Below are 56,585 nucleotides of genomic sequence, written 5' to 3' on the forward strand. Positions count from 1 at the left end.
TATGGCCAGTGGCGGTTTGCGGGCTGCATACCTGTCCGCCAGCACAGAAGCTGATGCGGGCTACAAAGCTTCAAATACCCACTTCCCCCGCCATTGGCTATATGCGATGTTAGCGGTAGTTTTTTATTCAATTCTTTTTAATATTTCTTTGAGTTTTAGTCCAACATTTAGTTTGTCAAACAGCTTTTCAGATATTTTCAATGAATTTTGAAAGGCTGTATTTATGTTTTTAGGGTTTAAATCAGATGTTGTAAGTATAAATTCTGAATACCAATCTTGGTCAATATCTTTTTCCAAACTTTTCGTCGGGCTTTCCCAATGTTGAGTTTTATTTGTTACTGTTCTGATGAGCCAAAGTAAGTATTTTTGAACAGTCGTCAAGCTTTGGTGGGCGTGGGCAAATTCTTCTCTTTTGATTAAATTGTTCGTTGTCAGCAAAACATTCAGTAATGATTGGCTTAGCCACAAAATATTTTCGTCTGTGGTTCTATCAGGGAATTTTACTTTGATTTGATTTAGCGTTTCCGTTAAAAGTCCGTCTTTGTCAATTAAATTCATTTGGTCAAAATCACTGAACGCAACAATTCCTTCCCACGATTTAATGATTTTTATTTCGTCTGTTTTTAAAAAATGAAATTCGCCTCTAATCATATTCTCAAAAATAGCGACTTCACTTCCGTATTCATTAATGAAATATAAAGCGACAGGATAAACTTGGTTTACCCATTCTTCAGCCGAAAAGTTTTCTTTGGTTTTTAGAAAGATGTAAAATTCGATGTCAGAATATTTGTCGCCTTCATTTTTAGTAAATGAACCGTACATAAAAACTGCGGAAACATTTTCGTCTTGTTGAGCTATTGATTTGGTTTTGTTAATCATTTGTAACTGTGTCATTGTTGTAAATTTTAAATTGTTGATAAATACAAATCATCATAACTTTTGAGAGTAATGATTTATTTCTGTTTTTATTTTTAAACAGTTACTTATAGCTTCATCGGATTGTTTTTTAGTATTTATGTCGTTTTCGTAAAATTACCGCTAATGGTTTCGTATATGAAATGTTTGGCAATTCGAAGCACTATTCTGTCCAACCACTACAACCTTACAAACCGGCAGAAATGACCAATAAGCCACTGACTGACAAATATTTTATATACGATGTTACCGCCTCGCCCCTTTTCTATTATTTCCTCGCGCTTCCTTTACGTTTCGGGAAGCAATAATCACCGAATTTACTGCAAAAATTGCAACCCTGTCTGCCCGCTACCCTTTTCTTATGAATCTTGCAATCCGTATGTAAACATTTGTCTCGGCGAAATCCTGGCTTTACGTTTCTGCCAATCAATATTTTATCCGTATCGGTAAGCAATCATTGCGCAACCCGTTGTTTGATACAGGTCACTGTTTGCGCTGAACTTGAAAATCGAATCCGGTTGTCCTTATGCACCCTTCACCGTGACCAATTCAATATTCAGGATGCCTTGTCATCCAAATCATGGGAATCCAGTCATTTCATTAAAATCGGGCAGTTTCTACCGGAGCCCAACAACGGTCTGCCAAACTTCACTTTCCTACAACAACCGCAGGCTGCCCTAAGCCCTTCTCTGCACAAACCTTTAAAAAACCTACCAACTGTCTGAAGCACCACTTAAACTTCACGAAATCCTTGTCAAAGACGCTTGGATTTTATAATTCTGTCTTGCGAAATCCTTCCGGCTGGCAATCAAGATAAATACGTTCTGCGAATCAATTATACGTTCTGGGAATCCAGGGGCTTGGCGGTAACGTTTGCATAAACGCAATAGTGTTTATGAGTATTATATGAACAGGTGAAAATGGGGCGTAAGTGTCTGATGTAACGAGCATATAGATAAAATGGATATATTTGGTTAGTGGCAATTGGCTGTGGCAAGGGCACTGGCGCGCTTAGTTTTTAAACAACTGTGGAACGAAAAGCGTCAGGTAGCTGCGCCAGAGGTCCCAGGTATGTCCGCCTTCGGTCTCGGTATAGGTAAAGGGAAGACCCAGGCGGTTGAGGGTGCCGCGGTAACGGCTTACCTGGTCGTACAAAAAGTCGTTTTTGCCTATGGCGATCCAGTACAGGCGGTAGCCTTTGTCCTTTTGGGTGGTGAGACTGGCATCCATGTTTCTATAGATTTCTGGGATGCTGCCTTCGAGCGGCGTAATCGCCGGAGAAAACAGCCCGATGTAGTCGAAGGTGTCGGGGTGCAGACGGGAGGTATGCAGACTGTGAAAACCGCCCATGGACAGCCCGGCGATGGCGCGCTGGCTTTTTTCTCTGTTGGCACGGTAATTCTGTTCCACAAACTGAATGATTTCCGGAAAGGTGGTTTCCATGCTGCCTTCCATGGTCTGGGGCAGATCCATGCTGGGTGGGCGGAGCGCTCCGGGAGCTGCTCCGGGAGCTGCTTGCTGACTCACATTGCCGTTGGGCATAACTACGATCATGGGGCGGGCCTTACCCTGGGCAATGAGGTTGTCGAGGATTTCGACGGTTCGCCCCAGTGTGGTCCAGGCGGTTTCATCGCCGCCCATGCCGTGCAGCAGGTACAACACGGGGTAGGTGCTGGTGCTGTTTTCGTAGCCCGGGGGCGTATAGATGGCCAGGCGACGTTCTTGTCCGGTGCCGGGCGAGGGGTACCAGCGGTAGGCGAGCGTTCCGTGCGGAACATCCTGCACGGCATAAAGGTCGCCCTGTCCCCCCGGCACCAGCAAATAGTTGAAGATGCTGGCGACATCACGCACCACGTAGGGGTTGGCCGGATCGCAAACTTGTACCCCGTCTACCAAAAAGAAATAGGTGTAGAGGTCCGACGCCAATACCTCGGTGGTATGGGTCCACACCCCGCTGTCGTCTTTTTTCATGGCCACGGGTTCCGGGGCCCAGTCCTCCCGAGGCATCCAGGTGCCGGAAAGCAAGACCTCGCCGGCCTGTGGGGCATAGATTTGAAAACTGACTTTGTTGTCCTTATGGATGACCGGCGATTGTACTTCAGGCTGGTTCCAGAGGGCCTCCTGGGCGCTGAAAGGCAGCACCATGGCCAGTAAGAGCAGGGTGAGGAGGGCGGACTTGTGTTTCATTGCGGTAAATGTTAGCTGTTTTGGTGCATTAAATGTAGTAAATTAGCTTGACTTGTTAACAACAAGCTAATGGCCTTTTTGTTATTTTGTAGGCTCGTTGAAATATTTTACTTTTGACATCCTGAAATATCTATATTTGTAAATAATTAGTTTTATTCGAGGTTGCTTGCAGCCGGATTAAAAAATAAAGGATATGCGTAAAAATTGGATCTTGGTTTGGGCGGTACTTTTTGTTGCCCTTTTACCTGTTTCGGCTCAGGTATTGGAGCCGGTTAAATGGCAGTTTTCGTTGGAGAAGGTGGACGAGACTCAGGTGATGGTGGTTGCAGAGGCAAGCATTGATCGTGGTTGGCACTTGTATTCGACGGATTTACCAGCCGGTGGCCCCATTCCCACTTCTTTGAATTTTGAGGAGGCGCCGGGCTTGACGCCAACGGGGGCTTTGGAAACAGCGCCTAAGGCTGAGCCTTCGTTCGATGAGGCCTTTCAGATGGAGGTGGGTTATTTTTCGGGCAAGGTACGCCTCTCGCAATTGGTGACTGTGGCAGCTGGTGCGCCTGCTGCAGTGGGTGGCTACGTGGAATTTATGGCTTGCGACGATCACCGTTGTCTGCCACCACAACAAATCGATTTTGAATTGAAATTGCCTGAGATGCAGCTTTCGGCTCCGAAAGGGGAGGTAGAGGAGGCTGTTGAGGCAGCAGTCGTTGCTGAGGCTGGGGCTGAGGCTTCGGCGGAGGCCGATGGAAGCACTTCGGTTGTTGCAGTGGAGGAAATTGCCACGGGAGAACAGCTGGCAGCGCCTGTCTCGGAGGAGCAGCTCGTTCCGGCTGAAGACGAGGCTGAGGCGGAAAGTTACTGGGGCATTTTTTGGTTGGCTTTTTTGGGGGGACTGGCGGCTTTGTTGACGCCTTGTGTCTTTCCGATGATACCGCTTACGGTTTCTTTCTTTTTGCGGAATGCCGATAACCGGGCGCGGGCTTTGCGCGACGGACTTTTTTATGGCTTGACCATTATTTTTGCCTATGTTTTTCTGGGACTGGCCATTTCGGTGATTTTTGGTGCCAACGCGCTCAATGCCATGGCTACGAATCCCGTGTTTAATGTGGTCTTTTTTGCCCTCTTGATCTTTTTTGCCGCATCGTTTTTTGGTGCTTTTGAGTTGACGATGCCCGCCAAGTGGTCCAACGCCCTCGACAGCAAGGCCGATCAGTCGGGTGGCCTTTTGGGGGTAATATTGATGGGACTTACTTTTGTGTTGGTGTCCTTCAGTTGTACGGGGCCCATTGTGGGTACTTTGTTGGTGGAGGCGGCCATTGGTGGCAATATGTTTTCCCCCGCTGTAGGTATGCTGGGTTTCGGGGTCGCTTTGGCGGTGCCCTTTGCGCTCTTTGCCATCTTCCCCACTGCCTTGAAATCCCTGCCCAAATCGGGCGGCTGGATGAATTCGGTAAAGGTGGTACTGGGCTTTGTGGTGCTGGCTTTTTCGCTCAAGTTTTTGTCGGTGGCCGACAGTGTGGGCCAATGGGGACTGCTCAACCGGGAGGTGTTTCTGGTTTTGTGGATTGCTATTTTTCTGTTGTTGGGCTTGTACCTCTTGGGTAAAATCAAGTTTGCCCACGACAGTGATTTGCCCTACCTGAGTGTGCCGCGCTTGTTGTTGGCCATCGGGGTTTTTGCCTTTGTTTTTTATCTGATTCCCGGACTCTGGGGAGCTCCGCTGCGTGCCGTGGGATCTGTTTTGCCCAGCATTACTACGCAGGAGTTTAATATGAATCGCTTGGGAGGTGCGCAGGCCACTGTCGCTCCGGTGCTGGGTGAGCACATGAAGGAGGGGCCTTATGGCTTGGTGAAATATACCGATTACGAAACGGGACTGGAGGCGGCCAAGGCGGTCGGAAAGCCGGTGTTTCTGGATTTTACCGGTTTGGGCTGTGCCAACTGTAAAACGATGGAAGCCCAGGTGTGGTCCGATCCGCAGGTGCGTGACTTGCTGGCTAAGGAGTTTGTTATTGTGTCGTTGTACGTCGACGACCGCGAGCGCCTGCCCGAATCAGAACAGTATGTGTCGGAGCTTACCGGACGTAAAGTGCGTACGGTGGGCAACAAGTGGACCGATTTTCAAATTACCCATTACAACACCAACAGTCAACCTTATTATGTGCTGCTGAATCATGAGGAGGAGGCAATGAATACGCCACGTGGGTTTAATACGGATGTGGAGGACTTTGTAAAGTGGCTGAAGGAGGTGTTATAAGCACAGGTGGGCCACGGGTTTATTCCTGGTAGCCTATACTGCTGTTACACAAAGAGGGGCATTTAGCCCCTCTTTGTATTTACAGGACTTGCGTTGGTGGAGTTTTTGAGCCCTTTGATAAAAAGCGACTTGCACCGGCTGGACTTGGTGGGGGATTAGGCTTAATTTTGTTGAGTTATTCCGTTAATTCTTTAGCAAATGAAGCGAATTTTACCCTTAATGATGCTGTTGTTGGCCGGCGGCCCCCTTGTTTATGCCCAGATTGATTTCAGCAGTCTGGAAGAGGAGCAAATTTACCGGCCCGACCGCAAATACAATACCTGGTCGCTGACGGTAGGTTACGGACCGGTGGTTTATTATACCGATGTGGTGGATTATACCCTGCTGCCTTCCTCGAGTTTTAAATTTGGTCCTACGGCCCAGCTGAGTAAGCAGTTGGGGCGTTCGTGGGCTGTAGAGGGCAGTTTCCTTATGGCCGATATGTATGGTCAGAAGTATCGACGCTATTTTGAGGGCGATTTGCTGCAAACTACGGTTAATGTGAAGGCCTACATCAATCAGTTGATTTTTAATGGTCCCATGCGCGACCGCTGGAATGTTTATGCCACCATTGGTCTGGGGGCCAACTTTTTCCGCTCAGCCATGCGTGAGCAGGGCAGTGAGCAGCTGTTGATGGTCGACGATATTTTTGGTGGGGTGTCGGGTTATCCGACCAGTTACAGCGATTGGGCGCCCGATGATTTTTTGGTGGAGGGCTACCGACGCAATGGCTACTCAGAGGTCAATCCCGAGTTGGAGGAGACGAGTAGGGAATCCAGTGTGGTGGTTCCGATGGGATTGGGTGTTCGCTACCGCATCAACAAGTCCTTTGACTTGGGTATGGATGTGGTTTTGCACAACATGACTACCGACGATTTGGATGTGGACATCAGTGGTGCTGCCAACGATTCGTATATGTCGGCGGCTTTTTCGCTGACTTACAAGATTGGGAAGAAGGACAAGCGGCATGCTTCGTGGACCTACAAGGATTTCAATATGGCCTACGAGCGGGAGCGCTTGCGCGATCCGCTGGCTCAGCGTCTCGATTCTTTGCGTCAGCATCTGGATCAACTGGCTGCTGAGGGCGACAGTGCCGTGAGTGATACCACCTACATCAACAAGGAGCAAATCATTCGTCATGGTTCTTTCTCTGCTGCCGTTTTCTTCGATTTTGACAAATCAGAGATCAGTCGACGCAGTCACCTTGCCCTGGCAGGTGTGGCTCGTTATATGATGGATCACCCGGAAGCCCGTTTCCAAATTCAGGGCTATACCGATGACCGGGGCAGCGAGGACTACAATCAGCGTTTGAGTGAGCGACGTTGCCGGGCTGTGTTGGATGTGCTGGTTAATGATTACGGTATTGATGCCGGACGTCTGCAGGTGGAACCCAGGGGGGAGAAAGAGTTGTTGAGTGATACCCGTAAGCTGGCGCCAAGGGGTGTGCACCTGGTAAATCGCAGAGTAGATATTATTGAGCTCAGTCGTTAAATGAAGTGCTGCATGAAAAGGTATTATTTGTTTGTTCTGGTTGTTTCTCTGGCAGCGGGTCTTTCGGGTCAAAACCGAAAGACCGATACGCGGGTGATTACGGAAGATATGCGCTATTCGGTAGAGAAGCCTTTTTCTACCTGGTCGTTGAGTGTGGGTTATGGCTCGCTCATGATGTTCAGCGACATCAGCTCTTCGTCCATCGTTCCCGATTACCGGCTGCGCTTTGCTCCTACGGTGTTGCTGAGCAAGCAGTTGGCGCCTTCACTGGCCATTGATTTGCAGTACCTGCATGGTGAGATGTATGGCGAGAACAGTCCCCACTATTTTAAGGGCACCCTCAACGATTTCTCGCTGAATGGGGTCTTTTACATCAACCAGCTGGGGGCTTTCCCGGGACCGGTGCGCGATCGTTGGAATTTTGTTTTTAAAATGGGTTTGGGGGCCAATTTTTTCCGCTCAAAATTGCATTTTATGGACAACGATGCCCTGGTTCAGGAGAGCGATTTTGGTATGCCGTCTGACCGCTACATGGTGGCTGGCTACGATCCTTACAATCCGGAGGAAAAGGTGGAACATCAAATGGAATTGGTGGTGCCGGTGGGATTGGGTGTGCAGTACCGCATCAACAGGCATTTTGATGTGGGACTGGAGTCGACGATGCGTTTCAGCACTGCCGATAACCTGGATAATGTGTTAACCGGGTCGACCAACGATCGGTATATGTACACCGGAGTTAACCTGACCTATAAGGTGGGCAGGAAGGATGTGCGGCATTTGCGCTGGACTTACCGGGGGCAGGGTTTCAATTTGTTTGGTCGCAGTCGCCGCGATCCTCTGGAGGCCGAGGTGCAAATGTTGGAGGAGGCCATTCAAAAGTATGCCGACCGGGCACCGGTTCAGCGCGATTCGGTGGTGGTGAGTTATGGTTTGGTAGAAGTGTATGAGGCGGTTTCGGTCCGTAGTTTGTTTTTTGAACCGGGTGCCCGTCTCGATTTGGGCATGGCGGAGCAGGTGTTGATGGCCGAGACTGTGGTAGATATGAAGCAGAATCCTACAGCTGCTTTGGCTCTTTATGGCTATGTAGATCCCGACGATACCGGGGATCACGAGGAAATAAGTGCCCGGCAGTGTGAACAGGTACTCGACTTTTTGGTTAATGAATTGGGTGCCGATCCCGAGCGCATCGCGGTTTTTCCGCAAGGTGCGCAGGGTGCTTTTTCCGGTGCAGAGGGTAAGCGCTCTCAGGTGGTACGCAGTGCCAACCGCAGGGTAGATATGGTTTTTAAGAAATAGAAATGGGGAAACGGACACTGGAAGGCGTTTTGTTGTTTGATGGCTTTTGTGTGTTGTGCAGTGCGTTTGTACGTAGGGTGTTGCGGCGCTTTGACGGGAAGTTGGAGGTGTTGCCCATGCAGGGGGTGCGGGGACAGGCCTTGTTGGCTCAGAGCGGCATGAATCTGCTGCCCGATGAGGTGATATTGCTCATAGGCAAGCAAGTGTTGCAGGGGCCTGATGCCGTTTTGTATCTGTTGCGTGTTGCCGGAGGAGGCTGGCCGCTTTTGGCCCGTTTGGGCAGCTGGCTGCCCAAATCCTGGGTTACTTTCCTCTACCGCAAGGTGGCAAAGAATCGTTACGTCTGGTTCGGTAAAAGAAAGTCCTGCTTTGTGCCAGAGCGCTAGTCCTCCAAATCCAGCTTGCCTGTTTGTTCTTCCTGATATCTTTTGGACAAGAGGGCCAGAAAACTTGCAAATTGTTTCATGGCCGATAGGGTTTCGGCGCTGAGACTTTGTTTTTGTAGGCGCAGTAAAAAGGTGTTGTACAGGGCACCCAGCATCAGTTCAATGTCGTTGGCGGGGGGTGGACTGGTTTTGGTTTCGAGCTCTTTAAGGAGGGGCTGCAGTTGCTGAAATTGAATTTGGTAGTTGACAAATTTTGGGGTTTTCAGCAGAAGGTGATGCAGTGTGTTGAGTTCATTAACTGTGTTGGTCAGCATTTGCAGGTGGCCGCCTTTTTCCTTTTGCTCCACTTTGAGCATGGCGCTGAGGTTGTCCCACCACTGTTCCATTTCCTGCAAAATTTCACCGGATTGACCGTATTGGGGCAGCAGCTCGGTGCGGATGCGTTCCATATTGCAGTCGTAGGCGCGTATCAGATCTTCTACTTGCCACATATACAGGATGTATTCGGCAATGTTCTCTTTTTTCTTTTTTTGTGCGGTCAGCATGCTGTAGTTTTAATCAAGGTCCTCAAAATCGTCGTCGGCGTCGAAAAATTGATCCAAATCACGCCGTTCTTTTTTGGTGGGTCGCCCCAGTCCCCTGGGTCGGTTCATTGCCTGGGCCATACGGGTGAGCCGAAGCAGTTCGAGCTCTTCGGCCGGGGTGACATCTTTGATAAAGTCGGCGGTTAGTTTGGCCCCCATTCGCTTGCCCGAAAGCGCCAGTACTTTGTAGCGACGGGTCACGGGCGGATCCTTGATTTCTACTTCATCGCCCACCTTTAGGGTACGCGATGATTTTACCGGCATCCCGTCCATCAGCACCTTCCCTTTTTTGCAGGCTTCGGTGGCCAGACTGCGTGTCTTGAAAAGGCGAACGGCCCAAAGGTACTTATCGATGCGCAAGGCTTCTGTTTCTCCCATGGTGTTCAGGTTTAGCGGCGTGGTCTTATCTTTTGTTGAAGGTGTTCATGGTTCGGGTGCAGCCCATACTTGCAAAGCTGTGGATGATTGCTGTGGCCAGCTCAAAACGTTCGGGCAGCGCCTCCTTTTCGTCTCGCTCCCATTGTCCCAACACATAATCGACCTGTTGACCTTTGCGGAAATTGTCGCCGATTCCGAAGCGAAGGCGGGCATATTGGTTGTGCCCCAATACCTCGTTGATGTTTTTGAGTCCATTGTGTCCGGCGTCACTGCCCTTGGCGCGAAGGCGCAGAACACCAAAGGGGAGGGCCAAATCATCTACCACCACCAGGAGGTTTTCTATAGGAATCTTTTCTTTTTGCAACCAATAGTTGACGGCCCGGCCGCTCAAATTGACATAGGTCGATGGCTTGAGCAGGGTCAGCTGGCGTCCCTTGTGTTTATGCTGGGCGGTCAATCCATAGCGACCATCTTCAAAACTTATGCCGGCCTCCCCGGCCAGGTGGTCCAGAACATCAAAACCTACGTTGTGTCTGGTGTGTGCATATTCCGAGCCGATGTTGCCGAGGCCCACAATCAGGTATTTCATTTCGTGAGGTGTTGTATCGCTTGCTCCTTTGGGGGAACTTACCCAGTTTTTGATTTTTTGCCACATAAGCGCTGCCCGTTTAGACGCAAAAACCCCCATATACAAATACGGGGGCTCTTGTGTTTGGTGAAGTGGATTAACCTTTCTGCTGAGCAGCTGCACGGGCAGCACGGGTCAGCTTAACAGAAGTAACCACAGAGTTTTTAGCGTTGAGCAGTTCCAGGTTGGGGTAGCTGAGTTCGCCTACCTGAATACTCTTACCCAAGCCCAGTTTGTCGATGTTTACAGTCAAGTGGTCGGGCAGGTCTTTCATCAAGCCCTTAACGCGCAGTTTGCGCTGCTCCAGGGTGAGTTTACCACCGGCCTTAACACCTTCGGCCAAACCTTCCAGCTTAACGGGGATCTCAATTACAACGGGCTTCTCTTCAAATACCTGAAGGAAGTCGATGTGAATGAGTTCGTCGCTTACAGGGTGAAATTGGGTGTCCTTAATTACCGCAGTAAAAGTTTTGCTGTCGATGTTCAAGTGAACCAAATACACGTTGGGCGTGAACAACAACTTGCGAAACTCGTTGGCTTCGGCATAGAAATGAACGACTTCTTCACCTCCGTACAATACGGCGGGTACTTTTTCGCTGGCGCGCAGCTCTTTGGTTGCGGATTTTCCCAGGTTGTCCCTTTTGGCCGCTTTAACTTCAATAGTTTGCATGTTTACAAAATTAGTTTGTGCTACTCAAAATTAAGTGCTGATGTAAAAGCTTAATTTCCCATCACACGTTATGCCCTTTTGGGGCCGCAAAGATATAAATTAAATTACAAATTGTGTGCTGATCGACTGGTAATTGTATACTTTTTCGATGGTGTCGGCAAAGAGCTGGGCAACACTGAGAACTTTGATTTTGGCGGACGATTTGCGCAGGGGAATGGAGTCGCTGACGTAGACTTCGGTCAGTTCCGATTGCTCAATGCGCTCGTAGGCCGGTCCCGAAAGGATGGCGTGGGTGGCAAAGGCACGCACGCTGAGGGCGCCCTGCTCCTTCATCATTTCGGCTGCTTTAGTCAGCGTTCCTGCCGTGTCGATCATGTCGTCGAGAATAACTACGTTTTTGCCTTCCACGTCGCCAATGATGCGCATTTCATCTACCACGTTGGCTTTGGAGCGGTACTTGTGACAAATAACCATTGGGGTTTCCAGAAACTTGGAATAGGTGTTGGCTCTTTTGGTGCCGCCCACGTCGGGGGAGGCTATAACCAGGTTGTCGAGTCCCAAAGAACGTATGTGGGGAACGAAAATGCTGGAGGCGTACAGGTGATCAACCGGAATGTTGAAAAAGCCCTGGATCTGATCGGCATGCAGATCCATAGTGATGATGCGGTCGACTCCTGCGGTGCTCAACAGATCGGCCACCAGTTTGGCGCCAATCGAGACTCTGGGCTGATCTTTCCGATCCTGCCGGGCAAAACCAAAGTAGGGCATCACGGCTACAATTTTGTAGGCTGATGCTCTTTTGGCTGCATCAATCATCATGAGCAGTTCAAAAAGGTTGTCGGTAGGCGGAAAGGTCGACTGAATCAGGAAGACGTGGGACCCGCGGACGGTTTCTTCGTAGGCGGTGGCGAATTCGCCATCGCTGAAACGGATGACATTTACATTGCCCAGTTCACGACCAGCGCATAAGCTGATTTTTTCGGCCAGATATTGGGTATTGGTTCCGGAAAAAACCTTAATAGGTGCTTTGGGTGGCATTAAATTTCTGTTTATCAGATTGTTGTAAAAAGTGGTTCGACTTTGCAAAGATAGCAAAAATCATGTATCCTTAAGGATTTGTTTACAAGAGATTTTGATTTTTGCTTTAAAATCAAAGGATTTAGCCCTCCCATTCCTTGTTGAGTTGTTCGATGTAGCTGAGCAAATCTTCCCGTCCATCGGCCTTTTCTGCTGAGGTGATAAAGCTGAGTGGCAGCTCCTCCCACTCCTTCAGCAGTTCGTTGCCGTAATGCTCCAGGTTGTTTTTTAAAACCGTGGGCGTAAGCTTGTCGGCCTTGGTGAAAACCAGAGCAAAGGGGATGCCTGCCTGCCCCATGCTGCGCATAAATTCCAGATCGAGGGCCTGGGGTTGGATGCGGGCGTCAATTAATATAAATAAGCATACAAGATTTTCTCGTTTCGAAAGGTAATTGAGAATCATTTTGCTGAAAACGGCCCGTTGGGTTTTGGCTACTTTGGCGTAGCCATAACCGGGTAAATCCACCAAATACCAATGGTCGTTAACCAAAAAATGATTGATGAGTTGGGTTTTTCCCGGTGTCGAGGAGGTTTTGGCCAGCTTGCCGGAGCGGCAAAGCATATTGATGAGGGAGGATTTACCAACATTGGAGCGGCCGATGAAGGCGTATTCGGGCCGGTTTGGGGGCGGACACTGGTCGGCATGTTGACTGCTGGTAACAAAACGGGCACTTTTAATCATGTGCTTTTTTTGCAAAAGTAAGGATAGTTGCCGGTATTCAAAAGTTTGGCGCCTCGACTTGCCTTTGGTTTTTATATCTTTGTGCAAAACCGATTAAATTTTCACACCTGTTATGACAAAAGCATTGTATCCCTTAAAGTTTGAGCCCATTTTGATGGAGCGGATCTGGGGCGGTAATAAACTCGAAACGGAATTAAAAAAGCCCCTTGCGGGGAAAAGTGGTATTGGTGAAAGCTGGGAACTTTCTGGAGTAGATGGCCATGTTTCGGTGGTCAGTAACGGCTTTTTGAAAGGAAATACCCTGGCCGAATTGCTGGAGATTTACATGGGCGATTTGGTTGGTGATGCTGTTTTTCAGCGCTTTGGTGAGGAGTTTCCCTTGTTGATTAAGTTCATAGATGCCCGGGAAGATTTGTCGATTCAGGTGCATCCCGACGATGAGTTGGCGGGCCAGAGACACGATTCTTTCGGCAAGACTGAAATGTGGTATGTGTTGCAAGCAGAGGAGGGCGCCCGCTTGATCAGTGGCTTTGCCGAAACGGTTAGTCGGGCGGATTACCTGAAAGCGGTAGAGGAGAAGCGCCTGGAATCCCTGTTGGCCAGTCACCCTGTTCAGGCGGGAGAGGTCTTTTTTATTCCTGCCGGAAGAGTGCATGCTATAGGCGCGGGTATCTTGGTGGCTGAAATTCAGCAGACTTCGGATGTAACTTATCGGATTTATGATTTTGACCGACGTGATGCTCAGGGACAAACCCGGCAATTGCATACGCAGGAGGCGCTGGATGCCATCGACTATAAGGCTTATCCGGATTATCGTACGGCCTATGAGGTGGTGCCGAACACGGTGAGTCCGGTGGTCAGTTGTCCTTATTTCACGACTTCGGTGTTGGAGCTGGATGGCCCCCTGACCAGGGATTATTACAGTCTCGATTCATTTGTCATCCTGATTTGTACCGAGGGGGCTGCACGTCTGGTGTATGAAGGCGGCGAAGTGGCTGTCGCTAAGGGCGAAACGGTGTTGATTCCGGCAGAGTTGCGGCAGTTGACCTTTTATCCGGAGGGACAAGCCCGATTGTTGGAGGTTTATGTGCCCCATGAATAATGTTTTTCGTGTTTTGCCGATAAAAAAGTGTTGATTTTTTACTTTTTTGTGCTATTTGGTTTAATTTTGCAACCCAAAAGATAAAAATTTAGGCTATGAAGGTTTTAAAATTTGGCGGGACTTCCGTAGGATCTGCCGACCGGATGAAGGAAGTGGCTGCTTTGGTCAACGACGGCGATCGAAAGATTGTGGTATTGTCGGCGATGTCGGGAACCACCAATAATTTGGTAGAGATTGCCAACTACCTTTATAAGAAGAACCACGACGGCGCCAATGAGATTGTCAGCCAGATGGAAAAAAAGTACTATGAGGAAGTGGAGGCGCTGTATGCCACCGACAAATATAAGGAGCTGGGACGGGAATTGATTCGCTTGCATTTTGATGAAATCAAGGGCTATACCAGGGACGTATTTACGGTTTATGAAGAGAAGAGCATTCTGGCCCAGGGTGAGTTGATGTCCACCGCCATGGTGAATTACTATCTGCAGGAACAGGGTGTGGCATCGGCCTTATTGCCCGCTTTGGATTTTATGCGCACCAACAAAAACAATGAGCCCGATATGGCTTACATTCGGGAGAATTTGAATCCTTTATTGGAGGAGCAGCCCGAGGTGCAGATTTTTATTACCCAGGGTTACATTTGTCGCAATGCTTTTGGCGAGGTGGACAACCTGCAAAGGGGTGGCAGTGATTATTCTGCTTCGCTGATTGGCGCGGCAGTGGGTGCCGATGAAATTCAGATATGGACCGACATCGACGGGATGCACAACAACGATCCGCGTTATGTGGAGGGTACCAGGTCCATCGCTGAGCTGTCGTTCGATGAAGCGGCTGAATTGGCTTATTTTGGCGCAAAGATTCTGCACCCAACCAGCGTGCTGCCAGCCAAGCTGGCCGATATACCTGTACGCCTCCTGAACACCCTTGATCCTTCGGCCCCCGGCACCACCATTTCGGGCAAGGAAATAAAAGGCGACATCAAAGCCATTGCTGCCAAAGACGGCATAACCGCCATTCGCATCAAATCGGGGCGCATGTTGCTGGCCTATGGCTTCATGCGTAAGGTCTTTGAGATTTTTGAAAGCTACAAAACACCCATCGATATGATTACCACCTCCGAGGTTGGGGTGTCGGTAACCATCGATAACGATCGGCACATCGACGACATAGTGGACGATTTGAAGAAATTTGGTACCGTGGAGGTGGACCGCGATCAGGTCATCATTTGTGTGGTGGGCGACCTGGTGCGCGAAAACAAGGGCTATGCCAACCGCATTTTTAATGCTTTGCGCGATATTCCCGTTCGAATGATTTCCTATGGCGGGTCGGACCACAACATATCTATGCTGGTGAGTGCCGATTACAAGAAGCTGGCACTGCGAACGCTAAGCGAGAAACTATTTTAGTCCGGCCTTGTTACTTTAACAGAACAACATTTGAAACGATAAAAACCATTAGAGCAGATGCAGAATTCCTTCCCATTACAGAAGTTGCAGAACATTAAGACCCCTTTTTATTATTACGATATGGAGTTGCTGGAGCGAACGCTCAAGCAACTGCGTGAGCATTCGCAGCAGCATGGTTTCGTGGTGCATTATGCCATAAAGTCGAACGCCAATCTCCGGGTTTTGGAGATGATCCGCAGCTTTGGGCTGGGGGTCGACTGTGTGAGCGGTTTTGAGGTGCAGCGTGCCCTGGATGCGGGCTTTGCACCATCGGGTATTGTATTTGCCGGCGTGGGGAAGGCCGACTGGGAAATAGAGCTGGGGCTCGACAACGACATTGCCTGCTTCAATGTGGAGTCGATTCCCGAATTGGAAATCATCAACGAACTGGCCGCTAAAAAGGGCAAGCATGCCCATGTGGCGCTGCGCATTAACCCCAATGTAAATGCCAAAACGCACCATTATATAACTACCGGACTTAAAGAGAATAAGTTTGGCATTAATCAGTGGGATCTGGATAAGGTGGTGGGGGTTCTGAAAAAGTTGCAGCACGTTTCTTTTGAGGGCATTCATTTTCATATAGGCTCACAGATTACCGATCTCAGCTCCTTTAAGGACTTGTGTGTTCGGGTTAATGAAATTCAGGAGTGGTTTATTCAGCAGCAGTTGTATCCACGTGTGATTAATGTGGGCGGTGGATTGGGCATCGATTATGAGGATCCCGATCAGCATCCGATTCCAGATTTCGAGAATTATTTTAAGGTGTTTAAGGAGGGACTTACGCTACGCGACGATCAGGAAGTGCATTTTGAACTGGGTCGTTCAATTACCGGTCAGGCCGGGAGTCTGGTTACCCGCGTGCTGTACATCAAAGAGGGAGTCAAAACGAAGTTTGCCATTGTGGATGGTGGCATGACCGAGTTGATTCGTCCGGCCTTGTATCAGGCCTACCATAAAATTGAAAACATCAGCAGTGCGGCTCCGGAGGAAAAGTACGATGTGGTGGGACCCATTTGCGAGTCGTCCGACAGCTTTGGCAAGGCGGTTTCTTTGCCCAAAACTTCGCGTGGCGATTTGATCGTATTGCGTTCGGCAGGAGCATACGGTGAGGTGATGGCTTCGCAATACAACCTGCGATCTCTGCCCGGTTCGGTTTATTCCGACAAGTTGTAAAACAGTTTTTTTTGCGTATAAAAAAGGTCGCTGCCTAAGGGGAGCGACCTTTTTACATTTCAGAATTAGAATTCATAATCCACACAGGCCCGCTCTTCCAGAATGGCGCGTATTTTTTTTGCAACCTTTTGGTGGTCGGGATGCACGACATACACCTGTAATGCCTGCCAGTCGGCGAACTCAGTAAGCAGGGCCAGATCGTATTCCTCCTTGGGGTTGGCGTTGATGCCCGCTTCAATATGTTTGAGTTCCGGAATGTGGACTTTGAGCATTTCAAGCTCTTTCTTCAACGACAGAAGCTGCTCTTGTCCGGCTTCCTGTCTGACCTCGGCTTTGAATTTAAATAAAACAACGTGCTTAATCATTGTGAAAATATTTGTTTATTTGAATTCAAATGTAATTCTTTTTAGCGACTTATGCTGATTATAGGAATAGCCGGCGGAACCGGTTCGGGAAAGACAACGGTGGTGCGCAAAATCGTGGAGCAGTTGCCACAGGGAGAAGTGGCCGTAATGGCACAGGATTCGTACTATAGAGACAGCGGGCACCTTCCCTTGGAGGAGCGGCAAAAAATCAATTTTGACCATCCCGATGCCTTGGAATTTGAGTTGCTGGTGGCGCACATCGAAGCGCTCCGCAGGGGGGAAGCCATTGAACAACCGGTCTATTCTTATCTGACTTGCACCCGTCAGCCCGAAACCATAGCAGTGCTTCCGCGCGACGTGGTTATTGTGGAGGGCATCCTGATTCTGGGACACCCCGCTTTACGGGAGTTGATGGATTTGCGTGTTTTTGTAGATGCAGAGCCGGACGAGCGCTTGATAAGAGTCATTCATCGCGATATGGAGGAACGGGGACGGACCGTGCAGAAGGTACTTCGTCGTTATGAAGAAACTGTAAAGCCTATGCATTTGCAGTTTATTGAACCGACCAAGCGTTATGCCGATCTGATTGTGCCTCAGGGGGGCAACAACAAGGCAGCCATTGATTTGCTGAGTCAGTTTATTATGAGAAATCTGGATCAGCCCCATTAATTGTCACTTTTGAATTTTTGCTTTATGTTGGATCGTATTGCAGCTGAGCGAGTTTTGTTTATCGATGTGGAAACCGTGCCTGCGGAGTCTTCCTTTGAAGGCCTGGATGAGGATTTTAAGGCCTTGTGGACCAAGAAGTCGGCGGCTTTCCGTACGGAGGAGGAAACGCCGGCCCAGGTTTATGAGCGGGCGGGGATTTACGCCGAGTTTGGGAAGATTGTGTGTATCTCGGCCGGTGTGATCACCGAACGGGAGGGGGCGCGCTGGTTTCGGGCAAAAAGCTTTTACGGCAGAGACGAGCGCCAGCTGCTGCTCGACTTTGGTCGGGTGCTGGATGGCTTTACTGCCCAGCCCGGACACTTTCTTTGTGGCCATAATGCCAAGGATTTTGATTTCCCATTTATAGCCCGCCGTATGCTTATACATGGCATTAAACTGCCCCAGGCTCTGGATGTGGCTGGTAAAAAACCGTGGGAGCTTAATTTTTTAGATACGATGGACTTGTGGAAGTTTGGCGATTTTCGGCATTCCACTTCTTTGGCCTTACTGGCCAAAATTCTTGGGGTGCCTACGCCTAAGGACGATATTGATGGGAGTCAGGTGGCCCGGGTGTATTACGTCGAGGACGATGTGGATCGGATAGCCCGGTATTGTGAAAAGGACATTTTGGCTACCGCCCAGGTGTTTTTGCGTCTGAAGGGCGAAGCCTTGCTGGATCCTGAGCGGGTGGAGCGGGCCTGATTACTTGCCCCGAATCAAATGAAGCGGTCCCTGGAGCTTTTTCCGCTCGTTAGATTCGTAACCTTCTGCCTCAATCACATAGAAGTACACCCCCGGTTCTGCCAAACCGTTGCCGATGGAACCGTCCCAGCCCAGGGAAGGGTCGGTCGACTCGTAAACTTTGCGTCCCCAGCTGTTGAATACGACCATGCTGAACTTACGTACCGAACGGTAGTATACCCGGAATTCGTCGTTGACCCCGTCGTTGTTGGGCGTAAAGGTGTTGGGGACTTCCACCAGCAACTCGGTGATGGTGACCACCAAGTGATTGTCGATGCTTACGCAGCCGTGTGCCGATTGTACCCGCAACAGTACCGTATCTTTTCCCACCTCAGTAAAAACATGAAAAGGGTCACGGGTAACGGAGGTGCGACTGCCAAAATCCCACTCCCAACTGCTTACAGGTCCCTCGCTTTCGTCGGTAAATCGGAGTTCGTAGGGTGCAGAGCCCTCCGTTTCACTATGTCCCTCATGGGCTACCTCTGGTTTTGTGGAGTTGTAGGAGAAGCTGGCTTTTACGGCAATGGCGGTGTGGGCCAGGTCCTCACTTTCCTGCTCGAGGCTAAGCGCCGGCAAGGAAGCTTTGACGCGGTAGGTGCGGTCGCTGGTTGGGGCATCCAGCAGAAGGCGGTTGGAATGGCCATCCAGCACCTCGGCTTCTGCCTGCCATTCAAAATGCAAGGGATAGGAAACAGTGGCCTGCTGTCCGTTGGCATCAAAATACTCTAAAACGCGGGTTTCTGCGGTCGCTAACAGTTCAAGAAGGTCGCAATTATTGTTGTCTATGCTTATGCCTACGGTGTTTATTTGTGGTTGAAAGATCCAGCAACGGTGTTGCTGCAATACTTCGTTGGTGTCCGGTTCGCGGATGTTTAACAAGATGCCTCCTTCTGAAGCAGGCATGTAGGTGGAGATGTTGCCGGTGGCCAGGGGAATCGACCAGGTGCCTTCGGCTTTGTTGAAGCCGATCCATTCGTAAATAAGACTGTTTTGGTTATCGGGTGCCTGGAGAATAAGGGTGCCCAGCTGGCTGACCAGAAAGATGGAGTCGGACGGAGCCAGTTCGTTGGCGACGTTGAGGTAGCTTGTGCCGGGTGCGGGGCTGATCTGCGCCCGGGTTAACAGCGATGCACTTGGGGCAAGCAGCAACAGCAAAAGAATGGAGAGGCTAGATTTCATATAAGGGCGAATATACAGTTTTTGTCGCAACAATTACTAACGGATTTGTTCGGGAATAATTGTATTTTTGTTGTTTAGCTATCCATTTAAATCTTCAAAAGACGAGAAAAGTGCAGGATTATCTTGATCAGTTGAATGAGGCGCAAAGGTCTGCCGTTACCACCATTGACGGTCCCACCCTGGTGGTGGCGGGTGCCGGATCGGGCAAGACCAGGGTGTTGACTTATCGAATTGCTTACCTTTTGCAGCAGGGGGTGCCCCCCTGGCGGGTGCTGGCTTTGACTTTTACCAATAAAGCCGCCCGGGAAATGAAGGAGCGCATTGCGGCTCTGACTGGTAAGGAGGTGGCTTCTCGTTTGTGGATGGGCACCTTTCACTCTGTTTTTGCGCGTATTCTTCGCGTGGAGGCCGAGCACCTGAACTTTCCTTCGAGTTTTACCATTTACGATACGGCCGATTCCAAGAGTTTGATTAAGAGCATACTTAAGGAATTGCAGATTACCGATAAGGAGTACAAGCCGGGTCTGATCCTTTCGCGCATATCTGCCGCCAAAAACGATTTGGTTTTACCGGCTGCCTATGCACGCGATACCCATCGCTTGGCGGCCGACAAGGCCGCCAAGGTGCCTATGGTGTATGAAATTTATCTTCGATATTTGCGGGCCTGCCTGCAAGCCGGCGCGATGGATTTTGACGACCTTCTCCTAAATACCAATTTGCTTTTTCGGGATCATCCCGAAGTCCTGGCCAAATACCAGGAACAGTTTCGCTATGTTTTGGTGGATGAGTACCAGGATACCAATTTCTCGCAGTATCTGATTGTACGTAAGCTGGCCGAGCAGCACAAAAATGTTTGTGTGGTGGGCGATGATGCCCAGAGTATCTACAGTTTCCGTGGAGCAAAAATTGAGAATATTCTGAATTTTCGGAACGATTATCCGGGTTATCATTTGTTTAAACTGGAGCAGAATTATCGGTCGACGCGCAACATCGTTAATGCTGCCAACAGCATCATTGCCAATAATAAGGGCCAAATTCCCAAGGTCGTTTTTTCGGACAAGGAAGAAGGTGAGAAACTGAAAGTGTTGCAAGCCTATTCCGATGTGGAAGAAGGTTATATGGTGGTGAAGGAGTTGCAGAATCGACGACTCAATGCGACTTGCGCCTATGCCGATTTTGCCATTTTGTATCGTACCAATGCTCAGTCGAGGATTTTCGAGGAGGCCCTGCGCAAAAACAATGTTCCTTACCGCATGTATGGTGGTCTTTCCTTTTATCAGCGCAAGGAAATAAAAGATCTTTTGGCCTATCTGCGTATGGTCATCAATCCCCGCGATGGCGAGGCGCTCAAGCGCATCATCAATTATCCGGCGCGTGGCATTGGTAAAACCACTATGGACCGGCTGGAAAAGGCCGCAGCGGACAATCAGATGAGTCTCTGGGAGGTGCTGACGCATCCCGAATTGGGGCGTGTGGGCTTTAATGCCGGAACGCTGAAAAAGCTGGGTGCTTTTGTGCAATTGATTCGGAGTTTTGAGCGCCTGTTGCCCGTGATGAATGCTTATGAACTGACTACAGAGGTGGTGGCGCAATCGGGCATTCTTAAAGATTTGCATCAGGATAAAAGCACGGAGGGGCAAACCCGTATCGAAAACCTGGACGAATTACTCAACGGGGTCAGGGAGTTTACAGAGGAGCGTATCGAAAGTGGAGAGGACAACAAGCTGGTGGATTTTCTGGAAGAAGTGGCCTTGCTGACCGATATGGATCAGGGCGATTCAGAGGATACCGATCGGGTAACGCTGATGACCATTCACTCGGCCAAGGGACTTGAGTTTCCCTATGTGTTTATTGCCGGGGTGGAGGAAGGGCTCTTCCCTTCTCCCATGTCGGGCAACAGTGAACAGGGCCTGGAGGAAGAGCGCAGGCTTTTTTATGTGGCCGTTACCCGTGCCGAAAAGCAGGTAACCCTGTCCTACGCCCGCAGTCGTTTTAAGTATGGCGAGCATAATTTTGTTACCCCGAGTCGGTTTCTTAAAGATATAGACACTGCTTATCTGGAAGGTGTGGAGACCGCTGCAGTAGGTCGTTCCGCGACGGCCCCGGGAGGCCGCTTTAAGCGCAAGGCCGACAGCGACAATGGAAGCATTGCGACCAAGCGCAGCTTTTCGTTTCGGGAGGAGTCCCCGGTACGCAAGCCTGCCTTTAGCTCTGAAACCTTTGCCGGAACCGGCGGCGACATAGTGGTTGGAAGTCGTGTGGCGCACGAACGTTTTGGTCAGGGGGAAGTGATGGCTCTTGAAGGTCAGGCGCCCAACCTTAAAGCGATGATTGCCTTTGACAATGCCGGTACCAAACAATTGTTGCTAAAGTTTGCCAAACTGAGATTATTGTCTTAATTTTGGCAATTGATCTGACCTTCTGTCGTTTGGGCCGGCCGTGATGAACTTACCTCCTTCGGTCCCGGACTATAAGAACATAACATACACATCAATTCTTTTTAATGGATTATAATTCAACACGCAGTCCCCTTGTGATGCCGGAATACGGTCGGCACATTCATAAGATGGTGGAGCACGCCAAGGGACTCGAAAGTCGTGAGGAGCGCACCCGCTGCGCCCATGCCATCGTTTCGGTGATGGGAAATCTGTTTCCCCACCTGCGAGACGTAAGTGATTTTAAACACAAGCTTTGGGACCATTTGGCCATTATGTCGGATTTTAGTCTGGATATCGATTATCCCTATGAGATTCCTCAGGCTTCAAATTTCACCACTCGTCCCGAAACTGTTCCCTACAACGATTACCACATGCGTTTTAAGCATTATGGTCGCCTGATTGAGCAGATGATTGCTAAGGCGGTTGTGATGGAAGAGGGGCCGCTTAAGGCGCATTTGATTGCTTTGATCGCCTACCATATGCGCAAGTCGCTTTTCAATTGGAACCGCGATAATGCTACCGACGAAAGGGTGTTGAACGATTTGCGCATGCTTTCCAAAGGGGAAATTGAACCCACTATGGAACAGGTGCAGGCCATCGAATTTAAGGAGGCCAATCTTCCGCAGACGGTGCATCAGGGCAACAATGCTGCTGGCAACCAAAGTCACGGGAATAATCGTCAGCGTCGTAAGTTTTATTCTAAGAAAGACGGCAACAACTGGAGTCGTAAAGGTTGAGGCATGAGCAGTTTTGAGATCAACGGACCCTGCCGGATGTCCGGCGAAATTACCCCTCAGGGGGCAAAAAATGAGGCGCTGCAGGTTATTTGTTCCTGCTTGTTGACCGATGAGGAAGTCTGTATCGATAATATTCCGGATATTCTGGATGTGAACCACCTGATCAGCCTTCTGGGCGAGATGGGTGTGGAGGTGGTCAAACACCATCGGAACAAATACAGTTTTAAGGCGGATAAGGTGGATCTGACTTATATGCAGACTCCGGCTTTTAGGCAAAGAGCCTCCTCTTTAAGGGGATCGATTATGATTATGGGGCCTCTCCTGGCTCGTTTCGGAAAGGCTTACTTTCCCAAGCCGGGAGGCGATAAGATTGGGCGCAGAAGGCTCGATACCCACTTCTATGGCTTTGAGAAGCTGGGTGCCCGCTTTGAATTTTTACCCGATGAGATTTTTTATACCGTTCATGCCGAAACGCTGAGGGGTACCTACATTCTGCTGGATGAGGCTTCGGTTACCGGAACGGCCAATGTGGTGATGGCTGCTGTGTTGACGCCGGGAACCACCACCTTATACAATGCTGCTTGTGAGCCCTATCTGCAGCAGCTCTGTCGCCTGCTCAATCAAATGGGTGCCCGTATTTCGGGCGTGGGCTCTAACTTGCTTAGTATTGAAGGGGTGGAGCGTTTGCATGGCGCGCAGCATCGCATTTTGCCCGATATGATTGAGGTGGGCAGTTTTATTGGTATGGCTGCGATGACGCAAAGTGAACTTACCATCAAGGATGCTGCGCCCTCCGAGCTGGGTGTGATTCCGCTTGCGTTTAAGCGTATGGGAATACAGCTGGAGATTCGTGGTGAGGATATTTATGTGCCGGCTCAGGAGAATTATGAAATTGAAACCTTTATTGATGGTTCCATCATGACCATTGCCGATGCGCCCTGGCCCGGTTTAACGCCCGACTTGCTGAGCGTTTTTTTGGTGGTGGCGACCCAGGCTAAAGGCAGTGTGCTGATTCATCAAAAGATGTTCGAGAGCAGGCTCTTCTTTGTGGATAAGTTGATCGACATGGGGGCCAGCATCATTCTGTGCGATCCGCACCGGGCTACGGTTATTGGTCATAATCATGCCACCTCGCTTAGGGGCAGCGTAATGACTTCGCCGGATATAAGGGCCGGTGTGGCTTTGTTGATTGCCGCTTTGTCGGCAAAGGGGAAGAGTGTAATCCATAATATTGAGCAAATTGACAGGGGCTATGAGGACATTGATAAGCGCCTTAATCTACTGGGGGCTGACATTCGTCGTGTTTAGGCTTTAGTTCGTAAAAGGAAACGGGCCATTAGTCATTTTTTTGCCTTTTTAACAGAAAGCTAAGATGCTTACTTTAAGCATCTTAGCTTTATTTGTTTATAGTATACTGATTTTATTTAACTTTTGCAAACAACTTGGTTTGGTTTTTGACTGTTTTGTAGCATATTTTTGCAGCGTTAATTCATCGGTCAACAATTCCGGGGGCTTCATCTAAAATTACGGTGGGGTACCAATTAAAAAGCGGAATTTTGTACCGTAGTTATTCACGAAATTAAAACACATGAGATTTAAAGCAGTAGCAACAGCAATTTTTACGGGTCTTTGTTTCCTGTCCTTTATGAACAGCTCTTCGGAGCCTTCTGAGGGACTGATGGTGGGTGACAAGGCGCCGGAAATTGAGGGTCATCTGCTGGACGGGACTCATTTTTCATCTGCCCAATGGGAAGGGAAAATGGTGCTGGTCGATTTTTGGGCGTCGTACGACGCGCCATCCAGAGTGAACAATTATAGAAAGAAGCAGCTGCTCGAGCAGTACAAGAATGCCCTTTTCCTGAATGGGGAGGGATTGGATGTGGTAAGTATTTCGCTCGACTGGTTCAAAAGTCCCCTTTACAATTCCATTGAAAGGGATCAGTTGGAAGATTTTGCACATTTGTGCGACTGGAAAGGAAGCGATTCGCCTCTGGCTCAGGCTTTTCAAGTGGATGGACCCTCTGAGGTGTTTCTGCTGGATGGTTCTGGCCGTATCGTAGAGCGTGGTAATGATTTGGAGGAGATAGCTGTTACGCTGGAGCGTTTGGCTACTGTTGATCAGACGCGTTTTGCAGCTTATAGGCGTTAATCGTCCAACGGCAAACAGTTATTTATTTTTGGGATTAAGTAACTTGAAGAAAGACAGTGTCGGCTTACCGACACTGTCTTTGTCATTGTAACAGGTGGAAGGAGGTCCTTTATGGCTTTCCCTGTCAAAATGTCTTAAGGGGTCAAATTGGCAAAAAAATTGAGTAGTTTTGCAGGATTCAATAAAGAGTGTCTATAAAAAATACCAGATATGAGCAAGAAACAAGCAAAAGGTAAGGAAAAGGAACTGAAAAAGGAGGTGGAGCAGGATGAGCACAGCACTGAATCGCCCCTTGATGCGGAACAAGTGAAGGAGGAGAACGGTGATGAAACGGATGCAGCCCCTGAAGAAGCTGCGGAAGCTGTCCCCTGCGATGAAGACAGAGTGGCAGAGCTGGAGAAGCAGTTTGCCGATTTGAACGATAAGCATTTGCGCCTGGTGGCCGAATACGACAACTACCGTCGGCGTACGCTTAAGGAGAAGATGGATTTGAGCAAGAGTGCCGGAGAAAAGATTTTCAGCGGCATGTTGCCCGTGGTTGATGATTTTGAACGGGCCCTGCAGCATCTGGAGGCGGCCTCTGATTTGGAAGCTGTGAAAGAAGGAATAAGCCTGATTTACAATAAATTCCTGGCTTACTTGTCGCGCCATGGCGTTCAGGTTATGGAAACCAGGGAGGTGGCTTTTGATGCCGATATGCATGAAGCAGTAACCAAGATTCCCGCCCCGAGCGAAGACCTTAAGGGTAAAATTTTGGACTGTGTAGAGAAGGGATATTTGCTGGATGATAAGGTCATTCGTTTTCCCAAGGTGGTAGTAGGAGAATAATACTAAAGTACCCGATATGTCAAAAAGAGATTATTACGAAATACTGGAAGTAAGTAAGAATGCTTCCGCAGACGAAATAAAAAAGGCCTACCGCAAAAAAGCCATACAATTTCACCCCGATAAAAACCCGGGCAATAAGGAGGCGGAAGAAAAGTTTAAGGAAGCTGCTGAGGCCTATGAGGTGTTGAGCAATGAGGACAAGCGCAGACGTTACGACCAGTACGGACATGCCGGTGTTGGCGGCGCCTCGGGAGGCGGCGGCTTTGGTGGCGGTATGAGCATGGACGACATCTTTTCGCATTTCGGTGATATTTTTGGTGGTGGCTTTGGTGGTTTTGGTGGCGGCTTTGGCGGTTTTGGCGGAAGTCGTGGCGGCCAGCGTGTCAATAAAGGCTCCAACCTCAGGGTTAAAGTGAAACTGACCCTGCAGGAGATTGCCAATGGTGTGGAAAAGAAAATTAAGGTAAAAAAATATGTGAGCTGCAGCCACTGTAAAGGTACGGGAGCTGCCAACGGTTCTTCTTACAGCGATTGCTCCACTTGTCGTGGTACGGGTCAGGTTACTCGTATCAGCAATACGATACTGGGACAGATGCAAACAACTTCTACCTGTCCCACCTGTCAGGGCGAAGGGAAAATCATCACCCATAAGTGTGCTGAGTGTAACGGAGAAGGTTTGATGCGTCAGGATGAGGTGGTGACCATTCAGATTCCTGCCGGTGTAGAGGAAGGTATGCAGCTTTCTGTTTCGGGTAAGGGAAATGCTGCCCGCCGGGGTGGTATCAATGGCGACTTGCTGGTGCTGATTCAGGAAGAGGCGCATCCCGAATTGATCAGGGACGGCAGCGATCTGATTTATAATCTGGTATTGAGTGTGCCGGATGCCATTTTGGGCGCAGCTGTAGAAATTCCGACTGTGGAAGGCAAGGTGAAAGTAAAAATAGATGGCGGCACGCAGCCGGGTAAAATATTGCGTTTAAAGGGGAAGGGACTGCCCGAAATAAATGGTTACAGACGTGGCGATTTACTGGTGCGGATCAATGTTTACATTCCCAAGGATTTGTCGAAGGAGGATACGCGTTTGGTGGAGAAGCTTAGGGAGTCGGAGGTTTTTGCCCCCGGTGCCGATGCCGGTCAGAATTTTTTCAGCCGGATGAAAAACATGTTCGATTAAGTAAGGCTTCATGAATATTCAACAACTGGAGTATGTTGTGGCGCTGGATGAGCACCGGCATTTTGTCGCCGCTGCCGAGAGCTGCTTTGTCACCCAGCCCACGCTTACCATGCAGCTGCGCAAATTGGAAGAAGAGTTGGGGGTTCAGCTTTTTGACCGCTCGCGCAAACCCTTGAAACCGACACCTGAGGGGGAGTTGTTTATTGTTAGGGCGCGCAGGATATTACGGGAAATTAATGAGCTTCATGGCGCCTTGAATGGGGAGAAAAATACCCTGGAGGGGGAATACCGCCTGGGGATTATTCCCACCCTGGCGCCCCATCTGTTGCCGCTTTTTCTTCCTGCTTTCGTGGGGCGTTTCCCCAACACGCAGTTGCGTATTGAGGAAATGGAGTCGGAAGGCATTATTAAGGCCCTGCAGGAAGACCGGCTGGATTTGGCCATAATGGCCACTCCTGCCGGGGAGCGCGATCTGGAAGAGGTCGTTTTGTTTCATGAGGCTTTTGTGTTTTATGGACCGGAGGGCCACCCGCTGCTTAACGAAGAGGAGTTGTCGTCTGATTTGCTGGATGTGGCCCAGGTCTTGTTGCTGTCTGAGGGGCACTGTTTTCGCTCCCAGGCTTTGAATCTTTGCAAGAGTCAATTGAGTCACCCCGCCTTTAATTTTCACTACGAAAGCGGCTCTATTGATACGCTTAAAGCTTTGGTCCGTAAAGGAGTGGGCTATACCTTGGTGCCTGAGCTGGCCCTTGGAGCCGCGGATGCACCCCATATTAAACGTTTTGCGCAGCCCCAGCCGGTTCGTGAAGTGAGTCTGGTTTGTCACCGCAGTTTCAACCGCAGTTTGTTGTTGGAGGCCATAAAGGACTTGGTGCGGGAGCACTTGCCGGCACATATTACACGGCCACGGGAGATTGTGAAAATTAAGTGGCGTTAATTGCGTTGTTTTATAAAACAGGAGCCCCCAGTATAGGGGGTTTTTTGTTGAAACATTTGACATTGTCGGTATTATTGACAAAATTACCACTTGTTTTATTAATCTTAATGAAAACATCATGACTAGAAATCTTAAGAAAATTACTTTCGCCGCGCTTATGCTGGCTCTTGTAATGAGTGGCTGTAAGTCGCTCACAGGGACTCAGAAAGGGGCCATTATTGGCACCGTTGGAGGTGCTGCAGCAGGGGCCATTGTGGGGCGTACCGCCGGGAATACGGCAGTGGGTACGGCTGTTGGTGCTACCGTGGGTGGCGTTACCGGAGCCATTATTGGCAACAAAATGGACAAGCAGGCCGAAGAGATGAAGGCCAAGCTGCCCGAGGCTAACGTTGAGCGTGTTGGGGAAGGCATCATTGTTGAGATGCCCAACAACATTCTTTTTGGTTTTGACAGTTCCGATTTGTCGACTGAAGCCAAAGGAAATCTCGATCAAATGATGACTGTGTTCACCTCTTATCCCGATACCGATATTGAGGTGCAGGGGCACACCGACAGCAGCGGTGCAGAGTCCTACAACCAAACGCTTTCTGAGCGTAGGGCCAATGCGGTTACCTCCTATCTGTTGGGTAAAGGAATCGCATCAGCGCGTATTAAGACCGTAGGTTATGGGGAGACTTCACCCAAGTATTCCAACGATTCTGCTGAAGGGCGCGCCCAAAATCGCCGCGTAGAATTTGTTATTACCGCCAACGAGAAAATGATTCAGGAAGCCGAACGTGAGGCGGCTGCCCAATAAACTTTTTTACCAACCTTAATTTTATAAATGATGAAAAAAACAATGATGGTTTTGCTGTTGTCTCTGCTTGTAGGTGGCAGCACACTTTTTGCTCAGGGTCTTGGCCTGCGTGCCGGCTTGAATTTTCAGAATTTGACGGGTGATGGTGTTGAGGATGGTAAGATGGCACCGCGTTTCAATATTGGTGTGGATTATGAAATAGCCGTTGCTCCCGATTTTTATTTTGCTCCTGGTTTGCTTTTTGCGACCAAGGGTAGTAAGTTCGAATTTTTGGGAGAGGATATTCAAATAGGTTTGAATTATTTGGAGGTTCCCTTGAATCTGGTATATAAGCCTGTTTTGGGTGATGGAAACCTGATTGTTGCCTTTGGGCCCTATGTGGGATATGGTCTGGGTGGCAAGGCCAAATCAGATGAGGGAGATACGGATATCGAAATGGGTTCAGAAGAAGAAGAAGGTAGTCTTTTTAATTATAAACCTTTGGATGTTGGTGCCAACATTGGTTTTGGCTACATGTTTGGTGCAGGTCTGTCCCTGCAATTCAATACCCAACTCGGTTTGGTGAACATCAGTCACGAAGACGATGCCGTTAAGAACACCGGTTTTGGTCTTTCTTTGGGCTACCGGTTCTAGGGCTTAAAACAATTTCAAATAAAAGCGAAACAAAGAAGTTCAACTTCTTTGTTTCGCTTTTTTATTGATTTTTATATCTTGCAGGTTCTATTGTGTTGTATTTACAATTTATAAGATAATGCTACTTACTATGAAAAAATCCGGATTGTTTTTGTTGCTTTTTGTACTGGTTGCCGGTCTTACGTCCTGCCAGTCGTCGGGCTCTGCTGGTGAAGAGGCTCCGCTTACCGATGCCAATACGCCACTGCACTTGTTGCAGCCTGATTATACAACTCCTTATCGGGTGCCCGAGAAGCGGGAGATTATAGATGTGTTGGATCGGGTGTATGGGTATTTGAGTGAGGTGACCCCTATGGGGTTGGTCGACAGAGCGTCGGGTGCTGCGGTAAGCGATTATGCTGAAATTAATGAAAACACCATTTTTGAGAAGGGGGATTTTAGGTTGACCAGTTACGAATGGGGGGTTACCTATGCCGGAATGCTTTTGGCGGCTGAGGTTACCGGCGACCAACGCTATGCCAATTATACCTACGACCGCCTGAAGTTTTTGGCTGAGATTCAGCCTTATTTCCTCAAACTGGGGGAGGAACATCGTTCTTACGCGATGCATTCGGTTATTCATCCTGGTGCCCTGGATGATTCGGGCGCTTTGTGTGCCGCGATGATTAAGGCCAAGCTGGCGGGGCAGGAAGACGATCTGGACGCCTTGATCGACAATTTTATGGCCTACATCAGTAATGGGCAGTTTCGTTTGGAGGACGGGACTTTGGCACGCAATCGTCCCATGCGTAATTCGCTGTGGTTGGACGATCTTTTTATGAGTGTTCCGGCTCTTGCTTATATGGGCCATTATTCGGGTGACGATGCGTATTTTGACGATGCCGTGAAGCAGGTTTTGCAATTTTCCGGGCGCATGTTCAATGAGAGCAATCAACTCTTTATGCATGGCTGGATTCAGGATATGGAAGAGCATCCTCAGTTTCATTGGGCACGGGCCAATGGTTGGGCAGTAATGACTATGGTAGAGCTCCTGGAAGTTTTGCCCGAGAATTATGCCGGACGGGCAGAAGTCCTGGCGCTATTGCAAAAACACATACGGGGTTTGGCCAATCATCAGGGAGAGGATGGCTTTTGGCATCAGCTGATTGATCGCAACGATTCGTATCTGGAGACCTCGGCTACGGCCATTTATGTTTATGCAATAGCCCGGGCCATTAACAGAGGCTATGTAGACGCTCAGGTTTATGGCCCCATGGTAACCCTGGCATGGAATGCTGTGGCTGGCCAGGTCAATGAGAAGGGGCAGGTAGAGGGGACTTGCGTGGGAACAGGAATGGGCTTTGACCCTTCGTTTTATTACTATCGTCCCATTAGTGTGTATGCTGCGCACGGTTACGGTCCTGTTTTGTTGGCCGGAGCGGAGATGCTTGCACTTTTGGAGCAGACGCATCCGCGTATGAACGACAGTGCCATTATCTTTTTCCCTGAGGCTGTGCAGGCAGATGGGCCCATTTTTGAGTTGAATTAATGTTTTTTGCCTGCCTGCCGGGTGGCAGTCAGGCTGTTTCGGAGGAGCGATTATGAGTGTGAGAATCAGGAGAATGGGGCTTTTGCTGCTGGTGATGGTCTTTTTAGGGGGTGAGTTGTTGGCGCAACTGGGTGCCAGGTTCCCATCTGAACGTAGGGTTGTAGTGGATCCTGTTACAGGAACCGAGTTGGTGTTCCTGACGCGTTCGTCGGCTGGTGATTCTAAAATTTATCAAACGCATAACCAGTGGACTGCAGACGGGGAATGGTTGATTTTTCGTTCGGACCGTGTGCCTGGTGAGGCTTTGGCGGTGAATGAATCGACTGGTGAGATGGTGCAGGTCACCGAAGGCGGATATGTGGGGATGCTTAATGTTTCGCGCAAAACCATGCAGCTGTATTTTATGCGGCCCAATAAGCAGGATGAAAAGGCTATGGATGTAATGGTGGTTGATTTGGCGGCTCTGTTTCGTGACAGTGCTGCTGGTCGACTAAAAAAGGCCCGTCATTATCAGCGCGTTTGTGCTACTGTTCCTGCATCTTATGGGGCGCATGGCGATATGGCTTTAGATGCTGAAGAGGATTGGTTGTGGTTTAGGGTGGGGCGTGCAATGGCGGCTGCAAATCTGCCGGGCGAGGTGCCTTTGGCTGAGGCTTTTGGTCCCCGTAAGATGGGGGCGGGACCTGGTGGTTTGGCCGGGGTTCATCTCGAAAGCGGGGAGTTGCGGTATGTGACCTCGGTACCTTTTCAGGTGGGGCATGTGCAAACGAATCCCTGGGTGGCGGGACAAATTGTTTTCTGCTGGGAAACGGGTGGAAAGTCGCCTCAGCGCACCTGGGTGGTAAATGCCGATGGCAGCGGACTGCGTCCTTTGTACCCGGAGTCGGAGTATGAGTGGGTGACGCACGAGGCTGTGATCAGTCCCGATGAGGTGGCTTTTGCCATTATGGGGCATCGCAGTATTCCCGGAGTCGGGGAGACTGCCGAAGGTACTGGGGTGCAGGGGGCAAATCCTGGTCAGGAGGCGGCATGGGGCCCTTCCGGAACCCGTGAGAAGCCTACGGGCTTGGGGGTTGTTAACATCAATACCAGAGAGATGTATATTGCCGGTCAAATTCCTTTTGGCAGTGGCTTTTGGCATGTTGCCGGTTCGGCCGACAAGCGCTTTTTGGCTGGGGACGACTTTGCGCGCAATGTTTATCTGATTGATCGCCGAAATGGTGAAATGCTGCTTTTGTCGGCGGGACATAAGACTTCTGCGGCGGACCATCCACATCCGACTTTTAGCCCCGACGGGAGCCGTATTCAGATTCAGAGTGCTATGTTGAGTGAGGATGGCAGGAGTATGGATATTTGCATTGTTCCGGTGCCCGAGGAGTGGTTGAAGAGATGAATGATGAAACGATACGTATTATGAAGAAAAGTTATTTCAAGGGCTGGGCTGTGTTGGTGCTTATGTTGCTTCTTCTTTTGCCGCAAGCACTTCGGGCCGGACGCTTTAATGTGCGGGATTTTGGTGCTCAGGGGGATGGACGTACTTTGGATACGGATGCCATTAATGCTGCAGTTGATGCTGCCACTGAATTGGGTGGAGGAACGGTGTATTTTCCTGCCGGTGTTTATCCTTCTTTTTCTATTCGTTTGCAAAACAATATCCGGCTTCTTTTGGATATGGGGGCTACCCTGCTTGCTGCTTCTCCGGACGATTATCCTGGTTTTGGCTATGATGCAGCAGAGCCCAATGTGTGGGGCGACTCGCTCGAATATCAGGATTTTGGACACAGCCACTGGAAGAACAGCTTGATTTGGGGAATTGGTCTGGAAAATATTGTGATTGAGGGGCACGGTTTGATTGATGGACGGGGCTTGGTCAAGCATGGGAGCCGTAAACCTGGTTTGGGCAATAAGGCCATTGCCTTAAGGGCGTGTCGGAATGTGACCATCCGGGATCTGCGGATATTTCGGGGCGGGCACTTTGGTATTTTACCGACTGGGGTGGATAATATGACAATCGACAATCTGAAAATAGACTCGAATCGGGATGGAATCAATATCGATTGTTGTAAGAATGTTCGCATTACCAATTGCCAGATTAATACGCCCAACGACGATGCCATAGTTTTGAAGAGCAGTTTTGGTTTGGGCTATGCCCGTGTTACTGAGCAGGTCACCATCAGTAACTGTCATGTGTCTGGATACGACTTGGGCAGTATGCTCGACGGCAGTTATCAAACCAGGCAGGAGGCGGCGCCCGATAAAGGGGCGGTAACGGGTCGCATTAAACTGGGCACTGAATCCAACGGAGGGTTTAAGAACATTACGATCAGTAACGTGACTTTTGATCATTGTCGTGGTTTTGCCCTCGAGTCGGTGGATGGGGCTGTAATGGAGGACATCAGTATTTCCAATATTACTATGCGCAATATTCTCGATTCGGGCTTTTTTATTCGCCTGGGGCGCCGAATGCGAGGGCCCGATGGGGTGCCGGTGGGAAGAACGGCGCGTATTCAGATCAGTAATGTCACTATGACGGGCGTTCCTCCACGTTATTGCGCCATGATTATGGGTATTCCGGGGCACCCGGTGGAGGGGGTTCGCATCAGCAATGTTCAGATGTTGGTAGATGGTGGGGCCAAGTCGTCTCAGGCCGCTGTAGTGGTGCCTGAAAATGAGGAAGGGTATCCCGATCCGATGTATTTTGGGGATTTGCCAGCCTATGGTTTCTATATTCGGCATGCCGGCGACTTGCAAATGGACAATATCCAGGTGCAAACGAAAAAAACTGACGGGCGTCCTGCTTTTGTTTTGGAGGATGTTTCCGATGTGCGCTTGTCTAACATTCGCAGTGGCGCGAGCGAAAAGGGACAGGCTTTGGTTTTGCGGGATGTACGTGAGGCCTTGTTGCTTGAGTTTGATGGCTGGGAGCGCCGAACCTTTCAACAAGTCAAAAGCCAACGTTTTTAGCGGCTCTTATTAGTGACGGCCTGGGCTTATTCTATCTCGAGAAACTCTTTAATGGCTCCCAGTATGAATTTTTCCCAGCCTTCGGCGATGTCGTCGAAGGCTTCTTCGGGGATGTTGGTGTGCAGTACATCTACCTGCACTTTTCCGCCCTGGGGGAAGATTTTGATGGTGGCCAGAGAGGCTGCTTCCTGTTCGCCAAAGTACCATTGCTGGATAATTTTGCTGTCGGGTTCCAGTTCCAATATGCGGCCGCTGATATCGCCTTCCCACATTTCAAATTCGCCGGGAATTTGTTCAGGCATGCTGGCTGGGTAGCCCGACCATAATTCTATGGTAAAGGGATTGGTTAAGGCGGCGTAAACATCTTCGCTTTCTGCCTTGATTTTGATGCGTGTTTTAAAGTCTCGGACTGCCATAGTGTGCTGTGTTGTTTGTCGACAAAGTTAAGAAAAAAAGCCCCGGTCGTTGTCGACCGGGGCGCATTAGCCAGAGAACTGTTGAACTACTATGGGTAATCTACCGTAATGGTCTCAATAGAACCGTCTTCCCGATGGGTTAAATCTGCGTAGCGAATGCTCCTAAGGGGAGTAACACCAGATATTTCCACATCATGGAAGAAAATATACCACTTGCCTTTGAATTCAACTACCGAATGGTGGGTGGTCCATCCCGAAACGGGATTGAGCACTACGCCCTGGTAAGTAAAGGGGCCGTAGGGCTTGTTTCCGGTGGCGTAGCAAATCTTATGCGTATCGCCGGTGGAATAGGTGAAGTAGTATTTGCCTTTGTATTTGTGCATCCAGGAAGCTTCGAAGAAACGACGTTCGTTATCGCCCTGCAGCAAGGCCTGGCCGTTTTCATCCAGAATAACCAAATCTCTGGGTGTTTCGTCAAATTCGAGCATGTCGTTGCGCAAACGCGCCACCTTGGCGCATAGTGCTTCTTCGTGGTCTTCGGGCAGAACGCCGCACTGCAAAGCCTTGTTGTTGCGGTACCACTGCAACTGTCCACCCCAAATGCCGCCAAAGTACATATAGTGGCTGCCGTCATCGTCCTTAAATACGCAGGGGTCGATGGAGTAGCTGCCAATCATGGGAGCAGGCTGGGGCACAAAAGGGCCTTCGGGTTTGTCGCTGATGGCTACGCCTATTCTGAAAATATCGGTTTTGTCCTTTACCGGGAAGTAGAGGTAGTATTTGCCGTCTTTATAAGCGGCGTCACTGTCCCACAACTGTCGGCCCGCCCAGGGAATGTCCTTGATGTGCAGGCCAACTCCCTCGTCCACCGCTTCGGTATCGATGTCCTCCATCGAAAAAATGTGGTAGTCGCGCATGTCAAAATGGGAGCCCAGATCGTCCTCGGGCACACCTGTGTCTTCGTCGTGGGAAGGATAGATGTAGAGTTTGCCGTTGAACACGTGCACTGCAGCATCTGCAATGTAAATGTCTTTGGTTAAGTGTTTTCTAATCATTTTTCCTGTTTTTTAAATTGGCTGTTGCTGTTGGGCCATTTCCATAATTACAGCTACCCCTTCTTTGGCCTTGTAGTTGCGGTCGAACAATAAGGGGTAGTCGGTACGTCCTCTGATGGGCCAGTAGTTGCGCCATGATTGACCGTCGTGAACGCCCCAAAAGGTCACCCGGTCGATGACTTCATGATTTCGCAGAAACATTTCAAAGAAGCTGGAGTAACGGTCCATAAGCGCCCGGTTCGCATTTTCGCTGATGCCGTTGACGTAGGGATTGTATTGTTCTTCCAGTTCGTAATTCAAAGATATTTCAGCAGTAAGCTGCTCCGAGGGCCAGGGCAATACGGTGATGTCCAGCTCGGTGATCATGGTTTGGATGCCCAGACTGGACAACTTTTGGATTGCTGCTTCCATCTCCTCTACCGTAGGCGAAGTCATCGTTAGGTGCCCCTGCAGCCCCACGGCATCTACGCGTACCCCTTTTTCGATAAGGTCTTTCAGCATATTATAAATGCCGTCCCTTTTGGCAGGAGTAGCTACCGAATAGTCGTTGTAATAGAGTTCGGCCTCGGGATCGGCTTCATGGGCAAACTCGAAAGCGAGTTGCACAAATTCAGGGCCGATGATTTGCACCCACTTGCTGTCGCGCCAGCTGCCATCGTCGAGTATGGTTTCATTTACCACGTCCCAGCCCTTTACGCGGCCCTTGTATCTGCCTACTACGGTTTGTATGTGGGTGCGCATGCGCTCAATCAAAACATCTCTTGCTACCTCGTTACCCGCTTCGTCAACGAAAAGCCAGTCCGGCGCTTGCGAATGCCATACCAGGGTGTGTCCCACAACATGCATATCGTTGGTCTCTGCAAACGATATGAAGGCGTCCGCCTCATCCCAAAAGAATGTTCCTTCGTTGGGTTGAAGATTTTCCATCTTCATGCAGTTTTCTGCCACGACCGAATTAAAGTGTTTGCGGGTGAGTTCAATGGCTTCAGGTTCTTGTCCTGCTATTTGGCTTGTGTTGAGTGCGGTTCCGATTAAGAATTTGCCATTGAAGGCCGTTTTGAGTACCGGCTCGGCAGGTTGGGGACTGCTGCATGACCAGAGTCCTGCAAGCAGGATTACGGCGGTACTGATCCATACTGTTTTCATAGCGTGTATTTTTTTATAAGAATTTGTAGCTTATTGCTGGCGACGTGCACCCAGCTCTCTTTCCAGCATGACTTCTTTTTCTTTGTTTATTTCATAAAACAGCATGGCTGCAATGGCCACAAAGAAAGTGAGTGCAGGGTAAATACTCATGGTCATTAAAACCCCGTTGATGGCCTGGTCGCTTTGCACCGACAGCAAAGGGTCGTAGCCATAGGAGGCCAAAATGCCTGAAACCAGAGAGCCGCCAATGCTGAGTCCTGCCTTAAGTCCAAATATCATCGCTGAGAAGATGATGGCGGTGGCACGTCGGTTGTTTTTCCACTCCGAAAAGTCGGCCACATCTGCGATCATGGCCCACAACAACGGGATGGTTAAACCGTAGAAGAAGCCATGCACTATTTGCGTAATAAATACCAAGCCTATGTTGTTGGGCCCGATAAAGAAGAACATGAATTGTGCTATGGCCGAAATGGTAAGTGCCCCGATAAAGAGATCGCGTTTTCCGTATTTGTCTGCAATGGGTTTGGACAGTGCAATGGCAATAATCATCAGGATAATGCCCGAAGCGTTGAAGAGGCTGAAGGCGGATGATGCCGGATCCTCCGGCCAATGGAAACCATGTAAGCCCATCCCGGTAAGCAGTCCGTTGAGTCCGTCAATAAAACTGTTGAATCCTATGGCCGATAAAAAGGCCGCGGTTTCGGCTTCTTTCAGATAGTTTTCGAAATAGTAGATGTAAACCCCGCCCTTCAATGAAAGGGTAATGAAAATAAAAACGGTAACAATGAGCATGATTACCCAGGGCTTGTTGTGCATCAGATCGGAGAGGTCTTGCCGCACGCTGGTTTTGTTTTCTTGTGCGGGTACAACACGCTCCTTGGTGGTTAAGAAGGTTATGATGAAGAAAAGCACACCCACTGCCGCAAAGATACCCATCACTTTTTCAAAACCAACAGCCCGGTCGCCTTCGCCCAAAATCAGCACCAGCGGAAGCAGAATTACTTGAACCACAAATTGAGCTATGGTTACTGCCGTAAAGCGATACGATGAAATGCTGTTGCGTTCCTTCATGTTACCGGTTAATACACCGCTGAGTGAGGCATAGGGCAGGTTGTTGGCCGAATATACCAGCACAAGCAGGACGTAGGTAATCATGGCATATATGATTTTGCCTGTAGGACTGAAGTTTGGGGTGCTGAAGGCCAAAAGAGCTACTACGCCAAAAGGTATGCTGGTCCATAAGATCCATGGTCTGAATTTACCCCAGCGGGTATTGGTCCGATCGGCAATAACGCCCATAATGGGGTTGAAGAAGGCGCCAATCATACCACCAACAAAGATGATGACGGTAGCCGACTTGCCCGGGATTTGATAAACATCGGTGTAAAAGTAGGCCAGGAAGGTCATAAGGGTTTGAAAGATGAGGTTGGCGGCCAGGTCGCCAAGGCTATAACCTACCTTTTCGAGAACGGAAATTTTTTCTGTGCGGGTTTCCATGAAATGTGGTTTTTATGTGGGGCAGCGTTTTGTTAATAAAAGTTTGCCATTGTTTTCAGAGGTAAAAATAGGCCCAAAGGCTGAAGTTCGGATGGACTTTGAATTTATTTACCCCATATAAACAGAAAAATCCACTTTTGAGGAGAGCTGTCTGCTTTTTATGCACTTTTTGATGATAATTTTACCAAAAAAAGAGGGGATGATGAAGGGTTTTATGCCTTTCATCATCCCCTCTTATATTTGCACCGTGCGATCTTTTAGGTGCTTTTCGAAGCTTGCTTTGGGCTTTACTTATGTCGTTTTTTTAGTTCTCTGGCCAGGTCTTCAAGGCGGTAACCTTTATGCGTCAGTAAAACGATGAGGTGGTACAAGAGGTCGGCGCCTTCGTAAAGAAAGTTTTCATCGTCGTTGGCCATAGCTCCAATGATGGTCTCCACGGCTTCCTCACCCACTTTCTGAGTAATTTTACGGGTGCCCCTGTTAAACAAAGAGGTGGTGTACGAGCCTTCGGGCATCTCCTTTTTACGAAGGTCGATAAAGTCCTGCAGGTGCTTTAAAAACAGCAGGTCGTCTTGTTGGTTGACTTCGTTCCAGCAGGTGTCGGACCCGGTGTGACAGGTGGGGCCCATGGGTTGGCACTTGATCAACAAGGTGTCGTCGTCGCAGTCGGAGGAAATGGAAACCACTTCCAGAAAGTTGCCCGATTCTTCGCCCTTGGTCCACAAGCGCTTTTTGGAGCGGCTGTAAAAGGTTACCCGCTTTTCTTTTTGGGTTTTTTCCAGCGCTTCGGCATTCATGTAGCCCAGCATCAGTACCTTGCCGGTGAGGTGGTCTTGTATGATGGCCGGAACCAGTCCGTCACTGGTTTTGGAGAAATCTACTTTCATGATATTTACTTTTATGGTTAGCGAACCGGGATGCCCTGCTCGCTCAAATATTCTTTCAGAAGGGGCACCGATATTTCATTGTAGTGAAAAACGCTGGCAGCCAGAGCAGCATCGGCCTTTCCTTGAATAAAAGCATCTCGGAAATGTTCCATGTTCCCTGCGCCCCCTGAGGCAATTATGGGAATGTTCAAATCTTCGCTTAAGCGGGCCAATGCTTCATTGGCAAAACCCTGTTTCACCCCATCGTGATCCATGCTGGTAAACAGGATTTCTCCGGCACCGCGGTCTTCTGCCTCTTTGGCCCAGGAAAACAGTTTTTTCTCCGTGAAAATGCGCCCTCCGTTCACCGTTACCGTCCAGTCTCCAGCCGCTTCTTCCTGTTTGGCATCAATGGCCACTACCACAAACTGGCTGCCAAAGTGGCGCGAAAGGTTGTTGATCAATTGGGGATTACGCACGGCTGCCGAATTGATGCTTATTTTGTCTGCACCCGCATTCAACAGCGCTTCCGCATCGCTCAGCTCGGAGATGCCTCCCCCTACTGTAAAGGGAATATTGATGTGGCGGGCAATGCGGTGCACCAGGTCGACAAAAGTCTTACGTCCCTCGTGACTTGCGGTGATGTCCAGAAAAACCAGCTCGTCTGCCCCCTGTTGGGCATAGGCCGTCGCCAATTCAACCGGGTCGCCCACGGTTTTTAATTCAACAAACTTGACACCCTTCACGGTCATGCCGTCTTTGATGTCGAGACAGGGAATAATTCTTTTGGCCAACATAAGCTTTGGTTTAAGGGGTTTGTATACTTCTATACTATTGCATTAATTTTTCCAGGTCTTTCAGGGCAATGCGCCCCTCGTATATGGCTTTTCCGAAAATTACGGCCGGAACGCCGGCTTCCTGAAGGGCTTCGATATCTGCCATCTTGCTTACGCCTCCGCTGGCAATCAGATAAAGGTCCGGAAAGCGCGCCAGGATGTCCCGATAGAGTCCGTTCGCCGGTCCCTCCAACATGCCGTCCTTGCTGATGTCGGTGCAAATGGTTTGCGTAATGCCTTTTGAGCGGTAATGCTCCAAAAAGGGGAAAAGCTCCAGGTCGGAGGTCTCCAGCCAACCCGAAATGGCTATTTTTCGGTCCTTAACATCCGAGCCCAAAATGATTTTATCCGGGCCGTATTGGCCAATCCAGCGTTCGAATTCTTCAGGCTTTTTAACCGCAATACTGCCGCCCGTTACCATCTGCGCCCCACTTTCAAAAGCAATGCGCAAATCGTCCGTGCTTTTTAGTCCCCCGCCAAAATCAATCACCAAGCCGGTTTTGGCAGCAATGCGTTCGAGCACTTTGTGGTTGATGATGTGTCCGGCTTTGGCTCCGTCTAAATCCACAAGGTGTAACCTTCTAATGCCATGATTTTCAAACTCCAGAGCCACCTCTACCGGGTCTTCGTTGTAGACCTTTTTGGTGGAATAATCGCCCTTGCTCAGGCGTACACATTTGCCATCAATCAGGTCGATGGCCGGTATGGGTTCTGTTTTTGGGGCGTTATGACTCATTATTACAGCTCAATAAAACGTTTCAGGATGCGCAGACCAACCGGTCCGCTCTTCTCGGGGTGGAATTGTGTGGCGAAATAATTGTCCTTTTGAAGGGCAGCACTAAAGGGCAGAAGGTAATTGGTGCCGGCTGCCGTATGCGGCCCCAGGGCCGCATAGTAACTGTGCACAAAATACACGTAACTGCCTTCCATACTTTGGTCGAACAAATCGCTTTTCAAATTGCTGATTTGGTTCCAGCCCATGTGTGGAATCTTAAGATTGTCGGGGTTGGGCCGGGGCAGGACAAACTTGCGAATGGGCTCGTCGAAGATGCCCAGGCAGTCGACCCCTCCCTCTTCACTGTGACTGCCCATGAGCTGCATGCCCAGACAAACGCCCAGTAAGGGTTGCCTGAGTTGGCAGATGAGCGTGTCCAGTCCCTTTTCTTTCAAAAAGGCCATGGTGGTACTGGCTTCGCCCACGCCGGGAAAAATGACCTTGTCGGCGCGACTTATTTTTTCCGGGTCCGCAGTTATTTCAGCCCGATAACCCAATTGAATCAGGGCGTTGTTCACCGAGCGAATATTGCCGGCGTTGTATTTTATGATGACAATTTCGGGTTGCGCCATTTGCTATTGAAATACTACGGTTTTGTTTTTATAGACCAGGGTTTTGCGGTCAATGTGCGCCATCACGGCACGCGAAAGTACAATCTTTTCGATGTCCCTTCCCTTTTGAATCAGGCGCTCCACGCTGTCGTGGTGTGTAATGCGCGCCACATCTTGCTCGATGATGGGACCGGCATCCAGGTCGGTCGTCACATAGTGGCTGGTGGCCCCAATGATTTTAACCCCTCTGGCATGGGCTGCATGATAGGGTTTGGCACCGATGAAGGCCGGTAAAAAAGAGTGGTGTATGTTGATTACCCGCTCGGGAAAATGATCCACAAAAGATTGGGACAGAATCTGCATGTAACGCGCCAACACAATGAAATCGACCCGGTGCTCCTTTAAAAGCTCCAGTTCTTTGGCCTCTTGCGCCGCCTTGGTCTCAGCGGTGATGGGAAGGTGGAAGTAAGGGATGCCAAAGTTGGCCGCCACTCCTTCCATATCTTTGTGGTTGCTGATGATCAGGGGGATTTCTACCCGCATTTCTCCACTCTGGTAGCGGGCCAGTAAATCGTAGAGGCAATGCGACATTTTACTCACAAAAAGCGCCATACGGGGGATGTGGTCCGAGAAATGCAGTTTCCACTTCATTTTACAGGGCGTAGCTATGGCAAATTCAAAAGCCGGCTCAATTTGGTCACGCTCCAGTTCAAAGTTTTGCAGTTCCCATTCTACCCGCATAAAAAAGCGCCCCTCGTCGCGATCGGTATGCTGATCGAGGGCAACAATGTTGCCGTTGTTTCGGTGAATGAAATCGGTTACCCGGGCCACTATGCCCCGCTGGTCGGGACAATGAATGCGGATTATGGCGGTTTCGCTGTGATTCTTGCTCATTTTGCTGCTCAAAAACTTAAAAATGTATGCAAAAATACAGAAAATAATTGGAGTGTGTAAGCCATTTGCGGCAAAAGGCGGCAGTCCGAAACAAGCTTGCCTATTCCAGGTAGTAGAGCAAAGTCTTTAAGAAGAGTTCCGGTTGCTCGGCATGGAGCCAGTGTCCGGCATTGGGTACCGTAACCAGCTGGGCACCCGGAAAAAACTGATTGATCACCAGGGTGTCTTCATCCTTGATGTAAGGAGAGAGTGCCCCCCGGATGAATATGGTTTCCGGATTGTGATCTGTGGCCGGTTTGGGCAGATGGGAAAAGCCGTCCATTAGCTCGGGCAGGTTGCGCCGCAATACCGGCAGATTAATCTGCCATTGGTATTGTCCCTGTTTGTTGCGCTTCACGTTTTTTAATAGAAACAAGCGCAAAGTGCGCGAAGGAAAATCCTTTTTCAGCGCAGCCTCCAATTCTGCCCGGTTATTGGCCTCCTCCGGCTTCAGCTGCAAGAGTGCATCCAAAATCTTTTCATGATTGGCGGTGGTTTCGGCATAGTTGGCAAAGGAGCTGTAATTTTTTGGTGCGATGTCGGCCACGATAAGCTTTTGAACGCTTTCGGGATGCTCCAGGGCCATGCGCATAGCCGTTTTTCCGCCCATCGAATGGCCCAGTAAAACTACGGGTTCCGAGGTCTTTGCGCGAATGGTTTCGTAGAGGTCGGCCGCCATTAAGTCGTAGCTGTGCTCCTCGGCATGGGCACTTTGTCCGTGGTTGCGCTGGTCCACCAACAACACCCGAAAACGGTCCTCCAATTGGGCCGCTACCGACAACCAATTGTCCGATGCGCCGTAGAGTCCGTGAACAATTACGATGGTGGTGGCACCCTGGCCCATTTCCCTGCAGAAAAGCTCCATAGCTACTTGTCCTTGTTCAACAATTCCTTATAACGGGCAATGGTCTTTTCCAGTCCCAGGTAGAGGGCCTCTGCGATCAGCGCATGCCCTATGGATACTTCTTTGAGGTAGGGAATACGCTCGTTAAAGAATTTGAGGTTTTCGAGACTTAAATCGTGACCAGCATTGATTTTAAGTCCAATTTTATTGGCCAATTGTGCCGCTTCTACAAAGGGGGCAATGGCTTTTTCGCGATCGGCCAGGTAGCCGCTCGCATAGGGTTCGGTATACAGCTCTATGCGGTCGGTGTTGGTCTCCGCCGCTTTTTGAATCATTTCCAGCTCCGTGCCCACAAAAATGGATGTTCTGATGCCACATTCCTTCAGTTCCGCAATGACATCCTGTAAAAAAGACTGCCGGGCAATGGTGTCCCAACCTGCGTTGGAGGTGAGTGCTTCCGGCGGATCTGGTACCAGCGTAACCTGATGGGGTCGAACACTCTTTACCAGTTCAAGGAACTCCCGGGAAGGGTAGCCTTCAATATTAAACTCGGTTCGAATCACTCCCCTTAGGTCGTGTACATCCTTGCGTCGGATATGTCTTTCGTCGGGTCGCGGGTGTACGGTAATGCCGTCGGCACCGAAGTTTTGTGCGTCTACCGCCACTTTTACAACATCTGGCACATTTCCTCCCCTCGAATTGCGCAGGGTGGCTATTTTATTTATGTTTACACTGAGCTTGGTCATGTTTTGGTATTGGTTTTGTTGGCAGAAAAACGTATCTTACCTAATATTGTTTAACCGGCAACAAAGTTATAAAGTATTTCATTAATCTGTTTTTATGCTGGCAAAAGATTTGATTTCCGAATTGGTACCGGCCCTGAAGACCTCAGATACCGGCTTGGATGCCCTCAATTGGATGGAGGCATTCAGGGTGTCGCATTTGCCAATAGTTAATAATCGTATTTTCTTAGGCCTGATTTCAGATGCCGACATCTACGATATGAATGCTGCCGGTGAGCCCCTGGGTAACCATCGCTTGTCGCTGATGACCCCTTACGTGTTCGATCGTCAGCATATCTACGATGTGGTAGAGATTGCCTCCAGGTTAAAACTCACCATTGTTCCGGTCCTGGATATGGATAAGCAGTTTTTGGGCGTCATTACCCAACAGGATCTGCTGCAACGTTTCAGCGAACTGATCGCCGCCCACACGCCAGGCGGCATCCTTCAAATAGAAGTGGGGGTGCGTGATTATGCGCTCTCCGAAATTGCCCGCATTGTAGAGGACGCCGATGGGAAGATTCTGAGTTTGTATGTAACGCAGGATCCGGAGGGAAGCAGTTTGTACCTTACCCTAAAACTGAATCGAAGCGATTTGCAGCCGGTTGTCCGGGGATTCGAACGCTTCGGGTATAAGGTGAGGGCAGAATATGGTGCCGAACTGCCTGTCGATGAAACAGCCCGTCGCAATTACGAGTCACTGCTCAAATATCTGAGTGTTTAGAAGAGGAGACCAGTTCATGAGGTGTTGGATCAGTCGGGCCCGGCCCATTATAATATTGTTTCTCTGGCTGCAGGTGTTTTCCTTGCAGGCTGTAGGTCCTGCCCCCCTTTCCGGTGAGCGCCTTATGATTGAGGATGTCTTTATTCAGGGCAATCACAGAACCCGGCGTCACGTTGTACTGGCCGAACTCCCATTCCAAATTGGAGATCAGATTGATGCATCGGAATTAACGGTGCTGCTGACCAGGGCCAGGGAGAATTTACAGAATACTTCCTTGTTCAATCAGGTGGACCTGGTGGCCGAGCAAGTGAGTCGCAATCATGTCGTTGTCCGCGTTGATGTTACCGAACGCTGGTACCTGTGGGCCTTTCCGCTGTTCGAGTCAGAAGGGCGAAATTTTAGTGACTTTTTGCGTTTGAACGATGGTTCGTATTTTAATTACGGACTGTATTTGAAGCACGACAATTTCAGAGGTCGGAGAGAGCGTCTTCGGCTCCGAATGGTTACCGGCTATAAAAAGCAGTTGGTTTTTGATTATCAAAAACCAAGCATCAATAAGAAATCGGGCTGGGGCATGAATGTCACCTGGTTGTGGAACGATCAGGTTCCTTACGCTACAGAGGACGACAAACAGCTTTTTTTAAAAACACTGGGGAGTCGGCTTATGACGCGAGCTGGCGTTCAATTGTCTTATGCCTATCGTCACCGCTTAGATCACCACCATCGCGTTTATATGGGCTATGTGTATGCCGATGCAGCGGACACCCTGCTGCAGGTTAATCCGGACTTCCTGCCTGGTGGAGCCCAAACCAGCGAGACACTGGAGCTGGGATACAGTTATGCTTTGGATCGGCGCGACTCAAAAGTGTATCCCTTGCGTGGCTATATGGTCGACTTTTCATTTGCCCGCAAGGGTTTTGGGGTACTCTCAGACGACAGCGGCTTCTTTCAAGGTCGTCTTAGTGCTTCTTGGCAGACCGATTTGTGGCCCCGTTTTTTTTGGGTGGGATCGGGAGCGCTGGCAGGTATTGATCAGACTGTTGCTCCATATATTTTTCGGACGGGCCTGGGCTATGAGGACTATCTTAATGGTTTTGAGTATCATGTGATAGACGGAAGCGCTTATGGCATTTTACAAAGCAAATTGTTGTTTGAATTGCTGCCTCGTCGCGATCATTATTTAAAATGGATTCCCCTCGAGCAGTTTGCCCGCTTTCATTATGCATTTTATCTTAAAGCCTTCATCGACGGCGGGTACGTCATTAACGAACAGGAGTCAGCGCTTAATAAGATGGCCAACGAAATGCTGTTGGGTTACGGTTTGGGTCTTGATATGGTGACTTTTTACGATAAAGTTTTGAGTCTGAACTATTCTTTTAATAATTTCGCCGAACACCGACTGTACTTTCATTTCAATTTGTCGTTTTAAAAAGGCGGCTAATTTTTAAAGCCGTCTTATCTTAAGCCAGAATTTATGCGTATAGCTGTTTACGGGAAGCAATTCGGAGAAGGCTTTTTTTCCTATTGTAGTATTTTGTTGAAGCATCTTAATGATGCCGGAGCAGAGCTTTTTATTCACAGGTCTTTTTACGACTTTTTAGTGAAGCAGGTGGGACTTAAACCGGGATGCTGCGAACTGTTTTCTGATTTTCATGATTTGCCCGATTGTGACTTGCTGTTCAGTATTGGCGGCGATGGAACCTTCCTCGATGCCGTTACCATGGTGCGTGATCGGCACATTCCCATTGTCGGAGTAAACAGCGGGCGCCTGGGTTTTTTGGCCGATATTTCTAAGGAAGAATTACCCCTTGCGGTGGCAGAGATTATAGCAGGAAAATATATCGTGCGTGAATTGGATCTGCTCAAGCTGGAGACCAGTATACCTTGTTTTGGCGATTTGGATTTTGCACTCAACGAACTGGCCGTTCAGAAGCGGGACAGTTCCTCGATGATTACCATTCATGCCTATCTCAATAACGAGTTTTTGAACTCCTATTGGGCCGACGGACTTATTGTGTCCACTGCAACAGGGTCCACCGCCTATTCGCTGAGTGTGGGAGGTCCCATTATGCATCCGGCATCCCGAAGCTTCATCATCAATCCCATTGCGCCACACAATCTGACGGTACGCCCCTTGGTGGTTCCCAGTGATTTTGAGTTGCGCCTAAAGGTCGAAGCACGTGGCGGAAAATTTCTGGCCTCACTCGATTCGCGCAGTTGCATCCTTGACGAGGGCCTGGAGCTGAAGGTGAGCAAGGCCGATTTTTCTGTGCCTGTAATTGAACGGCCCGGAAAGTCTTTTTATACCACCTTACGATCGAAACTGATGTGGGGGGCAGATAAGCGCAACTGAGCCGGCAGCTTCCTTTGTTGAAGCAATATTTAGGCGGGATGCCCGTTTCTTAGGAACATAATTAGACTTGCCGGAATGCAGAAATTGTTGTTATTTTTTATATGGTTAGGGCTTGGCTTGCTGGTATCTGTTGACCTGTCGGCTCAAACCCGCTTGGAGGCGGGGCCCTATATCGGGGTTTCGTGGTACAATGGTGACCTTAACCCAAATCGGATGTTCGCATCCCCGGAGCCCGCCTTTGGAGGTCTGGCTAAGTACGCGTTCAACGATCGTATGGCGCTTCGCCTGACATTGGGTGTTGCAGGCCTCAGTGGCTCCTATCCGCAAAAGGAACTCTTTTTTCCAGAAAATATTTCTGAACAATACGCTTTTGACCGGACCCTGCTCGACATGACGACCATGTTGGAAATATCCTTGTTTCCCTATGATCATCCCGTAAAGCGGGATGCGTTGTTCAGTCCCTATATGGCTTTTGGTTTGGGGTCAGTTTTTTATAAAAGGTATACAGAAGATCATGGTAATCACGATGAAAAATCGAGTTTTGTATTATCTTTGCCCTTCGGTGCCGGCGTAAAGTGGAAGGTGACCGACTGGATGAGCCTGGGAACGGAGTGGATCTTTAGGAAGACCTTTGTTGATGACTTAGACCTGGTTGGGCATAATACAGCTGTTTATCCATCGAATCCATATGGGTTTGAACACACTACCTTCACACACAATAACGACTGGTACTCCGTGGTGGCGGTATACGCTGCCTTCACCATTTTCAGCAGAAGCGAAAAATGTCGCGACGGCTTTTAAATAACAGAGTAAGCAGGTTTTATGTCAGTCAAAGCGCTTTTAGTGCCCGAGAAATTGCCCCGGCATGTGGCAATAATTATGGACGGAAACGGCCGTTGGGCCCGGAAGAGAGGGAATGCTCGTGTTTTTGGGCATCGCAATGGAGTTAAGGCGGTTAGAGAGGTAACAGAAGCAGCAGCAGAATTAGGCATGGGTTACCTGACCTTATACGCTTTTTCCACTGAGAATTGGAGTCGTCCTAAGAACGAAGTGGATGCGCTTATGGCGCTTTTGGTTTCTACCATTGCCTCTGAAACTCAGACGCTGATGAAAAACAACGTGCAACTGCGTTCCATTGGTTGTCTGGATAGTTTGCCTTCTAAAGTTAAAGCCGAGCTTGACACCTGCATCAAACAAACGGCAAACAACACCGGTCTCACCCTAATTCTTGCGCTCAGTTACAGTTCCAGATGGGAAATTACCCAAGGCGTTAAGCGTCTGGCCGAAGATGTAAAAAATGGACGCCTGGAGATTTCTGCCATCAACGACCAAGTATTCAGTTCCTATCTGGAAACTCGAGAAGTGCCAGACCCAGAGTTGCTTATACGAACCAGTGGTGAATTTAGGATCAGTAATTTTCTGCTTTGGCAAATTGCTTATGCAGAATTATATTTTTCCGACATATTGTGGCCTGATTTTCGCAAGGAACATTTTTACGAGGCGCTGCTCGACTTTCAAAAGAGAGAACGCCGCTTTGGAAAGACCAGTGACCAGTTAATTTTAAAAAAATAAAAATGTTGCAACGATTTTCGACCCTGTTTGTTCTCTTTCTCTTTTCCTTATTGACTTATGGACAAACCTCCCCGGCTGAAATTTCCTATTCCGGAACACCTCGAAGATATCTCATTACCAAAATTGAAGTTAGTGGTGACTTGAATAATGATCCCAAGATTCTTGCTAATTTATCGGGACTTCGTGTGGGGCAAGAAATAACTGTTCCTGGAGACGACATTACCAAAGCCATTAAAAAGTACTGGGATTATGGCTTGTTTTCCGATGTAAAGATACTGGCAAAACGAATGGAAGGACGTGAGATTGATCTGGAAATCCAGTTGCAAGAACGTCCTCGATTGTCTGAAATGAATTATTTTGGGCTAAAGAAATCCGAGATAGATGCGGTTAACGAGAAAGTTGCGATGATGCGGGGCAGTCAGGTTACCCCCTATTTGGTAACTCGGGCAGAGCGTTTCATTAAAAATCATTTTGTAGAGAAGGGGTTTTATAATACAGAGGTTAACATTGTTCAACGTGACGATACTGCCCGGGTGAACCATGTAATGCTGGATGTTCATGTCGATAAAAAGGAGAAGGTTAAGATCTCTTATTTGGGATTTGAGGGCAATACGGAGTTCTCCGACAATAAGGTGAACCGTATTATGAAGAAAACCAATCAGCGTCGACTGTGGCGGAATTTTTTCAGAACCAAGAAGTTTGTAGAAGACGACTATCGTACAGACTTGGAAACGCTGATCGAGAAGTACAACGAGAAAGGGTATCGTGATGCCTACATAACCTATGACTCCATTGCGCGGAACGACGATAATACTGTGGATATCCGAATCGGCATAGAAGAAGGGAATCGGTATTTCTTTGGGGACATCAGCTGGGTGGGCAACAGTATTTATCCTGGAGAGTATTTGGGACAGATGCTTCGAATCCAGAAGGGAGATGTTTTTAACCAAACGCTTTTGGATGAGCGCCTTTTTATGGACGACGATGCCGTGCACAACCTCTACATGAACAATGGTTATCTTTTCAGCCGCATTATTCCGGTTGATGTGGCGATTTATAACGACACGGTTGATCTGGAAATGCGTATTTATGAGGGGGATCAGGCCAGCATAGACCGGGTAATTATTCGAGGCAACACCAAAACCCACGAGCATGTTATTCGTCGGGAGTTACGTACCAAGCCAGGTGAGCTTTTTAATAAAGCAGCTTTGATTCGTACGGTGCGTGAACTTGCTCAGCTGGGTCACTTTGACCCCGAAAAAATAAATCCGGTTCCACTGCCCGACCCGGACAAGGGAACGGTTGATTTGGAATACAATCTCGAAGAAAAGGCCAACGACCAGGTGGAGCTCTCTGGGGGATGGGGAGCCGGTATGTTTGTGGGATCTCTGGGCTTACGCTTCAATAATTTTTCGGTACGTAATTTTTTCAATAAGGAAGCCTGGCGGCCTCTGCCTACAGGTGACGGACAAACACTGGCTCTTCGGGCGCAAACCAATGGTAAGTATTACCAGTCGTACAGCCTCAGTTTTACCGAACCCTGGTTGGGCGGAAAGAAACCCAATTCGCTTTCTTTCAGTCTTTACCGAACCATACAGACCGGCGTGAGCAGTCGCTACATGCCCAACAATTACTATGGCTACAGTTCCTATGGCTATGGCTATAATGATCCTTACTCGATGCAGGGTGATGATTCACGACACATGAAAGTGTTTGGTGCAACACTTGGATTGGGACGCCGTTTAACCTGGCCCGATGACTTTTTTACTTTGTATTCGGAGCTGAGCTATACCCATTACGATTTGTTGGATTGGTACTTTTTAATGCAAACCGGTCAGAGCAACAACCTTCGACTTAAGTTTGTGTTGGCACGTAGATCCATCGATAATCCGCTCTATACGCGTTCGGGGTCGGACTTTTCCCTGGGATTGGAACTCACCCCGCCTTATTCGGCTTTCAGCGACAAGGATTATTCCAAGGTAACCGACGATCAGGAGTTGTACCGAATGATTGAGTACCACAAATGGACCTTTAAGGGAGGTATGTTCAAAACCCTTGACCGGGCCGATAAGATGGTTTTGATGACACGGGTTGAAGGAGGTTTCCTGGGCTACTACAACAAACATCTTCGGTCTCCTTTTGAGAAGTTTACTTTGGGTGGCGACGGGATGTCGGGTTACAGCTACTACGGAAGTGAAACCATCGCTTTGCGCGGTTATGAAAACAATTCCTTAACAGCAACGTCTCTTGTTACAAGTGACGAAGGAACTGGCGCACGTCAAAACGGTAATATGTACACCAAAATGACTATGGAGTTGCGTTACCCCTTAACGCTTCAGCCTTCGGCTACGGTTTACGGACTCGTATTTTTGGAAGCCGGTAATTCCTGGTCCGAGTTTAAGGATTACAATCCCTTTGATTTGCACCGCTCGGCTGGTGTAGGGGTTCGCATTTTTCTGCCCATGTTTGGTTTGATGGGTATCGACTGGGGGTATGGTTTCGATGAGGTGCCTGGTTACAACGGTGCTGCCGGAAGTAATTTCCACTTTGTTATGGGACAGAATTTCTGATAAGAAGAACTTTTGTGGTTCGGTTTTTGATTCAGGATAGTAACCGCTTATTTTTATTTAAAATTATGGTTATGAAAAAAACAATTTTAATTTTGCTGCTGGCGATTTTGGCAGGTTCCTGGTCGCTGCAGGCTCAGAAATATGCCTTTGTGGATACCGAGTATGTTTTACGCAATATTCCTGCGTATCAGGCGGCTCAGGAGCAGTTGAATCAGCTGTCGCAACAATGGCAGCAGGAAATTGAAGCCAGGTATCAGGAGGTGGCTGAGATGTATAAGGAATTTCAGACCGAGAGTGTCTTTTTATCGGGCGAAATGCGGGTGCAACGCGAAGAAGACATCATTGCCAAAGAACGGGAGGCAAAAGAGTTGCAACACCGTTACTTTGGACCGGAAGGGGAAATGGCCAAGCGACAGGAAAGCCTTGTACAGCCCATTCAGGAGCAAATTGCTTCTGCCATTCGTGAGCTGGCGCGGGAAGAAGACCTGGCTGCTGTTTTTGATAAAGCCAACGGGGTGCTGTATTTGAATCCCCGACACGATCGCAGCGATCAGATATTGGAGAGATTAGGACTAAAAAAATAAAATTTGAACAAGAGGATGATGCAAATACGAATCATTTTAATAGCGGCTCTGTTGGGCCTGGTTTTCTCGTCTGCAGCGGCACAGGCACCAAAGTTTGGACATGTTAATGTTGCCGACGTAGTGCTGTTGATGCCCGAGTACAAAAATATTTCTGTCGAAATGGAAACGGAGACCACCCGGCTCGAAGGTCAGTTGACCGTCATGCAGGAAGAACTGCAGAAGCTGGAGTTGGAATTTGAAGAAAACTTTGAAGCCTACTCTGCAGAACAAAAAGAAGCCAAGCAACAGGAGTACGCAGCGATGCAGCAACGCATTCAGGAGTTTTATGCCGGTGCTCAGCAGGGTCTTCAGGAGAAGCAGCAGGCTTTGCAGGTGCCTGTTCTCGAAAAGCTGAGGGCCACCATTCAGGAGGTCGGTGAGGAGCAGGGATTTTTATACATTTTTGAGATGAATTCGGGGCTTACGCTCTTTCACTCTGAAAAAAGTGAAGACATTACCCCCTTGGTTAAAGCCAAATTGGGATTGTAGTTGAAAGTTACCATTGAAAAATAAATAATTAGCATATGAAATTAGCAAAAGTTATCGTTTTGGCAGTGCTTATGTTGACTGCCGGTTTTGTTCAGGCCCAGGAGTTGAAGTTTGGACACATCAATATGCAGGAATTGATTCAGCAATTGCCCGAAAAGGCTGAAGCCGACCAGAAATTGCAGGCCGAGGCAGAGGTGCTGCAAAAAAGAATGCAGGCTATGAGCGAGGAGCATGAGAAAAAATTCCGGGAGTATTTGGAGCAACGCGAAACCATGCCCGAATTGATTCGCAGCAGCATGGAAAAGGAAATCCAGGATATTGAACAGCGCTTGCAGAATTACCAGACTATGGCTCAGCAAACACTTCAGCGCAAGGAGCAGGAGTTGTATCAGCCTTTGTTGGAGAAGATTCAGGGTGCGGTAGATGCTGTTGGACAGGAGCAAGGTTTGATTTATATTTTCGACCTGAGTGCACAGGTGGTGCTTTATCATTCTGACCAGAGTATGGATTGTGGTCCGCTGGTTAAGGCAAAATTGGCTGTGAACTAACACAGTTCATTGGCTTATGCCGTCATCGGGACCTATCGGTGTTTTTGATTCGGGTTATGGTGGATTGACTGTTTTACGCTCATTAACCGCAGCTTTTCCCGAATACGACTTTGTTTACTACGGAGACAACGCCAGGGCGCCTTATGGCGGAAGATCTTTTGAAGTAGTATACCGCTACACTCTGGAGGCTGTTAAGCATCTTTTTGAACTGGGGGCTCCCCTGGTTATTCTGGCTTGCAATACGGCTTCGGCCAAAGCACTCCGAACAATACAACAACGCGATTTGCCGGGTTTAAACCCGGTAAATCGCGTTTTAGGTGTAATAAGGCCCAGTGTAGAGTATTTGGGACAGGTGAGTCGCGGTGGGCACATTGGTGTTGTGGGGACTGTGGGCACGGTGTTGTCCGAATCTTATCCGCTCGAAATCGCGAAGCTTTATCCTTCCTTTAAGGTTGTGCAAGAGGCTTGTCCCATGTGGGTGCCGCTCATCGAAAATCAAGAGTTGGCCTCAGAGGGCGCCGAATTTTTTGTGCAGCAAAATTTGACCGCACTGTTCGGCCGCGCACCTGAAACCGATACGCTGATTCTGGGGTGTACCCACTATCCCCTTTTGCTGCCCCTAATTGAACGTTTCGTTCCGGCCGGGGTGGAGATTATTGATCAGGGGCCGGTTGTGGCCGATCGCTTGCGCGACTATCTTTTACGACATCCCGAAATGGACGAGCGACTTACGCGGGGTGGCCAGCTGGCTTTTTACAGCAGTGAGGATCCGCTCCGTTTTAATGCCTCTGCCAGTTTCTTCTTGGGCAGAGAAGTGCTTGCCCGGCATTTGCCGCTTCGTGGGTGACGTGTTTTCTACTTGTACCAGCTGGCGTACATCAAATAATTGTTGGCGATTTTATTCACCATTTCAGCGGTCTGCTCTGGTTCAATGTCCTTGACCTTTTTGGCAGGCACTCCTGCGTAAATGCTGTTGGGCTCGACCTTGGTTCCTGTGAGTACCAATGAGTTGGCTGCAATAATGGAGTTGCTGCCTATTACGGCATGATCAAGTATGGTGGCACCCATGCCAATGAGCACGTTGTCTTCGATTTTGGCTCCGTGAATGGTTACATTGTGGCCTACGGAAACGTTGTTGCCAATTTCTACCACCGACTTTTGGTACAAGGTGTGCAGTACGGTTCCGTCCTGGATGTTGACCTTGTTGCCCAGTCGGATGGAGTTGACATCGCCGCGCAGTACCGCATTGTACCAAATGCTGCAATCGTCCCCCATTTCCACATCACCTATAATGGTGGCGTTTTCTGCCAGGAAAACATTGTTTCCAAATTTTGGGGTAAATCCCCTTACTTCTTTTATTAGTGCCATAGTTGTTTTTTTGCAAAGGTAACAGTGTTTCTGCAAAAAGAGTTTAATTAAGCAGTAAGAGATGTTAATGGGTGGTTATTTATACGGTTTTGGTGCTGGGTTTTGTATATTTTTTAACCCCCCAGTTGTATTGATTCAGCTTTGGCGCTGGTTTTCTATTTGGATGCATTCTGAATTAGAAAAAAGTTGGGTCGCTTGTTTGTATTATTATACACTTCAAATTCTGTGATTTTCTAAAGGTTAGCTGCTGTTACAGCTTTTGGGGCTTGCCGGGAGTGGATTTTCGCAACTTGCTTTCTTTTGGTAATAAGTAAGATAAGGTTTAATTTAGCTCCTTGTGTACAGCTCTTTATGTGAGTCTCTACAACTTAAATGAAGGATCAGAATGTTATGGGAAAAAGTTCAAAAGTAATTGAGGTGGACAAAATTGCTGTCCGCTTTTCCGGCGACTCGGGCGACGGAATGCAGCTGACAGGGACCTTGTTTTCACAGACCTCAGCGGTTTACGGTAATGATATTTCAACCTTTCCTGATTTTCCTGCTGATATTAGGGCTCCTCAGGGAACCATTGGCGGGGTGTCGGGTTTTCAGGTGCATTTTGGTCAGGGGGTGAGCACCCCGGGTGACCTGACCGATGTTTTGGTGGCGATGAACCCTGCTGCGCTTAAAGCCAATGTGCGTTTCATGAAACCTGGTGGTACCATTATCCTGGATGTGGATAGTTTTGATACCAAGGGATTGGAAAAGGCGGGTTATAAAACAGATGATCCCATTGCAGAAGACCAGCTGGATGGGTATAATCTGATTAAAGCCCCGATTACGACCCTCACCAAAGAAAGCGTTAAGGAACTTGATCTGGACAATAAGAGCGTGTTGCGCAGTAAAAATATGTTTGCTTTGGGCTTGGTGTATTGGCTTTTTAATCGGCCCATTGCCCATACTCAGGCCTACATTAAAACCAAGTTTGGAAAAAATCCGGCCATTATGCAGGCCAACCTTTTGGTGCTCCAGGCCGGATTTGATTATGGCAATAACATTCAGGCGATGACGCCTTCGTACCATGTAAGTCCCTCCGAAAATCGCAAGGGCATTTACCGCAATTTAAACGGTAATATTGCCGCAGCCTGGGGTTTGCTTTTGGCTTCGGAAAAGAGTGGTTTGCCTTTGTTTCTTGGGTCTTATCCCATTACTCCTGCTACCGAAATCCTGCAGGAACTGGCTGCACGGAAGGATTTGGGGGTAAAGGTTTTTCAGGCAGAGGATGAAATTGCCGGAGTTTGTACCGCCATTGGCGCCAGTTACAGTGGGGCACTTGGGGTCACTTCCACCTCTGGTCCCGGTTTGGCACTTAAAACGGAGGCCATTGGCCTGGCGGTTATGGCTGAGCTGCCTTTGGTGGTGGTGAATGTTCAACGTGGCGGACCCTCTACAGGTTTACCTACGAAAACCGAACAGTCGGATCTGCTGCAGGCACTCTTTGGTCGTAATGGCGAAAGCCCGGTAGTTGTAATGGCTGCCAGTACGCCGGTCAACTGCTTCGATTATGCTTTTTATGCCGCCAAGATAGCCCTGGAACATATGATTCCGGTTATTTTACTGACCGATGGTTTTCTGGCCAATGGTACGCAACAATGGCGAGTGCCCGATGAGGGCGACTTTCCGGCAATTGAGGTCCCCAGAACACGTCAAAAGCCAGGGGAGTTTCAGCCCTACCTGCGTAACGAGGATAAATTGAATCGCGACTGGGTGGTACCGGGTATGAAGGGCTATGAGCACCGGATTGGAGGTCTTGAAAAGGATGCAGTGAGCGGCAATATTTCGCACGACGGTCCCAATCACCACCTTATGGTGAGTCTGCGCCAGCAAAAGCTGGAGCGGGTGGCCCATTTTGTTCCTGCCCTTGAAGTGGTAGGCGATGCTTCTGCCGATTTACTTGTTGTAGGCTGGGGCGGCACTTTCGGTCATCTGTTTGCTGCGGTGGAGGCCTTGAATAAGGAGGGGCGAAAAGTCGCGTTGGCACATTTCAACTACATCAATCCCCTGCCTTTGAATACTGCTGAGCTGCTGGGGCGCTACAAGAAGATTGTGGTTTGCGAATTGAATATGGGGCAGTTTGCCGGATTTTTACGGATGAAGCACCCTCAGTTTTCTTATGAGCAGTTCAATAAGGTGGAGGGACAGCCTTTTACCGTGCAGGAACTTAAGGAACAGTTTGTTAAACTAATGGAAGCTTAGGACTTATGAGTGAAGTACAGGAATATACCTTTGTTGATTTTAAAAGCGCTCTGAATGTGCGCTGGTGTCCGGGTTGTGGCGATCATGCCATTCTTAATACCGTGCAAAAAGCCATGGCCGAGTTGCAACTGAAGCCCGAAGAGGTTGTGGTGGTTTCCGGAATTGGTTGTTCTTCCCGCTTTACCTATTATATGAGTACCTTTGGTTTCCATACCATTCATGGACGTGGTTCGGCCATCGCATCGGGGGTAAAGGTGGCCCGACCCGATCTTAAGGTGTGGCACATCACCGGGGACGGTGATGCGCTGGCTATTGGCGGAAATCATTTCATTCATACGGTTCGTCGTAATGTGGATTTGAACATCATTCTGTTTAATAATCAAATTTATGGTCTGACCAAGGGGCAGTATTCACCTACCTCCAAGCATGGGTTTGTTTCTAAGAGCTCGCCTTTTGGAACGGTGGAGCAGCCTTTTCGTCCCGGGGAACTGACTCTGGGAGCCAGGGGGCATTTCTTTGCGCGAACCATCGATCGGGAGTTGAAGCTTTGTGTAGATGTCTTTAAGGCGGCCGATCGCTTTGAGGGGACTTCGGTGGTAGAGGTGTTGCAGAACTGTGTCATTTTTAACGATAAAACGCATCAGGCCATTACCGATAAGGAGTTTAAAGACGACCGGACCATTTTGTTGGAACACGGTAAGCCGATGATCTTTGGCAAAAACAGGGACAAGGGCCTGATGCTTGAAGGTCTTACGCTAAAGGTGGTTCAGTTGGGGGTGAACGGGGTGGAGGAAAAGGATCTTTTGGTGCACGATGCTGAGTGCACCGACAGCACCATGCACCTGAAGCTGGCCACTATGGAGTATCCCGAATTTCCGGTGGCGCTGGGGGTTATTCGCAGTGTTAAAGGAGCTG

Annotated in this window: 55 protein-coding genes (1 of these 55 running past the window's edge); 33 read left to right on the top strand and 22 right to left on the bottom strand. The window is 49.0% G+C overall.

Annotation, left to right across the window (positions count from 1 at the left end; translation table 11 throughout):
* Nucleotides 1-123 precede the first annotated feature (123 nt).
* Entirely contained in the window at nt 124-894 is a 771-nt protein-coding gene (locus B4W65_RS13510; protein ID WP_088655699.1) for an aminoglycoside 6-adenylyltransferase, read from the bottom strand.
* 1,032 nt (nt 895-1,926) lie between these two features.
* Nucleotides 1,927-3,102 carry an esterase gene (locus B4W65_RS13515; protein WP_088655700.1) on the bottom strand — a complete coding sequence of 392 codons (1,176 nt, stop codon included), beginning with the start codon at nt 3,100-3,102 and terminating at the stop codon, nt 1,927-1,929.
* Between the two features lie 193 nt (nt 3,103-3,295).
* On the opposite strand from B4W65_RS13515, the gene B4W65_RS13520 reads away from it, so the two are divergent.
* The 4 genes from B4W65_RS13520 (at nt 3,296) to B4W65_RS13535 (ending at nt 8,571) form a co-directional block, all read left to right on the top strand.
* Nucleotides 3,296-5,359, top strand: a complete 2,064-nt coding sequence (locus tag B4W65_RS13520; protein WP_088655701.1) for a protein-disulfide reductase DsbD family protein — start codon at nt 3,296-3,298, stop codon at nt 5,357-5,359.
* A 198-nt stretch (nt 5,360-5,557) separates the two neighbouring features.
* Complete coding sequence (locus B4W65_RS13525; protein ID WP_088655702.1) at nt 5,558-6,889, top strand: OmpA family protein; 1,332 nt, start codon at nt 5,558-5,560, stop codon at nt 6,887-6,889.
* 12 nt (nt 6,890-6,901) lie between these two features.
* The gene (locus B4W65_RS13530; protein WP_088655703.1) at nt 6,902-8,185 is read left to right on the top strand and encodes a DUF6089 family protein; all 1,284 of its coding nucleotides are present in this window, start codon (nt 6,902-6,904) and stop codon (nt 8,183-8,185) included.
* A 2-nt stretch (nt 8,186-8,187) separates the two neighbouring features.
* Nucleotides 8,188-8,571 carry a thiol-disulfide oxidoreductase DCC family protein gene (locus B4W65_RS13535; RefSeq protein ID WP_088655704.1) on the top strand — a complete coding sequence of 128 codons (384 nt, stop codon included), beginning with the start codon at nt 8,188-8,190 and terminating at the stop codon, nt 8,569-8,571.
* Here B4W65_RS13535 and B4W65_RS13540 read toward each other — a convergent pair.
* From B4W65_RS13540 to yihA, 6 genes are all read right to left on the bottom strand, one after another.
* Nucleotides 8,568-9,116, bottom strand: a complete 549-nt coding sequence (locus tag B4W65_RS13540; RefSeq protein WP_088655705.1) for a DUF4924 family protein — start codon at nt 9,114-9,116, stop codon at nt 8,568-8,570. The two genes, B4W65_RS13535 and B4W65_RS13540, sit on opposite strands and share 4 nt — an antisense overlap.
* A 9-nt stretch (nt 9,117-9,125) precedes the next feature.
* On the bottom strand, nt 9,126-9,533 hold the full coding sequence (locus tag B4W65_RS13545) for an RNA-binding S4 domain-containing protein (RefSeq protein WP_088655706.1): 408 nt from the start codon (nt 9,531-9,533) through the stop codon (nt 9,126-9,128).
* Nucleotides 9,534-9,558: 25 nt separating this feature from the next.
* A complete protein-coding gene (gene pth, locus B4W65_RS13550) occupies nt 9,559-10,188 on the bottom strand; it encodes an aminoacyl-tRNA hydrolase (RefSeq protein WP_240509579.1) in 630 nt (209 codons plus the stop codon).
* Between the two features lie 70 nt (nt 10,189-10,258).
* Nucleotides 10,259-10,831 (bottom strand): 50S ribosomal protein L25/general stress protein Ctc, encoded by a 573-nt coding sequence (locus B4W65_RS13555; protein ID WP_088655707.1) that lies wholly within the window; start codon nt 10,829-10,831, stop codon nt 10,259-10,261.
* 99 nt (nt 10,832-10,930) lie between these two features.
* Nucleotides 10,931-11,869 carry a ribose-phosphate pyrophosphokinase gene (locus B4W65_RS13560; protein WP_088655773.1) on the bottom strand — a complete coding sequence of 313 codons (939 nt, stop codon included), beginning with the start codon at nt 11,867-11,869 and terminating at the stop codon, nt 10,931-10,933.
* Between the two features lie 121 nt (nt 11,870-11,990).
* Nucleotides 11,991-12,590: a ribosome biogenesis GTP-binding protein YihA/YsxC gene (gene yihA, locus B4W65_RS13565; RefSeq protein ID WP_088655708.1), complete on the bottom strand. Its 600-nt coding sequence runs from the start codon at nt 12,588-12,590 to the stop codon at nt 11,991-11,993.
* A 112-nt stretch (nt 12,591-12,702) separates the two neighbouring features.
* Between yihA and B4W65_RS13570 the strand changes: the two genes are divergently transcribed.
* The 3 genes from B4W65_RS13570 (at nt 12,703) to lysA (ending at nt 16,310) form a co-directional block, all read left to right on the top strand.
* Entirely contained in the window at nt 12,703-13,692 is a 990-nt protein-coding gene (locus B4W65_RS13570) for a type I phosphomannose isomerase catalytic subunit (protein WP_088655709.1), read from the top strand.
* A 95-nt stretch (nt 13,693-13,787) separates the two neighbouring features.
* Nucleotides 13,788-15,098 carry an aspartate kinase gene (locus B4W65_RS13575; RefSeq protein ID WP_088655710.1) on the top strand — a complete coding sequence of 437 codons (1,311 nt, stop codon included), beginning with the start codon at nt 13,788-13,790 and terminating at the stop codon, nt 15,096-15,098.
* Between the two features lie 57 nt (nt 15,099-15,155).
* Nucleotides 15,156-16,310 carry a diaminopimelate decarboxylase gene (gene lysA, locus B4W65_RS13580; protein ID WP_088655711.1) on the top strand — a complete coding sequence of 385 codons (1,155 nt, stop codon included), beginning with the start codon at nt 15,156-15,158 and terminating at the stop codon, nt 16,308-16,310.
* Nucleotides 16,311-16,375: 65 nt separating this feature from the next.
* On the opposite strand, the gene B4W65_RS13585 is transcribed toward lysA, so the two are convergent.
* Complete coding sequence (locus tag B4W65_RS13585) at nt 16,376-16,675, bottom strand: Dabb family protein (protein ID WP_088655712.1); 300 nt, start codon at nt 16,673-16,675, stop codon at nt 16,376-16,378.
* 51 nt (nt 16,676-16,726) lie between these two features.
* On the opposite strand from B4W65_RS13585, the gene udk reads away from it, so the two are divergent.
* Complete coding sequence (gene udk, locus B4W65_RS13590; RefSeq protein ID WP_088655713.1) at nt 16,727-17,344, top strand: uridine kinase; 618 nt, start codon at nt 16,727-16,729, stop codon at nt 17,342-17,344.
* 24 nt (nt 17,345-17,368) lie between these two features.
* Nucleotides 17,369-18,085 (top strand): 3'-5' exonuclease, encoded by a 717-nt coding sequence (locus B4W65_RS13595; RefSeq protein ID WP_088655774.1) that lies wholly within the window; start codon nt 17,369-17,371, stop codon nt 18,083-18,085.
* Here the strand turns inward: B4W65_RS13595 and B4W65_RS13600 are convergent, their stop codons facing one another.
* Nucleotides 18,086-19,303 carry a T9SS type B sorting domain-containing protein gene (locus B4W65_RS13600; protein WP_088655714.1) on the bottom strand — a complete coding sequence of 406 codons (1,218 nt, stop codon included), beginning with the start codon at nt 19,301-19,303 and terminating at the stop codon, nt 18,086-18,088.
* Between the two features lie 110 nt (nt 19,304-19,413).
* Between B4W65_RS13600 and B4W65_RS13605 the strand changes: the two genes are divergently transcribed.
* From B4W65_RS13605 to B4W65_RS13660, 12 genes are all read left to right on the top strand, one after another.
* Nucleotides 19,414-21,702: an ATP-dependent helicase gene (locus B4W65_RS13605; protein WP_088655715.1), complete on the top strand. Its 2,289-nt coding sequence runs from the start codon at nt 19,414-19,416 to the stop codon at nt 21,700-21,702.
* Between the two features lie 104 nt (nt 21,703-21,806).
* Nucleotides 21,807-22,478, top strand: coding sequence for a DUF4290 domain-containing protein (locus B4W65_RS13610; protein ID WP_088655716.1), 672 nt, complete (start codon nt 21,807-21,809; stop codon nt 22,476-22,478).
* A gap of 3 nt (nt 22,479-22,481) precedes the next feature.
* A complete protein-coding gene (gene murA / locus B4W65_RS13615) occupies nt 22,482-23,786 on the top strand; it encodes a UDP-N-acetylglucosamine 1-carboxyvinyltransferase (protein WP_088655717.1) in 1,305 nt (434 codons plus the stop codon).
* A gap of 280 nt (nt 23,787-24,066) precedes the next feature.
* Entirely contained in the window at nt 24,067-24,627 is a 561-nt protein-coding gene (locus tag B4W65_RS13620; protein ID WP_088655718.1) for a TlpA family protein disulfide reductase, read from the top strand.
* Between the two features lie 210 nt (nt 24,628-24,837).
* Nucleotides 24,838-25,455 (top strand): nucleotide exchange factor GrpE, encoded by a 618-nt coding sequence (locus B4W65_RS13625; protein WP_088655719.1) that lies wholly within the window; start codon nt 24,838-24,840, stop codon nt 25,453-25,455.
* Between the two features lie 16 nt (nt 25,456-25,471).
* Entirely contained in the window at nt 25,472-26,629 is a 1,158-nt protein-coding gene (gene dnaJ, locus B4W65_RS13630) for a molecular chaperone DnaJ (RefSeq protein ID WP_088655720.1), read from the top strand.
* A 10-nt stretch (nt 26,630-26,639) separates the two neighbouring features.
* Nucleotides 26,640-27,566 (top strand): hydrogen peroxide-inducible genes activator, encoded by a 927-nt coding sequence (locus B4W65_RS13635; RefSeq protein ID WP_088655721.1) that lies wholly within the window; start codon nt 26,640-26,642, stop codon nt 27,564-27,566.
* Nucleotides 27,567-27,684: 118 nt separating this feature from the next.
* Nucleotides 27,685-28,362 (top strand): OmpA family protein, encoded by a 678-nt coding sequence (locus tag B4W65_RS13640; protein WP_088655722.1) that lies wholly within the window; start codon nt 27,685-27,687, stop codon nt 28,360-28,362.
* 27 nt (nt 28,363-28,389) lie between these two features.
* Nucleotides 28,390-28,995, top strand: a complete 606-nt coding sequence (locus tag B4W65_RS13645; protein ID WP_088655723.1) for a porin family protein — start codon at nt 28,390-28,392, stop codon at nt 28,993-28,995.
* Nucleotides 28,996-29,125: 130 nt separating this feature from the next.
* The gene (locus B4W65_RS13650; protein ID WP_088655724.1) at nt 29,126-30,523 is read left to right on the top strand and encodes a glycoside hydrolase family 88/105 protein; all 1,398 of its coding nucleotides are present in this window, start codon (nt 29,126-29,128) and stop codon (nt 30,521-30,523) included.
* Between the two features lie 52 nt (nt 30,524-30,575).
* The gene (locus tag B4W65_RS13655) at nt 30,576-31,916 is read left to right on the top strand and encodes a TolB-like translocation protein (protein ID WP_205741287.1); all 1,341 of its coding nucleotides are present in this window, start codon (nt 30,576-30,578) and stop codon (nt 31,914-31,916) included.
* A gap of 20 nt (nt 31,917-31,936) precedes the next feature.
* Nucleotides 31,937-33,487: a rhamnogalacturonidase gene (locus B4W65_RS13660; protein ID WP_088655726.1), complete on the top strand. Its 1,551-nt coding sequence runs from the start codon at nt 31,937-31,939 to the stop codon at nt 33,485-33,487.
* A 26-nt stretch (nt 33,488-33,513) separates the two neighbouring features.
* Here B4W65_RS13660 and B4W65_RS13665 read toward each other — a convergent pair whose 3' ends face one another.
* From B4W65_RS13665 to B4W65_RS13715, 11 genes are all read right to left on the bottom strand, one after another.
* Nucleotides 33,514-33,903 (bottom strand): SRPBCC domain-containing protein, encoded by a 390-nt coding sequence (locus tag B4W65_RS13665; protein ID WP_088655727.1) that lies wholly within the window; start codon nt 33,901-33,903, stop codon nt 33,514-33,516.
* A gap of 89 nt (nt 33,904-33,992) precedes the next feature.
* Nucleotides 33,993-34,958: a glycoside hydrolase family 43 protein gene (locus B4W65_RS13670; protein ID WP_088655728.1), complete on the bottom strand. Its 966-nt coding sequence runs from the start codon at nt 34,956-34,958 to the stop codon at nt 33,993-33,995.
* A gap of 12 nt (nt 34,959-34,970) precedes the next feature.
* The gene (locus B4W65_RS13675; RefSeq protein WP_088655729.1) at nt 34,971-36,104 is read right to left on the bottom strand and encodes an endo-1,4-beta-xylanase; all 1,134 of its coding nucleotides are present in this window, start codon (nt 36,102-36,104) and stop codon (nt 34,971-34,973) included.
* A gap of 30 nt (nt 36,105-36,134) precedes the next feature.
* Nucleotides 36,135-37,601: an MFS transporter gene (locus tag B4W65_RS13680; RefSeq protein ID WP_088655730.1), complete on the bottom strand. Its 1,467-nt coding sequence runs from the start codon at nt 37,599-37,601 to the stop codon at nt 36,135-36,137.
* A gap of 287 nt (nt 37,602-37,888) precedes the next feature.
* A complete protein-coding gene (hisIE, locus tag B4W65_RS13685; protein ID WP_088655731.1) occupies nt 37,889-38,488 on the bottom strand; it encodes a bifunctional phosphoribosyl-AMP cyclohydrolase/phosphoribosyl-ATP diphosphatase HisIE in 600 nt (199 codons plus the stop codon).
* Nucleotides 38,489-38,505: 17 nt separating this feature from the next.
* On the bottom strand, nt 38,506-39,264 hold the full coding sequence (gene hisF / locus B4W65_RS13690) for an imidazole glycerol phosphate synthase subunit HisF (protein ID WP_088655732.1): 759 nt from the start codon (nt 39,262-39,264) through the stop codon (nt 38,506-38,508).
* Nucleotides 39,265-39,298: 34 nt separating this feature from the next.
* The gene (hisA, locus tag B4W65_RS13695) at nt 39,299-40,039 is read right to left on the bottom strand and encodes a 1-(5-phosphoribosyl)-5-[(5-phosphoribosylamino)methylideneamino]imidazole-4-carboxamide isomerase (RefSeq protein WP_088655733.1); all 741 of its coding nucleotides are present in this window, start codon (nt 40,037-40,039) and stop codon (nt 39,299-39,301) included.
* A 2-nt stretch (nt 40,040-40,041) separates the two neighbouring features.
* Nucleotides 40,042-40,650, bottom strand: a complete 609-nt coding sequence (gene hisH / locus B4W65_RS13700; protein ID WP_088655734.1) for an imidazole glycerol phosphate synthase subunit HisH — start codon at nt 40,648-40,650, stop codon at nt 40,042-40,044.
* Between the two features lie 3 nt (nt 40,651-40,653).
* Entirely contained in the window at nt 40,654-41,523 is an 870-nt protein-coding gene (gene purU, locus B4W65_RS13705) for a formyltetrahydrofolate deformylase (protein ID WP_088655735.1), read from the bottom strand.
* 100 nt (nt 41,524-41,623) lie between these two features.
* The gene (locus tag B4W65_RS13710) at nt 41,624-42,427 is read right to left on the bottom strand and encodes an alpha/beta fold hydrolase (protein ID WP_088655736.1); all 804 of its coding nucleotides are present in this window, start codon (nt 42,425-42,427) and stop codon (nt 41,624-41,626) included.
* A gap of 2 nt (nt 42,428-42,429) precedes the next feature.
* On the bottom strand, nt 42,430-43,152 hold the full coding sequence (locus tag B4W65_RS13715; protein ID WP_088655737.1) for a pyridoxine 5'-phosphate synthase: 723 nt from the start codon (nt 43,150-43,152) through the stop codon (nt 42,430-42,432).
* A 94-nt stretch (nt 43,153-43,246) separates the two neighbouring features.
* Between B4W65_RS13715 and B4W65_RS13720 the strand changes: the two genes are divergently transcribed.
* From B4W65_RS13720 to murI, 10 genes are all read left to right on the top strand, one after another.
* Nucleotides 43,247-43,912 (top strand): CBS domain-containing protein, encoded by a 666-nt coding sequence (locus tag B4W65_RS13720; RefSeq protein WP_088655738.1) that lies wholly within the window; start codon nt 43,247-43,249, stop codon nt 43,910-43,912.
* A 16-nt stretch (nt 43,913-43,928) separates the two neighbouring features.
* On the top strand, nt 43,929-45,341 hold the full coding sequence (locus B4W65_RS13725) for a BamA/TamA family outer membrane protein (protein ID WP_088655739.1): 1,413 nt from the start codon (nt 43,929-43,931) through the stop codon (nt 45,339-45,341).
* A gap of 45 nt (nt 45,342-45,386) precedes the next feature.
* Entirely contained in the window at nt 45,387-46,265 is an 879-nt protein-coding gene (locus B4W65_RS13730; protein WP_088655740.1) for an NAD kinase, read from the top strand.
* Between the two features lie 75 nt (nt 46,266-46,340).
* Nucleotides 46,341-47,066, top strand: coding sequence for a type IX secretion system protein PorG (gene porG, locus B4W65_RS13735; protein WP_088655741.1), 726 nt, complete (start codon nt 46,341-46,343; stop codon nt 47,064-47,066).
* A 21-nt stretch (nt 47,067-47,087) separates the two neighbouring features.
* Nucleotides 47,088-47,837, top strand: coding sequence for an isoprenyl transferase (locus B4W65_RS13740; RefSeq protein WP_088655742.1), 750 nt, complete (start codon nt 47,088-47,090; stop codon nt 47,835-47,837).
* Between the two features lie 2 nt (nt 47,838-47,839).
* Nucleotides 47,840-50,407 (top strand): outer membrane protein assembly factor BamA, encoded by a 2,568-nt coding sequence (bamA, locus tag B4W65_RS13745; protein WP_088655743.1) that lies wholly within the window; start codon nt 47,840-47,842, stop codon nt 50,405-50,407.
* A 71-nt stretch (nt 50,408-50,478) separates the two neighbouring features.
* Nucleotides 50,479-50,991: an OmpH family outer membrane protein gene (locus B4W65_RS13750; protein ID WP_088655775.1), complete on the top strand. Its 513-nt coding sequence runs from the start codon at nt 50,479-50,481 to the stop codon at nt 50,989-50,991.
* Nucleotides 50,992-51,006: 15 nt separating this feature from the next.
* On the top strand, nt 51,007-51,519 hold the full coding sequence (locus B4W65_RS13755) for an OmpH family outer membrane protein (protein ID WP_240509580.1): 513 nt from the start codon (nt 51,007-51,009) through the stop codon (nt 51,517-51,519).
* A gap of 35 nt (nt 51,520-51,554) precedes the next feature.
* A complete protein-coding gene (locus tag B4W65_RS13760) occupies nt 51,555-52,067 on the top strand; it encodes an OmpH family outer membrane protein (RefSeq protein ID WP_088655744.1) in 513 nt (170 codons plus the stop codon).
* A 16-nt stretch (nt 52,068-52,083) separates the two neighbouring features.
* The gene (gene murI, locus B4W65_RS13765; RefSeq protein ID WP_088655745.1) at nt 52,084-52,914 is read left to right on the top strand and encodes a glutamate racemase; all 831 of its coding nucleotides are present in this window, start codon (nt 52,084-52,086) and stop codon (nt 52,912-52,914) included.
* Nucleotides 52,915-52,922: 8 nt separating this feature from the next.
* On the opposite strand, the gene B4W65_RS13770 is transcribed toward murI, so the two are convergent.
* Entirely contained in the window at nt 52,923-53,435 is a 513-nt protein-coding gene (locus tag B4W65_RS13770) for a gamma carbonic anhydrase family protein (RefSeq protein WP_088655746.1), read from the bottom strand.
* A 390-nt stretch (nt 53,436-53,825) separates the two neighbouring features.
* Here B4W65_RS13770 and B4W65_RS13775 point away from each other — a divergent pair, with 390 nt between their 5' ends.
* On the top strand, nt 53,826-55,670 hold the full coding sequence (locus tag B4W65_RS13775; RefSeq protein WP_088655747.1) for a 2-oxoacid:acceptor oxidoreductase subunit alpha: 1,845 nt from the start codon (nt 53,826-53,828) through the stop codon (nt 55,668-55,670).
* 5 nt (nt 55,671-55,675) lie between these two features.
* Nucleotides 55,676-56,585, top strand: the 5' portion of a protein-coding gene (locus B4W65_RS13780) for a 2-oxoacid:ferredoxin oxidoreductase subunit beta (protein WP_088655748.1). Its footprint extends 107 nt past the window's final position; only the first 910 of its 1,017 coding nucleotides appear in the window; the start codon lies at nt 55,676-55,678; its stop codon lies beyond the right edge, outside the window.

The organism is Geofilum rhodophaeum, from assembly GCF_002210225.1.
Taxonomy (GTDB): domain Bacteria; phylum Bacteroidota; class Bacteroidia; order Bacteroidales; family Marinilabiliaceae; genus Geofilum; species Geofilum rhodophaeum.

Bases quoted from the DNA above. Each gene is read 5' to 3' on its own strand.
- B4W65_RS13510 (WP_088655699.1), bottom strand. From the start codon at position 894: ATGACACAGTTACAAATGATTAACAAAACCAAATCAATAGCTCAACAA.
- B4W65_RS13515 (WP_088655700.1), bottom strand. From the start codon at position 3,102: ATGAAACACAAGTCCGCCCTCCTCACCCTGCTCTTACTGGCCATGGTG.
- B4W65_RS13520 (WP_088655701.1), top strand. From the start codon at position 3,296: ATGCGTAAAAATTGGATCTTGGTTTGGGCGGTACTTTTTGTTGCCCTT.
- B4W65_RS13525 (WP_088655702.1), top strand. From the start codon at position 5,558: ATGAAGCGAATTTTACCCTTAATGATGCTGTTGTTGGCCGGCGGCCCC.
- B4W65_RS13530 (WP_088655703.1), top strand. From the start codon at position 6,902: ATGAAAAGGTATTATTTGTTTGTTCTGGTTGTTTCTCTGGCAGCGGGT.
- B4W65_RS13535 (WP_088655704.1), top strand. From the start codon at position 8,188: ATGGGGAAACGGACACTGGAAGGCGTTTTGTTGTTTGATGGCTTTTGT.
- B4W65_RS13540 (WP_088655705.1), bottom strand. From the start codon at position 9,116: ATGCTGACCGCACAAAAAAAGAAAAAAGAGAACATTGCCGAATACATC.
- B4W65_RS13545 (WP_088655706.1), bottom strand. From the start codon at position 9,533: ATGGGAGAAACAGAAGCCTTGCGCATCGATAAGTACCTTTGGGCCGTT.
- pth (WP_240509579.1), bottom strand. From the start codon at position 10,188: ATGTGGCAAAAAATCAAAAACTGGGTAAGTTCCCCCAAAGGAGCAAGC.
- B4W65_RS13555 (WP_088655707.1), bottom strand. From the start codon at position 10,831: ATGCAAACTATTGAAGTTAAAGCGGCCAAAAGGGACAACCTGGGAAAA.
- B4W65_RS13560 (WP_088655773.1), bottom strand. From the start codon at position 11,869: ATGCCACCCAAAGCACCTATTAAGGTTTTTTCCGGAACCAATACCCAA.
- yihA (WP_088655708.1), bottom strand. From the start codon at position 12,590: ATGATTAAAAGTGCCCGTTTTGTTACCAGCAGTCAACATGCCGACCAG.
- B4W65_RS13570 (WP_088655709.1), top strand. From the start codon at position 12,703: ATGACAAAAGCATTGTATCCCTTAAAGTTTGAGCCCATTTTGATGGAG.
- B4W65_RS13575 (WP_088655710.1), top strand. From the start codon at position 13,788: ATGAAGGTTTTAAAATTTGGCGGGACTTCCGTAGGATCTGCCGACCGG.
- lysA (WP_088655711.1), top strand. From the start codon at position 15,156: ATGCAGAATTCCTTCCCATTACAGAAGTTGCAGAACATTAAGACCCCT.
- B4W65_RS13585 (WP_088655712.1), bottom strand. From the start codon at position 16,675: ATGATTAAGCACGTTGTTTTATTTAAATTCAAAGCCGAGGTCAGACAG.
- udk (WP_088655713.1), top strand. From the start codon at position 16,727: ATGCTGATTATAGGAATAGCCGGCGGAACCGGTTCGGGAAAGACAACG.
- B4W65_RS13595 (WP_088655774.1), top strand. From the start codon at position 17,369: ATGTTGGATCGTATTGCAGCTGAGCGAGTTTTGTTTATCGATGTGGAA.
- B4W65_RS13600 (WP_088655714.1), bottom strand. From the start codon at position 19,303: ATGAAATCTAGCCTCTCCATTCTTTTGCTGTTGCTGCTTGCCCCAAGT.
- B4W65_RS13610 (WP_088655716.1), top strand. From the start codon at position 21,807: ATGGATTATAATTCAACACGCAGTCCCCTTGTGATGCCGGAATACGGT.
- murA (WP_088655717.1), top strand. From the start codon at position 22,482: ATGAGCAGTTTTGAGATCAACGGACCCTGCCGGATGTCCGGCGAAATT.
- B4W65_RS13620 (WP_088655718.1), top strand. From the start codon at position 24,067: ATGAGATTTAAAGCAGTAGCAACAGCAATTTTTACGGGTCTTTGTTTC.
- B4W65_RS13625 (WP_088655719.1), top strand. From the start codon at position 24,838: ATGAGCAAGAAACAAGCAAAAGGTAAGGAAAAGGAACTGAAAAAGGAG.
- dnaJ (WP_088655720.1), top strand. From the start codon at position 25,472: ATGTCAAAAAGAGATTATTACGAAATACTGGAAGTAAGTAAGAATGCT.
- B4W65_RS13635 (WP_088655721.1), top strand. From the start codon at position 26,640: ATGAATATTCAACAACTGGAGTATGTTGTGGCGCTGGATGAGCACCGG.
- B4W65_RS13640 (WP_088655722.1), top strand. From the start codon at position 27,685: ATGACTAGAAATCTTAAGAAAATTACTTTCGCCGCGCTTATGCTGGCT.
- B4W65_RS13645 (WP_088655723.1), top strand. From the start codon at position 28,390: ATGATGAAAAAAACAATGATGGTTTTGCTGTTGTCTCTGCTTGTAGGT.
- B4W65_RS13650 (WP_088655724.1), top strand. From the start codon at position 29,126: ATGAAAAAATCCGGATTGTTTTTGTTGCTTTTTGTACTGGTTGCCGGT.
- B4W65_RS13655 (WP_205741287.1), top strand. From the start codon at position 30,576: ATGAGTGTGAGAATCAGGAGAATGGGGCTTTTGCTGCTGGTGATGGTC.
- B4W65_RS13660 (WP_088655726.1), top strand. From the start codon at position 31,937: ATGAAGAAAAGTTATTTCAAGGGCTGGGCTGTGTTGGTGCTTATGTTG.
- B4W65_RS13665 (WP_088655727.1), bottom strand. From the start codon at position 33,903: ATGGCAGTCCGAGACTTTAAAACACGCATCAAAATCAAGGCAGAAAGC.
- B4W65_RS13670 (WP_088655728.1), bottom strand. From the start codon at position 34,958: ATGATTAGAAAACACTTAACCAAAGACATTTACATTGCAGATGCTGCA.
- B4W65_RS13675 (WP_088655729.1), bottom strand. From the start codon at position 36,104: ATGAAAACAGTATGGATCAGTACCGCCGTAATCCTGCTTGCAGGACTC.
- B4W65_RS13680 (WP_088655730.1), bottom strand. From the start codon at position 37,601: ATGGAAACCCGCACAGAAAAAATTTCCGTTCTCGAAAAGGTAGGTTAT.
- hisIE (WP_088655731.1), bottom strand. From the start codon at position 38,488: ATGAAAGTAGATTTCTCCAAAACCAGTGACGGACTGGTTCCGGCCATC.
- hisF (WP_088655732.1), bottom strand. From the start codon at position 39,264: ATGTTGGCCAAAAGAATTATTCCCTGTCTCGACATCAAAGACGGCATG.
- hisA (WP_088655733.1), bottom strand. From the start codon at position 40,039: ATGAGTCATAACGCCCCAAAAACAGAACCCATACCGGCCATCGACCTG.
- hisH (WP_088655734.1), bottom strand. From the start codon at position 40,650: ATGGCGCAACCCGAAATTGTCATCATAAAATACAACGCCGGCAATATT.
- purU (WP_088655735.1), bottom strand. From the start codon at position 41,523: ATGAGCAAGAATCACAGCGAAACCGCCATAATCCGCATTCATTGTCCC.
- B4W65_RS13710 (WP_088655736.1), bottom strand. From the start codon at position 42,427: ATGGAGCTTTTCTGCAGGGAAATGGGCCAGGGTGCCACCACCATCGTA.
- B4W65_RS13715 (WP_088655737.1), bottom strand. From the start codon at position 43,152: ATGACCAAGCTCAGTGTAAACATAAATAAAATAGCCACCCTGCGCAAT.
- B4W65_RS13720 (WP_088655738.1), top strand. From the start codon at position 43,247: ATGCTGGCAAAAGATTTGATTTCCGAATTGGTACCGGCCCTGAAGACC.
- B4W65_RS13725 (WP_088655739.1), top strand. From the start codon at position 43,929: ATGAGGTGTTGGATCAGTCGGGCCCGGCCCATTATAATATTGTTTCTC.
- B4W65_RS13730 (WP_088655740.1), top strand. From the start codon at position 45,387: ATGCGTATAGCTGTTTACGGGAAGCAATTCGGAGAAGGCTTTTTTTCC.
- porG (WP_088655741.1), top strand. From the start codon at position 46,341: ATGCAGAAATTGTTGTTATTTTTTATATGGTTAGGGCTTGGCTTGCTG.
- B4W65_RS13740 (WP_088655742.1), top strand. From the start codon at position 47,088: ATGTCAGTCAAAGCGCTTTTAGTGCCCGAGAAATTGCCCCGGCATGTG.
- bamA (WP_088655743.1), top strand. From the start codon at position 47,840: ATGTTGCAACGATTTTCGACCCTGTTTGTTCTCTTTCTCTTTTCCTTA.
- B4W65_RS13750 (WP_088655775.1), top strand. From the start codon at position 50,479: ATGAAAAAAACAATTTTAATTTTGCTGCTGGCGATTTTGGCAGGTTCC.
- B4W65_RS13755 (WP_240509580.1), top strand. From the start codon at position 51,007: ATGATGCAAATACGAATCATTTTAATAGCGGCTCTGTTGGGCCTGGTT.
- B4W65_RS13760 (WP_088655744.1), top strand. From the start codon at position 51,555: ATGAAATTAGCAAAAGTTATCGTTTTGGCAGTGCTTATGTTGACTGCC.
- murI (WP_088655745.1), top strand. From the start codon at position 52,084: ATGCCGTCATCGGGACCTATCGGTGTTTTTGATTCGGGTTATGGTGGA.
- B4W65_RS13770 (WP_088655746.1), bottom strand. From the start codon at position 53,435: ATGGCACTAATAAAAGAAGTAAGGGGATTTACCCCAAAATTTGGAAAC.
- B4W65_RS13775 (WP_088655747.1), top strand. From the start codon at position 53,826: ATGGGAAAAAGTTCAAAAGTAATTGAGGTGGACAAAATTGCTGTCCGC.